32 protein-coding genes and 1 riboswitch are annotated in these 41,781 nt (G+C 43.3%); of the genes, 15 read left to right on the plus strand and 17 right to left on the minus strand.

The features are described 5' to 3' along the window. Positions 1 to 69, plus strand: a 69-nt coding sequence (locus tag ABD036_RS17820) for an EF-Tu C-terminal domain-related protein (protein WP_198552046.1), incomplete at its 5' end; no start/stop codon positions are given. 360 nt (positions 70 to 429) lie between these two features. Continuing rightward, positions 430 to 612 carry a hypothetical protein gene (locus tag ABD036_RS17825; protein ID WP_343862372.1) on the plus strand — a complete coding sequence of 61 codons (183 nt, stop codon included), beginning with the start codon at positions 430 to 432 and terminating at the stop codon, positions 610 to 612. 1,413 nt (positions 613 to 2,025) lie between these two features. On the opposite strand, the gene ABD036_RS17830 is transcribed toward ABD036_RS17825, so the two are convergent. Together ABD036_RS17830 and ABD036_RS17835 are read right to left on the minus strand one after the other, a co-directional pair. Then, on the minus strand, positions 2,026 to 2,661 hold the full coding sequence (locus ABD036_RS17830) for a YehS family protein (protein ID WP_343862373.1): 636 nt from the start codon (positions 2,659 to 2,661) through the stop codon (positions 2,026 to 2,028). A 76-nt stretch (positions 2,662 to 2,737) separates the two neighbouring features. Further along, positions 2,738 to 3,622, minus strand: coding sequence for a DUF1835 domain-containing protein (locus ABD036_RS17835; protein ID WP_343862374.1), 885 nt, complete (start codon positions 3,620 to 3,622; stop codon positions 2,738 to 2,740). A gap of 110 nt (positions 3,623 to 3,732) precedes the next feature. Between ABD036_RS17835 and ABD036_RS17840 the strand changes: the two genes are divergently transcribed. The 6 genes from ABD036_RS17840 to ABD036_RS17865 all read left to right on the plus strand — a co-directional run bounded on the left by ABD036_RS17840 (position 3,733) and on the right by ABD036_RS17865 (position 10,793). Next, a complete protein-coding gene (locus ABD036_RS17840) occupies positions 3,733 to 4,212 on the plus strand; it encodes an acyl-CoA thioesterase (RefSeq protein WP_343862375.1) in 480 nt (159 codons plus the stop codon). 68 nt (positions 4,213 to 4,280) lie between these two features. Beyond that, on the plus strand, positions 4,281 to 5,354 hold the full coding sequence (locus ABD036_RS17845) for a GGDEF domain-containing protein (RefSeq protein ID WP_343862377.1): 1,074 nt from the start codon (positions 4,281 to 4,283) through the stop codon (positions 5,352 to 5,354). Positions 5,355 to 5,597: 243 nt separating this feature from the next. Then, positions 5,598 to 7,538 carry an acetate--CoA ligase gene (acs, locus tag ABD036_RS17850; RefSeq protein WP_343862379.1) on the plus strand — a complete coding sequence of 647 codons (1,941 nt, stop codon included), beginning with the start codon at positions 5,598 to 5,600 and terminating at the stop codon, positions 7,536 to 7,538. 8 nt (positions 7,539 to 7,546) lie between these two features. After that, positions 7,547 to 8,251 (plus strand): heparan-alpha-glucosaminide N-acetyltransferase, encoded by a 705-nt coding sequence (locus ABD036_RS17855; protein ID WP_343862382.1) that lies wholly within the window; start codon positions 7,547 to 7,549, stop codon positions 8,249 to 8,251. Between the two features lie 560 nt (positions 8,252 to 8,811). Next, complete coding sequence (locus ABD036_RS17860) at positions 8,812 to 9,078, plus strand: DUF4212 domain-containing protein (RefSeq protein WP_343862384.1); 267 nt, start codon at positions 8,812 to 8,814, stop codon at positions 9,076 to 9,078. Between the two features lie 8 nt (positions 9,079 to 9,086). Next, a complete protein-coding gene (locus tag ABD036_RS17865; protein ID WP_343862386.1) occupies positions 9,087 to 10,793 on the plus strand; it encodes a sodium:solute symporter family protein in 1,707 nt (568 codons plus the stop codon). 272 nt (positions 10,794 to 11,065) lie between these two features. Here the strand turns inward: ABD036_RS17865 and ABD036_RS17870 are convergent, their stop codons facing one another. The 3 genes from ABD036_RS17870 to ABD036_RS17880 form a co-directional block, all read right to left on the minus strand. Then, positions 11,066 to 12,292: a threonine/serine exporter family protein gene (locus ABD036_RS17870; protein ID WP_343862388.1), complete on the minus strand. Its 1,227-nt coding sequence runs from the start codon at positions 12,290 to 12,292 to the stop codon at positions 11,066 to 11,068. 264 nt (positions 12,293 to 12,556) lie between these two features. Further along, positions 12,557 to 13,720 (minus strand): serine hydrolase domain-containing protein, encoded by a 1,164-nt coding sequence (locus ABD036_RS17875; protein WP_343862390.1) that lies wholly within the window; start codon positions 13,718 to 13,720, stop codon positions 12,557 to 12,559. 547 nt (positions 13,721 to 14,267) lie between these two features. Then, positions 14,268 to 15,236, minus strand: a complete 969-nt coding sequence (locus ABD036_RS17880; protein ID WP_343862425.1) for a YeiH family protein — start codon at positions 15,234 to 15,236, stop codon at positions 14,268 to 14,270. Between the two features lie 212 nt (positions 15,237 to 15,448). Between ABD036_RS17880 and ABD036_RS17885 the strand changes: the two genes are divergently transcribed. After that, positions 15,449 to 16,612: a tetratricopeptide repeat protein gene (locus tag ABD036_RS17885; RefSeq protein WP_343862391.1), complete on the plus strand. Its 1,164-nt coding sequence runs from the start codon at positions 15,449 to 15,451 to the stop codon at positions 16,610 to 16,612. After that, on the plus strand, positions 16,593 to 17,540 hold the full coding sequence (locus ABD036_RS17890; protein WP_343862392.1) for a M28 family peptidase: 948 nt from the start codon (positions 16,593 to 16,595) through the stop codon (positions 17,538 to 17,540). Before ABD036_RS17885 ends, ABD036_RS17890 begins: the two co-directional genes overlap by 20 nt. A 76-nt stretch (positions 17,541 to 17,616) precedes the next feature. Here ABD036_RS17890 and ABD036_RS17895 read toward each other — a convergent pair whose 3' ends face one another. The 3 genes from ABD036_RS17895 to udk all read right to left on the minus strand — a co-directional run bounded on the left by ABD036_RS17895 (position 17,617) and on the right by udk (position 20,499). Then, a complete protein-coding gene (locus ABD036_RS17895) occupies positions 17,617 to 18,456 on the minus strand; it encodes a 2OG-Fe(II) oxygenase family protein (protein WP_343862394.1) in 840 nt (279 codons plus the stop codon). A gap of 142 nt (positions 18,457 to 18,598) precedes the next feature. Next, positions 18,599 to 19,828, minus strand: a complete 1,230-nt coding sequence (locus tag ABD036_RS17900) for a NupC/NupG family nucleoside CNT transporter (RefSeq protein ID WP_343862396.1) — start codon at positions 19,826 to 19,828, stop codon at positions 18,599 to 18,601. A 35-nt stretch (positions 19,829 to 19,863) separates the two neighbouring features. Beyond that, a complete protein-coding gene (gene udk / locus ABD036_RS17905; RefSeq protein WP_343862397.1) occupies positions 19,864 to 20,499 on the minus strand; it encodes a uridine kinase in 636 nt (211 codons plus the stop codon). Positions 20,500 to 20,909: 410 nt separating this feature from the next. Here udk and ABD036_RS17910 point away from each other — a divergent pair, with 410 nt between their 5' ends. Then, positions 20,910 to 24,026, plus strand: a complete 3,117-nt coding sequence (locus ABD036_RS17910) for a TonB-dependent receptor (RefSeq protein WP_343862399.1) — start codon at positions 20,910 to 20,912, stop codon at positions 24,024 to 24,026. Positions 24,027 to 24,828: 802 nt separating this feature from the next. Here ABD036_RS17910 and argR read toward each other — a convergent pair. Then, positions 24,829 to 25,293 carry a transcriptional regulator ArgR gene (argR, locus tag ABD036_RS17915; protein WP_343862401.1) on the minus strand — a complete coding sequence of 155 codons (465 nt, stop codon included), beginning with the start codon at positions 25,291 to 25,293 and terminating at the stop codon, positions 24,829 to 24,831. Positions 25,294 to 25,483: 190 nt separating this feature from the next. On the opposite strand from argR, the gene mdh reads away from it, so the two are divergent. Further along, positions 25,484 to 26,419 (plus strand): malate dehydrogenase, encoded by a 936-nt coding sequence (mdh, locus tag ABD036_RS17920; protein ID WP_343862403.1) that lies wholly within the window; start codon positions 25,484 to 25,486, stop codon positions 26,417 to 26,419. Between the two features lie 128 nt (positions 26,420 to 26,547). Here mdh and ppc read toward each other — a convergent pair whose 3' ends face one another. Continuing rightward, positions 26,548 to 29,169 carry a phosphoenolpyruvate carboxylase gene (gene ppc, locus ABD036_RS17925; RefSeq protein ID WP_343862405.1) on the minus strand — a complete coding sequence of 874 codons (2,622 nt, stop codon included), beginning with the start codon at positions 29,167 to 29,169 and terminating at the stop codon, positions 26,548 to 26,550. 225 nt (positions 29,170 to 29,394) lie between these two features. On the opposite strand from ppc, the gene bamJ reads away from it, so the two are divergent. After that, positions 29,395 to 30,015, plus strand: a complete 621-nt coding sequence (gene bamJ, locus ABD036_RS17930; RefSeq protein WP_343862407.1) for a BamJ family beta-barrel-assembly machinery protein — start codon at positions 29,395 to 29,397, stop codon at positions 30,013 to 30,015. Positions 30,016 to 30,169: 154 nt separating this feature from the next. After that, positions 30,170 to 31,735 (plus strand): SulP family inorganic anion transporter, encoded by a 1,566-nt coding sequence (locus ABD036_RS17935; RefSeq protein WP_343862409.1) that lies wholly within the window; start codon positions 30,170 to 30,172, stop codon positions 31,733 to 31,735. A 902-nt stretch (positions 31,736 to 32,637) separates the two neighbouring features. Here ABD036_RS17935 and ABD036_RS17940 read toward each other — a convergent pair. The 7 genes from ABD036_RS17940 to ccoG all read right to left on the minus strand — a co-directional run bounded on the left by ABD036_RS17940 (position 32,638) and on the right by ccoG (position 40,831). Next, complete coding sequence (locus ABD036_RS17940) at positions 32,638 to 33,261, minus strand: thiol:disulfide interchange protein DsbA/DsbL (RefSeq protein ID WP_343862410.1); 624 nt, start codon at positions 33,259 to 33,261, stop codon at positions 32,638 to 32,640. A gap of 30 nt (positions 33,262 to 33,291) precedes the next feature. Beyond that, complete coding sequence (locus ABD036_RS17945) at positions 33,292 to 33,927, minus strand: thiol:disulfide interchange protein DsbA/DsbL (protein ID WP_343862412.1); 636 nt, start codon at positions 33,925 to 33,927, stop codon at positions 33,292 to 33,294. A 209-nt stretch (positions 33,928 to 34,136) separates the two neighbouring features. Then, positions 34,137 to 35,276, minus strand: coding sequence for a porin (locus tag ABD036_RS17950; RefSeq protein ID WP_343862414.1), 1,140 nt, complete (start codon positions 35,274 to 35,276; stop codon positions 34,137 to 34,139). Positions 35,277 to 35,293: 17 nt separating this feature from the next. Next, positions 35,294 to 35,716, minus strand: coding sequence for a type 2 periplasmic-binding domain-containing protein (locus tag ABD036_RS17955; RefSeq protein ID WP_343862416.1), 423 nt, complete (start codon positions 35,714 to 35,716; stop codon positions 35,294 to 35,296). 485 nt (positions 35,717 to 36,201) lie between these two features. Then, a complete protein-coding gene (locus ABD036_RS17960; RefSeq protein WP_343862418.1) occupies positions 36,202 to 38,073 on the minus strand; it encodes a TonB-dependent receptor plug domain-containing protein in 1,872 nt (623 codons plus the stop codon). A 68-nt stretch (positions 38,074 to 38,141) separates the two neighbouring features. After that, a riboswitch (cobalamin riboswitch) is annotated at positions 38,142 to 38,380 on the minus strand. Positions 38,381 to 38,420: 40 nt separating this feature from the next. Then, positions 38,421 to 39,404, minus strand: a complete 984-nt coding sequence (locus ABD036_RS17965) for a serine/threonine protein kinase (RefSeq protein ID WP_343862420.1) — start codon at positions 39,402 to 39,404, stop codon at positions 38,421 to 38,423. Beyond that, positions 39,401 to 40,831, minus strand: coding sequence for a cytochrome c oxidase accessory protein CcoG (gene ccoG, locus ABD036_RS17970; protein ID WP_343862421.1), 1,431 nt, complete (start codon positions 40,829 to 40,831; stop codon positions 39,401 to 39,403). Before ccoG ends, ABD036_RS17965 begins: the two co-directional genes overlap by 4 nt. Positions 40,832 to 41,163: 332 nt before the next feature. On the opposite strand from ccoG, the gene ABD036_RS17975 reads away from it, so the two are divergent. Further along, a complete protein-coding gene (locus tag ABD036_RS17975) occupies positions 41,164 to 41,523 on the plus strand; it encodes a hypothetical protein (protein ID WP_343862423.1) in 360 nt (119 codons plus the stop codon). The last annotated feature ends 258 nt before the right edge of the window (positions 41,524 to 41,781 follow it).

Raw genomic sequence — 41,781 nt, forward strand, 5'->3', positions numbered from 1 at the left:
CTACGTTTCGCAATCCGCGAAGGTGGCAGAACTGTTGGCGCTGGTGTTGTTGCAAAAATTATTGCATAAGCCAGACTCCAAATAGAATTTAAAAAGCTGCCTAGTGCAGCTTTTTTTATGCGCCAACTAAAGTCGTCATCCCGGCAGTGCTCAATAATAACTGTCATCCCGGTAGTGCTCTTGTGCCGGGATCTCATCGACTCCTGTTTGTAGTTTATTCCAATAGGACGTTTACGGAGATCCCCGACCAAGAGCCCCTCGGGGATGACAAAAGCGTCGCCTCGGAGACGACAAAGAGCGTCGCCCAGGTGGTGCTCAGAAACAACTGTCATCCCGGTAGTGCTCTTGTGCCGGGACCTCATCGACACCTGTTTGTAGTTGAACCAAGTACGACTTTTACGGAGATCCCCGACCAAGAGCGCCTCGGGGATGACAATAATATCCGTCGCCCCGGCGGTGCTCAGAAACAATAGTCATCCCGGTAGTGCTCTTGTGCCGGGACCTCATCGACACCTGTTTGTAGTTGAAGCAAGTACGACTTTTACGGAGATCCCCGACCAAGAGCACCTCGGGGACGACAAAGAACGTCGCCTTCTCGACTCCTGTTTGTAGTTGAACCAAGCAAGACTTTTACGGAGATCCCCGATCAAGAGCGCCTCGGGGACGACAAAAAGGGTCGCCTTCTTAACTCCTGTTTGTAGTTTATTCCAATAGGACTTTTACGGAGATCCCCGATCAAGAGCGCCTCGGGGATGACAAAGAACGTCGCCTTCTCGACTCCTGTTTGTAGTTGAACCCAACAATACTTTACGGAGATCCCCGATCAAGAGCTCCTCGGGGATGACAAAGAACGTCGCCTTCTTAACACCTGTTTGTAGTTGAACTAAGCAAGACTTTTACGGAGATCCCCGACCAAGAGCGCCTCGGGGACGACAAAGAGCGTCGCCTTCTTAACTCCTGTTTGTAGTTGAACTAAGCAAGACTTTTACGGAGATCCCCGACCAAGAGCCCCTCGGGGACGACAAAAAGGGTCGCCCCGGTAGTGCTCAGAAACAATAGTCATCCCGGTAGTGCTCTTGTGCCGGGACCTCATCGACTCCTGCTTGTAGTTGAACCAAGCAAGACTTTTACGGAGATCCCCGACCAAGAGCGCCTCGGGGACGACAAAAGCGTCGCCCAGGTAGTGCTCAAAAACAACAGTCATCCCGGTAGTGCTCTTGTGCCGGGACCTCATCGACTCCTGTTTGTAGTTGAACCAAGCAAGACTTTTACGGAGATCCCCGATCAAGAGCGCCTCGGGGATGACAAAGAGCGTCGCCTTCTTAACTCCTGTTTGTAGTTGAACCAAGCAAGACTTTTACGGAGATCCCCGACCAAGAGCCCCTCGGGGACGACAAAGAATGTCGCCCCGGTAGTGCTCAGAAACAACTGTCATCCCGGTAGTGCTCTTGTGCCGGGACCTCATCGACTCCTGTTTGTAGTTGAACCAAGCAAGACTTTTACGGAGATACCCGACCAAGAGCGCCTCGGGGACGACAAAGAACGTCGCCTTCTCGACTCCTGCTTGTAGTTTATTCCAACAAGACTTTTACGGAGATCCCCGACCAAGAGCACCTCGGGGACGACAAAAAGGGTCGCCTTCTTAACTCCTGTTTGTAGTTTATTCCAATAGGACTTTTACGGAGATCCCCGATCAAGAGCGCCTCGGGGACGACAAAGAACGTCGCCTCGGCAGTGCTCAAAAACAACAGTCATCCCGGTAGTGCTCTTGTGCCGGGACCTCATCGACTCCTGTTTGTAGTTTATTCCAATAGGACTTTTACGGAGATCCCCGACCAAGAGCGCCTCGGGGATGACAAAGAATGTCGCCTTCTCGACTCCTGCTTGTAGTTTATTCCAACAAGACTTTTACGGAGATCCCCGACCAAGAGCCCCTCGGGGACGACAAAAAGGATCGCCGTCGGGGATGACAAAAGGGGGGCCTCGGGGATGACAAAAGCGTCGTTCAGTCAATGCTTTAGTCGTTTACTTCTTCACCTCACCCCAGACCGATGGACGCTTTTCCTGCGAGACTGACGGTCTCTTTGCCGGTTTACCCTTGGGCTTTTCGTCTGCAAGAGGTTTGCTGTCAGCTTTTGCTCTTGGTTTAAACGAAGGTTTTTTGGTTTGCGTGCTATTCGATGTTGCTGCACTGTCAGGCCGATATTTTATCACCATACCTTTTAGTAAATTTCTAACAACTTGATCGCCGGCCTCAACATAATTGCGATGGTCAGGCTTTCTAAATAATGCAGATAACTCGCCCTTGCTCAAACGAAAATTAGCCAGCTTTAGTACTGCAATCATGTCATCGTCCCGATAACTCATGGCAATTCGGATTTTACGCAGTATATCGTTGTTCGATAGACGCTCGGACCCTTTAAGTACAGCGGGTTCTACACCTTCTTGTTTGCCTCGTTTCTTGATGATCAGGCCATCCAAGAACAGGCTTAAGATTTTATCGCGACAAGGCATGAATCCAGGCTCATCTTCTTTTTTCATCAACATTGCGAGATAGTCTTTTTCCATCTCGTAATTCGCAAGTGCAAATAGACTGATAGTTGCACTATCGTCAAGTTGCATTGCATAGCGCAAGCGGCGCAGTACATCGTTTTGATTCATGATTTTACCTGTCGTTTTTAAAACTTTTTTAGGTCGATATTCTAACTCATCATAGACAAACTCTTGAGGCTTTTCTTTAATCTGCGCTAGAAATGCAAAACCCACCTAACCAATGTGGTTTCGAGTACTGCCGTTGCCATGCTTGTTTGCCTTCGAGTATTAGGTGAGCCAATTCAGTTAATTTATACCTGCCATCCTGTACATTTAGCATGGCGGGTTTATCATCGATCAATTGTTGTACGTACCAGAAAAAGCTTAAATCACCGTGAAATTCGTTTTGTTCTTTTTCACAATATAGTTTGAAAAGCGTCTGTGCTTGATCCGCTCCTTCTTGAACTAACATCAAAATCAGGGTTTCGGTTAAGGTCAATCCCGTGCGCTTATCAGGTATCTCTCCTAGGCTTCGAGCAATCGCATTATGTAAAAAAGGCAATGTAGAGGTGTCCTGATTTAATAAATTAGCCCACTCACTCAAGTCTGCTCGGGTAAATGCCTGCCACGCCTGCGCGGCTAATTCATACTGGCTTGCAGTGACATCTTGTTGGGTATTCAATAACTGAGCTATTTCACTTGGACTGAGGCGCCCTAGGTGCGTTGCCGGATTTATCAAAGACAATTTCGATATCATGTCCGGGTAGTCTGCAAACCAAGCCAACACCTGTAATAACTGAAGTTGGTCGTACAGGTCATGTTCAAACCAAAGCAGCACCTTATCAAATTTTTCTGCCGAGGCTAATGTTTGGTCTCGTGTCTCGAAGTCGTTAGCTAGTTGTGATTTTTTTCCCCAACCCATAGAGGCTATAAAGTCTGCTCTGACAATGGATAGTTCCTCAAGTGAATGACCCGCAGGAACAGGCCCCATATGCAACACGTCTCGCCAAGGTAAGTAAGTACCAACAATCCCCGCGACCTTGAATAAGTCCACGGTGCAGTCCCCATTGGTAATATGTAATGTACTCACGATAAAACGCCCGTTTAATATAGCCCTGAATAAATCTTAATCTACTTTTAAGCGCGCTGGGCATTTTTTGTCTATTATAAGTAACTAGTTGAAATAAAAAGAGTTTGAATATGACAATAAACAGTGAAACTGAATTCCGTTTTCTAGCTGAACCGACAGATGTGAACTTCGGTGGTAAGGTGCATGGCGGTATGGTGATGAAGTGGATTGATCAAGCATCCTATGCCTGTGCTGCACAGTGGAGTAAGCGCTATTGTGTGACGGTTTCAGCCAACGCTATTCGTTTTATTCGTCCAATATTAGTCGGTCAGATGGTCACTATTAGTGCGCGTATAGTGCATACTGGAAAAACCAGTATGCATATTTATGTTGTGGTTAGAGCAACTGATCCAAAAGAAGATGCTGTGGTGGTAACGAATCGCTGCTTTATTACCTTTATGGCAATAGATGAGTCTGGCTATCCAGTTGAAGTTCCTCATTTTGAACCTGTGAGAGAAGAAGATCTCTTATTGGAAAAGGTGGCTATACATGCGAAGGATTTTGCTAAAAAACTCGACCAAGATTTCGAGCAAACGTTAGGCTGGAAGTAATGCCCTGTAGCTCTAAATTTTATTATTAACTAAGCACATAATGTCGACGACTAGAGAGTTTGAATAAAATGGATTTACAAGCGACTCGCTATACACTAACTAAAAAAGCCGCGCTGCTGATGTTTGTGGCTATTACTTTTGCAACCTTAGTGCGACCATTAATTTCAGAGTTACCTGTAATATTGACTTACTTGGGAATTATCAATTCACTCATTTCAGGTTTGCTTTACGCTTTGCTGTTACATGCCAAGCCCAGGTCGTTATATATCTATTTGGTCATCGTTGCCGGTTACAGTTTTATCATTCCGTTATTTGTGCTTAGTGGCGGAGTAAACAGTCAATTTGCTGTGTTGCTGCCCATCACACCTGTATTTGTTTGCTTATTGACTAGTGCCAGAGTTGGTCATTTTGTAGGGGGCGCGCTTATACTGATGATCATCGCATTGCAGATCATCGATTTTCGCTTGGCAGAGCCAATTATGCCATCAATACCTGATAATATAGCTCATGCGAAGGCATTTTGGCTGTGCATGGCATGCCTCATTAGTATGTTTTTCGGCAGTCAATATGATCGCCTCAGTACCAGCCTCGGCAACCGCTTGCAACAGCAAGCGAGCATCGATCCGCTTACCAATTTGCTCAATCGTCGATGCATCCTTGAACATTTGAAAGAGCTCATAGACGAGCCGATGAAAGATACGGCATGGATTTCAGTTATGATGATTGATGTGGACAATTTCAAAGCCCTAAATGACCAATACGGACATTTGTTTGGCGATGCCTGTCTGACAGCCGTCGCCAAATCTCTTAAACATTCAGTGAGAAACGAAAGTGACTTTATTGGACGCTATGGCGGAGAAGAGTTCTTAATTGTGCTTGATGGGGTAGATCAAACTAATACCCATAAAGTCGCTGAGAAAATCAGAAATGCCGTAGAGCAACTTGAACTCCATCAGGACAATGACAAAGTTGCCGTTACTATTACCATCGGATACTGCTGTTTGCCAGTTAAAGATGTTATTGACGTCGCGCATATCATTAGCCTAGCAGATGAAGCGCTGTACGTAGGGAAAACGTCTTCGCGCAACTGCGTTGTTGGGGCGGAAGAAGGGCAGTTAATGACTGCTAAGATTACGAGTTAGTACGTTTTTCCTATTTCATTTAAACTTTTTTATTATCTAAATACACTTTAACCATACAGAATCACTTACAACAAGTTGGTTAATAAGTCTGAACTCGTATAGTCTAATTATTTCAATCTGTAAGGGGATTGTTTCAAAGATAACTAGCTTTCGTATTTAGTTTCATTCAGAGTATTTAGCTAGGTAAGATGACATTGGATTGATTGCTGTGAATTGGCAAGGCAATAAATAACGGAGAGTAGAATGACCAAGGCACTTTATCCTGTTCCAGAGCTGGCGAAGCAGCATTCGAACTTAGATATTCAACAACACGTTAAGATGTATCAACAGTCTATCGACTCTCCCGATACGTTTTGGGCTGAGCAGTCTTGCATTCTTGACTGGTTTAAAGCACCGACAAAAATTCAAAATACTTCCTTTGCAAAAGATAAAGTGAGTATCAAGTGGTTCGAAGATGGCCAACTAAATGTTAGTTACAACTGTATTGACCGGCATCTAGCTACTCAAGCTGATCAGATAGCCATTCAGTGGGAAGGGGACTCTCCTGAGGTTGATGGGGTAGTTACTTATCAGGAGCTGCACGATCAAGTGTGCCGACTGGCAAATGGCATGAAAAAGTGCGGCATACAAAAAGGTGACCGAGTTGCTATCTACATGCCCATGGTGCCCGAAGCGGCAGTGGCTATGCTGGCCTGTGCCCGCATTGGTGCTGTCCATTCTATTATTTTTGGTGGTTTTTCTCCCAATGCCATAGCCGATCGTATTCACGATTCAGATGCAAAAATGGTGATCACGGCCGACGAAGGTAGGCGCGGTGGAAATCAGGTGCCGCTCAAAGCAAACGTGGATGAAGCTTTAAACAACGAGCGTTGTCCTAGCATTGAACATGTGATTGTTTTTAAGAATACGGGCAGTGATGTTGAGTTTGGTGCTAAAGATATATGGTGGCATGTACTTACTGCAGATTGTTCAAACCAGTGTGAACCCGAGGTGATGAACGCTGAAGATCCATTGTTTATTTTATATACATCAGGCTCTACCGGCACGCCAAAAGGCGTGGTGCATACTACCGGTGGCTACCTAGTTTATGCAGCCCTGACTCATAAATACGTGTTCGATTACAAACCCGGTGAAATGTACTGGTGTGCAGCAGATGTCGGCTGGATCACCGGACATACCTATATGATCTACGGACCTCTAGCTAATGGTGCTACTACCTTATTGTTTGAGGGCGTGCCTACGTATCCGGATGTGCGTCGAATTTGTCAGATTGTCGATAAGCATCAAGTAAACGTACTTTACACTGCACCCACCGCGATAAGAGCGCTTATGGCGCATGGCACTTTTGCGGCACAAGACTCAAGCTGCAAGTCGTTAAGGTTATTAGGCTCAGTGGGAGAGCCAATTAACCCTGAGGCTTGGTTATGGTACTACGAAAATATTGGTAAAAGTCGCTGCCCTATAGTCGATACTTGGTGGCAAACCGAAACAGGCGGGATCATGATATCGCCCTTACCAGGTATCACAGACTTGAAGCCAGGTTCTGCCACTATTCCTTTTTTTGGTGTTCAACCTGCATTAATGGATGGCGAGGGCAATGAGCTAACAGGCGAAGCCGAAGGTAATCTGATAATTAAAAACAGTTGGCCGGGGCAAGCTCGTACCGTCTATGGTGATCACGAACGATTTATCCAGACGTATTTCAGTACTTATGAGGGATATTATTTTACCGGTGACGGCTGCCGACGAGACCAAGACGGATATTATTGGATCACGGGAAGAGTAGATGATGTGCTAAATGTATCAGGGCATCGCCTTGGCACCGCTGAGATTGAAAGCGCCTTGGTTTCTCACCCAGCCATTGCAGAAGCTGCGGTGGTGGGCTTTCCTCATGATATTAAAGGTCAAGGCATCTATGTCTTTGTGACACCAGTAGAGGGTACACAGACCGATGAAGATCTCACTAAAGAAGTAAAAGCTTGGGTACGCAAAGAGCTCAGCCCCATAGCGGTACCCGACTTAATCCAATGGACTCCCGGCTTACCTAAGACACGCTCCGGAAAAATCATGCGCCGGATACTACGTAAAATTGCGGCCAATGAGCATCAACAATTGGGAGACACGTCAACCTTAGCCGATCCTAATGTGGTTCAAAGTTTAATTGAACAACGTTTAAATCGTTAGATGCGGTGATGAAAAAAGGGGCTAACTTCAAGCGTATTTATACGATTGATGCAATGCGTTGTCTGGCCATCGTACTCATGGTCATCTTTCACTTTATCTATGATTTAAAGTATTTTGGTTACGTGAGTTGGGATATCCCCGATGGGCCAGGCTGGCGCCAATTCAGGCAGGTAATTTTGACCCTGTTCTTCGTTTGTGTGGGGTTTTCTTTGGCTGCTGTGCATGGACGCCAGTTTAGGTCTAAACACTTTACCAAGCGCTTTATGCAGTTGCTGTTAGCATCGGTGGCGGTGACGGTTTCGTCGTTATTTATGGCACCTAACAACTGGATATTTTTTGGCGTTTTACACTTTATTGCTGCGGCCAGTTTGTTATGTGTGCCTTTTGCGCGTTTTCCAAAGTTAGCTCTGATTGTCGGTTTAATCGTGATAGCGATTTACAACTTCGGATGGGTTAGTAGTATCTGGCCATTTCAACCGGTTCGTCATCTGTTGCCTAGTTACACTAACGATTATGTGGGGCTGTTTCCATGGACCGGGGTTGTATTGTTGGGGATCTGGTTGGCGCGGCAGCAGTTTCTGCAAGCAGATCCCCTTAAATCATGGGGCACACCTAAATGGGTTGCATTCGCAAGCCGGCATAGTCTAATCATTTATCTTGTCCATCAACCCATTCTATTTGCCTTATTCGGCGCGGCATCACTGCTACATTAAAAGTTAACCACTTGATTTTTAGCGTGGACAGGCATGTTAAATCGACATACCCCGACTTGATTTTTAGCGTGGACAGGCATGCTAAATCGACGTTCTTCGACTTTATTTTTAGCGTGGACAGGCATGTTAATTCGACGTTCTTCGACTTTATTTTTAGCGTGGACAGGCACGTTAAATCGACATTCTTCGACTGATTTTTAGCATGGACAGGCATGTTAAATCGACATTCTTCGACTTGATTTTTAGCGTGGACAGGCATGCTAATTCGTCGTTCTTCGACTGATTTTTAGCATGGACAGGCATGTTAAATCGACATTCTTCGACTTGATTTTTAGCGTGGACAAGCACGTTAATGAGTTGTTTTTTCCAATCTTAATGAGGTCTTGATGAGCCTTATACTAATGTGCGTATTACAGTGGGTGTCCTTGTTAGTTTGTTGCATAATATTCAGTGCATTAGCAAGTGGTCTCATTTCAACTGGACAAAAAGCAGGTTAAATTAGTTGTACTAATCCTTAATTTCAAACTAGTTTATCCATACAAAACTAATAAGGAAACAATATGGCCTTTCAAAATGACTCAGATAAAAGAGCCTACTGGCGAGAAAACTTGCGACTTATGCTCAAGCTTTTGTTGATTTGGTTCGTCGTTTCATTTGGGTTTGGCATCTTACTAGTTGATACGCTCAACGAAATTCGTTTTTTTGGATTCAAATTGGGTTTTTGGTTTGCACAGCAAGGTGCCATTTATGTTTTTGTCCTCTTGATTTTTGTGTACGTACGGCAGATGAATCTGCTCGATAAACGTTATAACGTTGATGAAGAGTAGGGAAGATAATGGACGTACAATTACTCACTTTTATTATCGTTGGCGCTTCGTTTATTTTATACATTGCGATTGCAATATGGGCCAGAGCTGCGTCTACCAATGAGTTCTATATAGCCGGTGGACATGTGCATCCAATCGCCAACGGTATGGCAACCGCAGCTGACTGGATGTCAGCGGCTTCTTTTATCTCCATGGCCGGCCTTATTTCATTTATGGGTTATGACGGTGCAGTCTACTTGCTCGGGTGGACTGGTGGATATGTGTTATTAGCCCTTTGCTTGGCGCCCTATTTACGTAAATTCGGCAAGTTTACGGTGCCAGATTTTATCGGTGATCGCTATTACTCACAAACCGCTCGAACGGTTGCCGTATTTTGTGCGATCTTTGTATGTTTCACCTACGTTGCCGGACAAATGCGCGGCGTAGGTGTGGTATTTAGTCGCTTTCTAGAAGTTGATATAACCACCGGAGTAGTCATTGGCATGGGGATCGTTTTCTTCTATACCGTTTTAGGCGGAATGAAAGGGATAACCTATACCCAAGTGGCGCAATACTGCGTGCTCATCTTTGCTTATTTGGTGCCCGCGGTGTTTATCTCGATGATGGTGACGGGACACATTTTACCGCAGACCGGTTTTGGTGCGACCTTGGCTGATGGTTCGGGAGTGTATTTGCTAGATAAGTTAGACGGATTGTCGTTGGAGCTTGGTTTCAATGAATACACTTCGGGCACTAAAAGTATGATCGACGTATTTTGTATTACAGCCGCATTAATGGTTGGTACCGCCGGGCTTCCCCATGTCATTGTACGTTTTTTTACTGTTCCAAAGGTTCGTGACGCCCGCTACAGCGCTGGGTGGGCCTTAGTTTTTATTGCGATTTTGTATACTACGGCCCCGTCGTTAGCATCCTTTGCTAGAGTCAATATGATTGAAACCATCAATGGTACCGAGTTAAAAGGTACCGAGTATAAAGATGCGCCAAGCTGGGTAATAAACTGGCAAAAAACAGGCTTGATCGAATGGCAGGATAAAAATGACGACGGCAAAATGTTCTATGCAGGAGATGACCGCAACGAAATGAAAGTAGACGCAGATATTATGGTGTTAGCGAACCCTGAAATTGCTAATTTACCGGCATGGGTGATTGCATTGGTGGCCGCTGGAGGTGTCGCTGCAGCGCTGTCGACCTCTGCTGGATTGCTGTTGGTTATTTCTACTTCTGTGTCTCATGATTTACTCAAGCGCAATCTCATGCCGAATATAACTGATCGGAAAGAATTATTTTACGCGCGATTAGCAGCAGGTGTAGCGATTTGTATTGCCGGTTATTTTGGAATTAATCCGCCCGGCTTTGTCGCTCAAGTCGTCGCGTTTGCCTTTGGATTAGCTGCGTCGTCTTTTTTCCCCGCTATCATAATGGGGATTTTCATCAAACGTATGAATGATAAAGGGGCTATTGCCGGCATGTTAGCGGGTATTACATTTACAGCCTCATACATTATTTACTTTAAATTTATTAATCCCGCCGCAAATGTTGCTGATAATTGGTGGTTCGGAATATCACCAGAAGGAATAGGCGCATTGGGAATGCTAATTAATTTTATAGTTGCATTTACCGTACTCAAACTTACCGCAGAAGCCCCTGCGAATATTCAACAGTTAGTTGAGGATATTCGATATCCTCAGGGCGCGGGCGCGGGAAAAGCTCATTAACGCAAGTTAGAAAAATTAACATGGACAGGCATGTTTATTTCTTCAATTATTGAGCTTAGCCGATGGCGGCATTGCGATGGACAGGCACGTTAGTCGTTAAACATCATTTGGAAAATAGTGATGGATGTCCACGTTAGTTGCGGTGGGTGTCTATGCTAGTTTCTAATTAATGTAATCAGCTTTATTTCGCATAACTCTTATCCAATTGAAGCTGATAAATATTAACCACGTGAGGGGGCCTCGTCATTGCAAACTAGGTTAGCGCACTGTTTTTACAGTGCTTTTCGAGTTGGCATGACGACATTCGCAAATATTAACCCCGCCACTAATGACATCAGGATCATGAAGGTTTCTTGGCCTATATGATCGGCTTTAATAAAATCTTGACCAGAGATAAAAGAGTTTAAGCCGATATAGGTTTTTGAACCTGGTACCAATACGATTAACCCGTGCATGGCAACTATCGTGGAGGGCGCATTGACGATCCGAGAAAATAAGTTGGCGAATACACCTAGCGAAAATGCACCAACAAATGCCCCTAAACCATTTTCTAAATATGCCGAACTGAAGGTCGACGCTGCGTACGCAATAAATGTCGAAGCTATTGCCCAAGGCACATGTTTCATTCGTGTTCTGAAAATAGCGACTAGCCCTATGCTGAGCATGAATACACCAAGCCAATTTACCCAAAACGGTAAGGTTTCAGCGACGACTAATTCTTGCTGCCCAAATAGTTGATAACCCAAACTGATACCCAAAAATGCACCAAAATACAATTTAAATAATTGCATGGTCGCGTCCATTATCCGAGCTGTTCCAGATACTAAGTTGCGCGATGAAAGCTCTGCCAGTCCCATAGTCAACGAAAGACCGGGCACTAAGATGATCAGTGACGACAGAATGATCAACCAAATGTTAAAGCCGATATCGAGATAGAAGTTAATCGCACATGCAGCCAAACCCACTGAAAATGAGGCAACAGGCTCGAGCATCAAATTAACTCGTTTTGAACGCATCGCCCACAATGTCCACACATATACGATGAAGCCCAAAATTCCCGAACATATAATTTCTGGCCATCCAGCGCCCATTAGCATGGCAAATGCACTAGTAGACATACTAAATGCGACTGCAGTTAGACCTTTACTGTAAGGACTGGGCATGGCGTCAATTTCGTTGAGTCGCTTGTCTGCATCGACAAGAGAAATTTCACCAGAAAGTAATTGATTAGCCAGTTCATCTGTCAGGGATAACGAATTCATATCCAACTCACCCGGCTGCATACGAGCCGCATGGTTGTATTCATCTTCGTGGCGGTCACTCCAAAGCACGATTGATAACGATGTAGGTGTCGAAATAAAGGAAGCGTGCACACCCAAATAAGTCGCAATTTCAGTAAGATAAGCTTCTAGTCGAAACGACGGGGACCCGTACTTATGCAGCATCTTTCCCAACTTGAGAATAAATCTGCGGATCTGAATAAATTCTTTTTTGTCCATTAGGCTACTACTTGGTTTAAATAAGGCTAATTGTGCGAAAGCGATTAAATATTAGCCTAAATCTGACTTGGCGCGGAGTTTAAGAAGAAAATAGTTAATATGCAATGAAGTTTTTTATCAACTACAGATTAGAAAAACTAATATTGAGTAATGACTGTTATGGTGGTGTGAATTTGTTGTTAATCCGCTTTTCTTAATTGGAATTTCGCTAGTTTTAATCGAAGATGCTGTCGAGGTTCGCATCGCAAATAAATCAAATAATCCTTAGTTTTTTGAATGGAAATGATACAGTGATTCAAGCGCTAGCAAGAAGACATCAGCGCTGTATTCATTATCTACATTTTTGACCACTGTCACGGCTCGACTATGCTCTATACATAAAATCATCATTGTCAATCCACCATTACTGCCCCCCGAATGCATAGCAACATTGTTAAAACTTGCCATCATTGTCTGGGCATAAGTATTGTTTATATAATATTTACGCTCTCGATAATTATCAAAATCAATCATCCATGAAATACCAAATGGCAAAATAGTACCGTCATCTAACGTGGCTTTGGTAAACAATAAATTTAGACTTTCTTGAGATAAGTACCCGGGAAACGAATGTGCCACAGCAAAACGGGCGACATCAGCAGCAGAAGCGATGAAACCGCCGCCTGCATATTTGTATGAATGGTCTGATTGTGGCGCATTAAATAAGATGCCGTTTTTTACCGTATATGGTCGTTGGCGAAGTGCAATAATATCAGCCTGGTTGTCAAAGGCAGTCTCTTGCATATCGATCGGTTCAAACACTTCCTGGGTAATAATTTGTTTAAAGTCACGCTTCTGATCAGCGCCTTCCATAGCGGCTGCGATCAGTGAATATGCGAAAGTCGAATATTCATGATCACTCCCAGGCGAAAAAAGTAACGGATCGTCTTTGAACAAGGATAGACTTGAGGTGACATCTTTAAATGGCTGGTTTAATAGAAACTCTTTGGTAGATGCATAATGTCTAACTCCTGCAGTGTGCGAAGCTAATTGTCTCAGAGTTAAGGGTTCATGCTTTTTAGGCCAAGTTGATACGTATTTCGTTATTGGAGTGTCTAACGATAGTTTTTGTTGTTCAAATAAACGCATCATTCCCGCTGCAGTAATCAATTTAGCCACACTGCCAATGCGCATTTTATGTGAAGGGGTCATTTGGACGCTATTTTCAACATCAGCTAAACCAAAGGCCTTTGACCAAAGCACTCCGCTTCTGTCTGCTATTGCTGCACTAATACCGGGCACAACTTCAGATTTTACCGCCGTTTCGTATTTCCTTTCTATTGATAACATGCCGGTATCGGATTTTGCCCATGCACTGGGTGGGCTAAGAAGCAAGTAGCCAATTTGCAAACCGCTGATGAAAAGAACATGTTGTGAGATTTTAAGCATTCGTTATTCCCTAAGAAGTGCAATCCACACTATATGGAATTCAATTAAATTAGTCTAAATTTGATTTTTCAGAACTCATTCAATCCAACCGTAATACATTAACAAACCGTCTTGTACCAAAAGCTATTCTTTAGGACTTGTTGAAGTGGCTGTCCACGTTAAATTGGTGCTTGGAATTCAGACGATTTCGGGTGGGTGTCCAGGTTAGATTTAATTAAAAAAACGGCTTGTAATAAAAACATCCTTTACTATTTGGAGTGGCTGTCCACGTTAAATTGGTGTTTGAAATTCAGGCGATTTAGGGTGGGTGTCTTTGCTAAATTCGTATGGAATACACACTATTTTGCGGTGGCTGTCCACGTTAAATTGGTAAGCATCGTTGAAGTCGTGTTTGTACAACTATCGCACCATGCAGACACAAAGGCATTAATAGAAATGTAATTCGAATCTATTAATAAGTTAGGAGACCGCGGTAGTTCCGTTAAAAGGCATGCTAGAAATAAGGATGCCTCAAACTATTTGTGCAAATCAATCAGCAGTGAAAAGATCATAGATAGCAAACGGCCAACAAAATCAATCCAGCAATCCACAACGATTCACTCACCATCAATATGATTGGTCTTATACCAACTTCAAGAAGGCTTTTTAAGTTCGATTTCATGCCAATCGCCGTAATAGAGATAACCAATGCATACCGAGAAATTTCTGCACCGGCGTTGGTGATAGCAGCGGGGATTTCAATCACACTGTTTATCGTCATTAAGATCACGAAGATGATTAAAAATTTAGGCATTATCAGCGGTTTACTGTCAGCCACTTGATCCACATTGAGCCGCAATATCAACAATGTGCACAATACCACTGGCATCAAAAAAGCCACCCGCACTAATTTAGTCAGGGTTGCCAAGTCACCTGTTTGTTCAGACACTGAGTAACCCGCACCGACTACCTGTGCCACGTCATGAATGGTGCCGCCGAGAAAAATGCTGGTATTAGTTTCATCCAAATTCAGCGCACTGGCAATAATTGGGTAAAGCACCATGGCGACAGTCGATAGTGAGGTTACGCCTATAATAGTGAGAGACGTGTCTCGATCTTTGTGATTACTTTCTGGCATTACTGCCGCAATCGCCATGGCGGCTGAAGCACCACAAATCCCTACCGCCCCGCCAGTGAGAACCCCAAATCGCTTTTGCAGTCCCAGCGTTTTAGCCAACACTATGCCAACGCCTATGGTGCTAATAATCGCCACCACCAAAAGTAAGGCTGTGGTCCAGCCAAGCGCAGCAAGATCCCCAAAAGCAATTCGCAATCCCAGAAGTGCCACACCTATTCTGAGAAAATGGCAAGCAGTAAACTCGATACCGGCTTTGCAGTGGGTGTCTTCATAAAGGAAGGATAAAGCGATGCCTAACAGCAGCGCAAATAGCATGGCCGGTGCGTCGTAATGTTGGCTTAAAAATAACGCGGCTAAACCAACTAATGTCGAGACACCTATTCCCGGAAGGACACGCATAAATTGATTCAGAATAGCCTCACTTGTAAGTAACTTATTTTTATTGAGATCTTTAGAATGCTCACTATCAACCAGCATATTTGATTCGCCAATATTTCACAAATTAGTCGCTAATTTCGTTTCAAATGGAGATGAATTACGCTTTTTATGGGGTGAAAAATCTGGCTATATAACACCGATGGGACTAAAGTTATTTTAGCTTGGAGGTATTTATGAAGCCATTAACACTAGTTTTCATCACCTTAATTGCATTGACTGGTTGTCAAACAACCTCTCAACCTTTGGTGCAAAACGACCTTCTGTTAAATGACCAGGCCTTCCCTGATTACACCATCTATAAAATAGAGAGTGAAGATGATATTTTTTCCATTGATGAAGAAATGGAAAAGTTTGTCCGAAGCTCTGTTTCATCGATAAATGATCCCGTCGACAGAATGGAAACGCTCGTAAGAAAAATTTTTGACCGTTCTGAATTTAACTTATTGTACATGGGCAACGCCAATACCACGGCCACTCAAACCTTTCACAATCGCGCTGCAAACTGTCTATCCATGTCAATTATGACCTATGCATTAGCTAAAAATGCTGGTTTTGGTGTGCGCTTCCAGGATGTGAAAATTCCAGAATACTGGACTCGCAGAGAAGGCTACAGCCTACTAAATGGCCACATTAATTTGCAAATATTACCTCGCGATCCAGGTGTGATCCATTTGCTCAGTGATGGTTATGAAGTCGACTTCGACCCGCAAACCAGTCGTAACAATTTCCCCAAGAAGTTTGTCCAAAAAAATACTGTCATGGCGATGTATTATAATAATAAAGGTGCCGATGCGCTTTTATCTAATTCCTATACCAAATCCTACGCTTACTTTAGAGCGGCTGCTAAACAGGCGCCTAATTTTGAATCTACCTGGGTTAACTTAGGTATTCTTTATCGCATTGGTGGACATTATGAGTCAGCCGAAAAGGCATATATGCATGCTATTCAAATGGATGAAGACAACCTTACAGCATGGGAAAATTTAGCGTATTTATACGAATATACTGGGCGCCATCAAGAATCTGCTGCTATCGCTGGTAGGGTGGAGCGCAAGCGCGACGACAATCCTTTTTATCACTTTATTTTGGGCGAGCAGGAGTTTGATAGTGGTAACTTTGACTTGGCGCTGAGACACTATCGCGACGCGCTTAGAATTGATAAAAGCAAACACGAAATCTACTTTGGCTTGGCTAAAACCTATTATGAGATGGGAGATGTAAGCCGTAGTCAATTGTATTTTAAAAAAGCCAGAGATAGGTCTCGTAATGATCAGGACCAAGAAAAGTATCAAGGCAAGTTAGATCTAATCAGTCGACATGACGACAAGAGTATTTAAGTTATGTTGTTGGTTACTCCTGTGCGCTCCCACATCCTATGCAAAGGAGTGTGATCAATACCATCATTCTAACCGCATCAAATCGGTTCAACTTTGGGCCGATTTCAATTTCCTCGCATCTGATTATCTAGAAGGCCGCAAAACTCAAACTCATGGAGCGCAATTAGCACGAGAGTATATTCAAAAGCGATTTAGTCAGATTGGATTGCTGAGATTTGATATAAATTCAGGTTTCTTATCACCTTTTGTGTATCAAAAACACTTTACTAAGGTCGAAGGTGTCAATGTGGTCGGTTATCTACCGGGGAGTAAGTCCCCTGAGAGTTATATTGTTGTAACTGCCCATTATGATCATTTAGGCAAACAGGGACGAAAAATCTTTAACGGCGCGGATGATAATGCCTCTGGTGTCGCTGCGATACTCAGTATCGCTGCTGCCTTATCGATAAACCGCCCTCAACATTCCGTAATATTCGTCGCCACTGATTCCGAAGAAAAAGGACTTTATGGTGCCAAGGCCTTTGTGCAAAACCCGCCTATCGATCTGAGTAAAATTAAAGCTAATTTAAATTTGGATATGCTGTCTCAACATCGAGGCAAAAATCGCCTATATGTATCTGGTTCGCGCCATTTCCCAAACTATCAAACGTTAATTCGACAGGCTAAGGAGCAAGCTGGTTTATGTTTGGTGTCGGGTCACCGCTCAGTGCAACGAGGATCAGTTGCTGGACAGCGACAAAGTTGGCGTAAAGCAAGTGATCATGCTGCTTTTACCAACGCCAGTATACCGGCGATTTTTATTGGCGTCAGTGAGCACGCTTACTATCATACTGAGCAAGATACTGTCGATAAAACACGGCCGGAGTTCTTTTTTGCGGCAGTGGATACCAGCCTCAAGATTTTACGCTTGGTCGACGAATTAGAATAACGTTATTCAGAGAGGAAAGTTGGCATTGGCGTGAACTTAAATAACACGGCCCGCTAAACACGGGCCGAATTTGGAGTTAAGCGACACCTAACTCACGCAGGCGTTCTTTCAAATAGCTATCAGCAGTGTGTCTTTCAGACAACACGACATCCGGACGTGGATGCAAAAATAGCGGTAACGAAATACGTGACTTGGTCATATCCGCACCAGCAGGGTTGATCACTCGGTGGCTAGTGGACGGGAAATAACCGCCTGAGGCTTCTTGCAACATGTCGCCAATGTTAATGATCAAATTTCCGAAGTCGCTAGGTACATCAAGCCATTCATTACCAGTGCCTTTTACTTGTAACCCAGGCTCATTGGCAGCGGGTAATATGGTCAATAAATTGATATCTTCATGGGCCGCGGCGCGAATCGCATCCGGCTCTTCATCACCTGTTAAAGGCGGATAATGTAAAACCCGTAACAAGGTTTGGTTGCTGTCTTTGATCATATTAGATAACGGCTGGCTATATAGCTTGGCAACTTCTTCAGGCGAGTGTTTCTCAACCCAGTTAAGGAGCTCTGTGGCTAAATCAGTGGCCGCTTGATAATAATCAGCTAACTCTTGCTTTAATTCAGGTGGACATTTTCCCCAAGGGTAATAATGAAAATACTCTTTAATATCTTTTTTCTTAAACCCTTTGGCCGTTTCGGACACTGTGGTGGGGAAAAAACCATCTTGGGTTTCTCTATCAAACACATAGTTGTCTTTTTCAGCTGAATCGAAAAACTCCTGCCAATTAGCATATATCGAGGTCACCGATTTTTGCGAAATAGGATGATTTTTAAGTACCCCAAATCCGGTAGAACGCAAGCTCTCAACAAACAATTTATCTGCATTGGGTGCAGCATAATCAACGGCTTCTAATTTCATAATATGTCCTGTCTACTACGGTTGTTGCCAACCTGTTTATACTTTAATTCTTTTCACTCAGGTTGCTAATAACGATACATTCAACTATCGGTATTCTAGGCTCAACCTGAGGCTTAATTTTTAGATTCTCAACTTGACTTACTTAAGACACAACCTGTGCAACGCTCAAACCTATAAATAGCCCCGCTAATGCGCCACTCATAAGGTTGGCTAAGGTTGCAGCTACAACTGCTCTTAAGCCTAACTGGGCGATTTCCTTGCGTCTGGTTGGTGCCAGTGCACCTATACCACCCATCAAAATGGCGATAGACGAAAAGTTAGCGAAGCCACACAAAGCAAAGGTGACAATTGCTTGTGACTTAATTGACATTTGATCTTGATATTTAACAAAATCCAAATAAGCAACGAACTCGTTAACCACCATTTTCTGACCGATAAAGCTACCCGCTAAATTGGCTTCACTCCATGGTACCCCTAGCACCCAAGCTAATGGCTGGAACATATAGCCTAAGATCATTTGGAAGCTCAGACTTCCGTGACCGAACCAACCGCCAATCCCGCCGATCAACCCATTTAGTATGGCAATTAAGGCAATAAATGCGAGTAACATTGCACCCACGTTGACTGCTAGCTTTAAGCCTGAGGCGGCGCCAGTAGCTGCAGCGTCAAATATGTTGGCATAATCATTATCGTCGTCTTTTAACTCTTCTAGCTCGTTTTTAACGGTTTCGGTTTCAGGCATGATCAGTTTTGCCATTAACAACCCACCTGGTGCCGCCATAAAACTTGCAGCCAGCAAGAATTTTATATCCACACCTAGCTGCGCGTAACCGACCATCACAGCACCTGCAATGGAGGCTAGTCCGCCGACCATCACCGCAAACAGTTCAGAGCGCGTCATAGCGGGAATAAAAGGTTTCACCACCAAAGGTGCTTCGGTCTGACCAACAAAAATATTCGCCGCAGCTGACATTGACTCGGGGCGACTGGTCCGTAGTGCTAGTTGCAATAAGCCGCCAATCAAGCGAATAACCCAACGCATAATACCTACATGATAAAGCACCGCGATCAATGACGAGAAAAAGATAATGGCTGGCAAAACGTTAAACGCAAAAATGAATCCCAGTGATTTATCACCCACCGGGCCAAAAATGAAATTTATACCTTCTTGACCGTATTCTAATAAACGCTGAACGCCAACAGACATACTCAACAGCGCTTCTTTTCCGGCAGGTACGTACAATATAAATGCACCGAGGGACGCTTGAATGGCGAATGCGCCACCCACCGTTCGCCAATTAATCGACTTTTTATGCGCCGACAGGCCATATGCAATGGCAATGAGAACGGCAATGCCAAGTAAACTGATCATGATGGTTCCTTTTTCTTATTATTATAGGTAGCCGCTTAGCCGTTATTTTTACCTAAGGCTTGCTGTATATGGGATTTAATTACATCCAAAGCAATATAATTTTCGCCTCCTTGGGTGACGATAACATCCGCTGTAAATCGACTCGGTGCAATAAACTGGTGGTACATTGGTTTTACGGTGCTTTCGTATTGGTTAGCCACAGACTCTAACGTACGTCCGCGTTCTGCGATATCACGTTTGATTCGTCTTAAAAGGCAAATATCCAGTGGCGTGTCTACGAAAATCTTAACGTCATATAAAGGCTCAAGTTCAGGGCTTGCAAGCAACATGATCCCTTCAACAATGATAACCGGTGCAGACTCCAATATTTCACGTTGTTGTAACCGCGTATGAGTCTTATAACAATAGGTAGGGTATTCAATCGATTTCCCTTCCTTTAATTGGTTTAAATGATCCACCAGTAGCTCATGTTCAAAGGCGCGAGGATGGTCGTAGTTATTTTTTTCACGTTCGTGCATAGGTAAGTGATCTTGCGCACGATAGTAGTGATCCTCACGCAAAATTTGCACCGGACGACCTTCCTGTTCAAATTCTTTGAGCAGGTTTTCAGTAAACAACGATTTGCCAGAACCTGAAGCACCAGCAATTGCAATAATAAGTGGAGTAGCCATTTCGACCTTGAAGCAATAAAAAACTGGTCAAAAGATACCAGTGATGGCCAAAAAAGTCAGTCTCAAAAAAAAATTAATATGAATTTTACGTAAAAAGCAGTATAAAAAGCATACTAGACTAGTTGGTCAAGTATCTATGTGACTGTTTAGTCAGGATTTTATTTGTTTACCGTTAAATTTGTGTTGACCAAATGGTCAGAAATGTTAACAAAAGGTTGCAATTCTGTGCTTTAGGTTATTGCTACGATTAAATATTAATGCTGACATAGTGATCATAAAAGTGTAATAATTAGGCTGGTACAATCTGTTTTTAAATTTTTTAAGAGCCGTGTTATGTGAAGCAGCGCTACAAGACTGCGAACATTTTTCGGTTCAACAGAAAAGAACACACTCTACTTAGGAAACACACAATGTTTAAAAAAACCAAACTGAATCGCATTGCGATTGCAGTAGCAATGTCTGTCGGCATGTCTACCGCGGCAATGGCTCAGGAAACTTCTTCCGGAATTGCCGGTACAATATTAACACCTACCGGAGCTCCTGCTGCAGGAACAACAATCACAATCGTCCACGTCCCATCTGGAACATCCAAAACGGTTGAAGTGAACAATGCTGGTACTTTCAGCGCTAAAGGTTTACGTGTTGGTGGACCATACAACATAATTGTTGATTCAAATGTTTACCAAGACACGACAGTAAACGATGTATATCTTAACTTGGGTGAGCAATTTTCCCTTGATGTTGCATTAACTGAAGATCAACAACTAGAAAGTATTCTAGTTACAGCATCATCTGTAAGTACGTCAGTATTTGGTGAAACAGGTCCTTCTTCAAACTTTAACTTGTCTGATTTGGAAAATGCACCTTCGATCAACCGTGACATAAATGATGTTATTCGTGCTGACCCAAGAATTTACATCGATGAAAGTTTTAACGATGCAGTACAGTGTGGCGGCGCAAGCCCTCGTTTTAACAGCTTAACCCTTGATGGTGTGCGTTTAAACGATTCATTTGGTTTGAACAGCAACGGTTACCCAACTGAGCGTATGCCTTTCTCATATGATGCGATTGAGCAGGTAACGGTTGAATTAGCACCTTTTGATGTTCAGTACGGTGGTTTCACTGCGTGTAACATCAATGCGGTGACAAAGTCAGGTACTAATGAAGTACATGGAAGCTTATTCTTCGATTACACCAGCGACTCTTTCCGTGGTGACGAAGTTGAAGGTGAGCAACAAGATAACGGTAACTACACAGAAAAGCGTTATGGCTTTAACGTTGGTTTGCCTCTTATCAAAGACACGTTATTTTTATTCGCTTCATATGAAAAACTTGAAGGCGCACAACTTTTTGGCTACGACGCGTTAGGCAGTCGTGTTTCTCAAGCTGATATTGACCGTGTAACAGAAATCGCAAGTCGTGTTTACGGCTACGATGTTGGCGGTATGCCAGGCAGTGCTCCAATTGAAGATGAAAAGCTATTGTTAAAGCTGGATTGGAACATTAATGATGACCACCGTGCTTCATTAGTATACAACTGGAACGACGGTGCAAGCTTGAGCCAGTCTGACGGTGGGTCTAGTCGCCTATCTCTTTCTAATCACTTCTACGAGCGTGGCGCTGAGATAAGTTCTTATGTTGCTTCTTTGTATTCTGATTGGTCTGACGATTTCTCTACTGAAATACGCATTGGTAAAACTGACCTAGACAACCGTCAAAACTCAATCGATGCGGCCTCAGGGTTTGCTGAAGTACAGATTTCTACTCCTGATAGAGGAACTATTTATATTGGTCCTGATGACTCTCGTCAATCTAATGACCTGAACTGGGATAACGTTACTTTTAAAATCGCAGGTACTTACTATGCTGATGAGCATACGATTACTGCGGGTGTTGAGTATGAAAAATTAAATGTTTTCAACCTCTTCATGCAGCACACTGTGGGTGAATATCGTTTCCGTTCAATTGATCAATTCGAGTCAGGCGACGTAGACCGTATTTACTACAACAACTCTGCGGGCACCAACAACCCAGCTGATGCTGGTGCATCATTCTCTCAAACGACAAAAACATTTTATATCCAAGATGATTTTGATTTGTTTGATGATGTTCAAATGATGGTTGGCCTTCGCTACGACGTATACGGTTCAGGTGATCAACCAACCTTTAACCGTAACTTCGCGTCACGTTATGGCTTCTCAAACACGGCAAATGTTGATGGTTTATCATTAATGCAGCCTCGTGTTGGCTTTAACTGGGCAGTAGCTGAAAACTTAGAAGTACGCGGTGGATTTGGTCGTTACTCAGGCGGTAACCCAAATGTTTGGATTTCAAATGCATATTCAAATGACGGCGTTACTAACATTGGTGTGCGTGAGCGTGAAATCGGTGATTTCGATTCATTGTTTGACATCGCTCTAAGTGGTGAAGGTCGTCCAATTTATGACGTCCCTCAAGCTATGTTCGACGCTGTAGCTAATACTCAAATTGGTGATGGAGACGGTGGTGTAAATGCAACCGATCCTAACTTCAAGATCCCTCATGAGTGGAAATACGCATTAGGTGCTACTTACATCTTCGCTGATGATTATGTGTTACAAGCTGACTTAATGATCACTGAGAAGAAAAACTCTGCAATCATCCGTGACTTAGCATTGGTTGACTCTGGCGCTGACGCACCAGATGGACGTCCATTGTACGAAGCAACTAATGGTCGTCGTGCAGGTAACGACCTTATGTTGACTAATGTCTCTGGCGAAGATGCAGAATCTAAAGTTTTGTCTTTATCAGTAAGCAAAACTTACGATAACGGTATCGACGCAAGCTTTGCTTATGCGTTCACTCGTGCAACTGATGTTAACCCTATGACGAGTGCGGTGGCGTTTTCTAACTTCACTAACGTAGCGGTATCAGATGTTAACAATCCAACGTTAGCCACTTCTGATTATGAAATACGTCATCGTTTCACTATGAACCTTAGTTATGCTAAAGAGTTTATGGATGGCTACGATACTCGTTTCAGCTTATTTGGAACAGCTAACGAAGGCAGCCCAATCTCTTATACATTCACAGATGCAAGAATGTTTACGGATGCTAACAACTACAGAAGCTTGATTTATGTTCCTAACGAAAATGACTCAAATGTTGTTTACGGTCCTGATTTCGACCAAGCAGCATTCAACGACTTCATCGCGGCTGAAGGTCTAAACCGTGGTGGCATCATGGCTCGTAACTCTGTTGCAGCAGACTGGTGGGTTAAATTTGATGTTCGCGTTGAGCAAGAGCTTCCTGGCTTCATGGAAGGTCACTCGGCTAGTGCATTTATCGTAGTTGAAAACTTGGGCAATCTATTGAACGACGACTGGGGCGTATTTAAGCAAGGTTCTTTCCCTGCCGATGACGTTATCAGTGCATCAATCAATGATCAGAACCAATACGTTTACGAATCATTTAACAACTCACCGCAGAGCTTCAACCGCAATGCGTCTTCGTGGGAAATCCGCGCAGGTGTTAAATACAAGTTCTAATAACATTAGTTATTATGCGTAAATGCAAAAACCGGTCACTCACCTGACCGGTTTTTTTATGTCTTAGAATCTTACTTTTATCAAATCCCCTCACTTTATTTGCTAGCGAAGTGAGCGGTCCCGTAGATTGTGAAATAACGTGGACAGGCATGATAAATAACGTGGACAGGCATGATTATGATGACATAACGTGGACAGGCATCAATATTCACCGCTATTAGCTCTTGTATTCACATTAGAACGATCAACCACTTGAAAGCCTTATCGTGGACAGGCACCAATATTCACGGCTATCGAAATAACGTGGACAGGCATGATTATGATGACATAACGTGGACAGGCATCAATATTCACCGCTATTAGCTCTTGCATTCACATTAGAACGATCAACCACTTGCAAAGAACAAAAGTAGTCATTTCAGTTTGGTAGTTTAGGTGGGTGTCCACGTTAAGTTTTTATGAGCATATAAAATTCAGACTTTAAAGCTTTGTCGCTAACCTCTCTATCCCTTAGCGTAACGGCGTTTATTTCTTGTTTAACGATGGGTGTCCACATTAATGCAATTTCGGTTTGGTAGTTTAGGTGGGTGTCCACACTAATGCATAACGATGGGTGTCCACTTTATGAGATTTCACAACGGTGGGGCCTTCGTTGATTGTTAGGTAATCGGAATCCAAGCCTTTTCCCAAGCACTGATTTATCTTGGAGTTTGAGCCTGGATTTTTACTGGGAGTAACTTCAGATGTGCGGTGATATTAGTTTGTTGTGTTTTTTGTTTATTATATAGCAGCCATTTATTGTTTATACGTTCTCAAATAAGGCTTCTACTTTTCGCAAGGTGTCTTCGATATTACTGACATCCGCAGGAGCTATAAAAATAGTGTCATCACCTGCAATCGTGCCTAATACGCCGTCTTTCTGGCTAAGTGAGTCGAGCAGGCGGGCTATCAGTTGGGCAGCGCCAGGACTGGTGCGAATAATGACCATGACATTATTGTGCATAATGTCTAAAACTAATTGTTTTAGCGGGCTTTTCGCCGTGGGCATGCCCATTTCTGGAGGCAGACAATAAACCATGTCACCACGAGCGTTTCTAGTGCGTACAGCACCAAATTTGCTAAGCATACGCGAGACCTTAGACTGGCTTATACTGCCGAATCCTTGTTCTTTTAAGGCATCAACAATCTCGCCTTGAGAGCCAAAACTTTCCGTTTTAAGGATCTCTTTAAACGCTTTAATCAGTTCTTCTTGTTTATTATTCGACATGCCACCCTCACTATTAACTGCTATAGTTTGACACAATCTTTTCAGGGTAGGTAGTTATCTGGTCGATCAAACAGTTGAATACTCGATTTGATGCCCATATATTGCTCTACTAACGTGTTCAATTTGTAATTTAGTTCGGCTTACATTAGTGTTTGCCGTCGATTTTTATTATTCCCCACAGGAGACAACTATGAAAGTAGCGGTATTAGGTGCTGCAGGCGGTATTGGTCAGGCCCTTTCCCTTTTATTAAAAACTCAACTTCCCGCTGGTTCTGAATTGGCTTTGTATGATGTCGCGCCCGTTGTTCCTGGTGTAGCCGTTGACTTGAGCCACATTCCAACCGACGTTAAAGTGGAAGGTTTTGGCAAAGATGATCTTGGTGCTGCGCTACAAGGCTCTGACATCGTACTTATTCCTGCTGGTGTGCCTCGTAAGCCCGGTATGGATCGCTCCGATTTATTTAATATCAACGCTGGTATCGTGAAAAACTTGGTTGAGGCGATTGCTGATAATTGTCCTGAAGCCTGTACGTGTATTATTACTAACCCAGTTAATACAACTGTCGCCATTGCAGCAGAAACTTTAAAAGCCAAAGGCGTTTATAACAAGAACAAATTGTTCGGTGTGACTACGCTTGACGTAATCCGTTCTGAAACTTTTGTTGCTGAATTAAAAGGACTGAGCACTACTAGCGTCCATGTTCCTGTGATTGGCGGTCATTCTGGTACAACTATTTTGCCATTGTTGTCGCAAGTTGAAGGTGTTAATTTCAGCGATGAAGAAGTAGCAAGCCTAACGCACCGCATTCAAAATGCCGGTACCGAAGTGGTTGAGGCAAAAGCTGGTGGTGGATCTGCAACACTATCAATGGGTCAAGCAGCAGCGCGATTCTGTTTGTCTTTAGTGGCAGCAATGAAAGGTGACAACGTTGTAGAATATACCTATGTTGAAACTAACTCTGATGATGCCGCGTTCTTTGCTCATCCTGTCAGACTTGGTCCTAACGGTGTTGAAGAGATCCTTCCTTACGGTGAATTGAGTGACTTTGAGCAAAATGCTAAACAATCTATGCTTGAAGGATTGCGCAATGACATCGACATGGGCGTGAAATTCGTCAATGGTTAATATGTTAGCCTAATATTAAAACTAAAAAACCAGCTTTTATAAGCTGGTTTTTTAATGTTTGATTTAACCGCTATTTTAGCTAAATCTATTTGGGGAAGTGTGCTTGTGCGTTAAAGCGCTTAAATACGTTACCCAGTATTGCGCATACCCACAGCAATCCCCGCAATGGTTACCATCATTGCTCGTTCAAGCACAGGATCGGTTTGCTCTCCCAGCTTTCTCACTCGCTCTAGTAACTCAATTTGCAAAAAGTGCAGGGGCTGAAGATAACCGGCGCGAATGGTCATTGATTCTTTCCCTTTCGGATCAGATTCCATTACCGACTCCTGGCCAAGCACCTCAAGCAGCAACGCGACACTCATATCGAGCTCCTCGCGCAAGCTCTGTCCAAAATGGCGCAAGTCCTCGGGCACTAGCCTTTGATCATACTCTTGACTGATACGAGAATCGGCTTTATTGAAAACCATATCTAGCATCGACAGTCTTGAGTGGAAAAATGGCCAATGCTCTAGCATTTCATCTATTGTTTCTTGCAGACCTTGTTCTTGTGCTGTTTTCACCGCTTTCATTACGCCTAACCAAGATGGCAATACCAAGCGAGTCTGCGCCCAAGCAAATATCCAAGGTATCGCGCGCAAGCTTTCAATCCCGCCAGTTGGCTTGCGTTTCGCTGGGCGACTGCCTAAGGGCAATTTACCCAATTCTTGTTCAGGGGTGGCGACTCGAAAATAAGGTACAAAATTTGGATCATGGCGTACTGTCTGGCGATAGTTATCGCGTCCTTCATCTGCCATCATTTTGATTGCTTCTCGCCACTTTTGCTTGGGCTGTGGCGGCGGGAATAGAATCGCTTCAATTATTGCGCTTGCGTAGATACCTAAACTGCCTTTTGCCAGTTCCGGCATGCCAAATTTATAGCGGATGGTTTCACCTTGCTCAGTGACTCGAAATCCGCCTGTTAATGAACCGGGCGGTTGTGAATGTATTGCCGCATGAGCGGGAAGGCCGCCTCGACCTATAGTGCCGCCGCGACCATGAAACAACGTTAGTTTGGTATTGTACTCATCGGCTAATTTCACTAAGGCTTCTTGTGATTCATATTGAGCCCAGCCTGCGGCTAAAGCTCCGGCGTCTTTGGCTGAATCAGAATATCCAATCATAATATGCTGTTTACCCTGGATGTAGCCGCGGTACCAATCTATATCAAACAACTGTTTCATCACTACAGGGGCGTTGTTCAAGTCGTCCAGAGTTTCAAATAGCGGTGCTACGGGCATCGGCCAATTGACCTGAGATTCTTTTAGCAATAACTGCACAGCAAGCACATCAGAGGGTAGGCTGGCCATGGAAATAACGTAGATGCCAAACCCTTGTTCACTGTTTTGGGCAATGACTTTACAGGTATCCAGAACTTCTTTGACTTCAGCTGAAGGTTGCCAATTCGTCGGTATCAAAGGGCGTTTTGAGGCTAATTCTCGCAACAAGAATGCTTGCTTGTCTTGCTCGCTCCACTCGTTGTAATCTCCCAATCCGAAATAGCGAGTCAATTCACCAAATACGTCAGCATGGCGTTCTGAGTCTTGACGGATATCCAATTTGAGCAGGTGCACGCCAAAGCAATGCACGCGACGAATGGTGTCTAGTAGTTGTCCATCTGCTATTACCTTCATGCCACACGCATGTAGGGAGCGGTGGCAATTTAACAAGGGCTCAAGCAACTGGGCCTGACTACTGATCCAATCTTGTTGATCTATTTGTTTTCCAGCCAAAAACTCGCCGATACCTTCTTCGGTTGCTTTTAATTTGGTAAAAAGGGGCCGCAATAACGCTCGGTAAGGTTCCCGAGAATCATTGCCAACAAGCGCCCTAAGCTCATCATCACAATCAGACATTGATAATTCAGCTTGTAACCTGTCAATGTCTTGTGCGAACAATTTAGCAGCTCGTTTTCGAGCTAATAACAGTACTTGCTGAGTGACTTTGGACGTGACATTTGGATTTCCGTCTCTATCGCCACCCATCCAAGAACTAAACTGTACTGGTGCCGCATCAATAGGTAGCGAAATTTTAAAGCGATCTTGAACTTTCTTCTCAAGTGAGCGGATGAACGCAGGAACTGCATCCCACAATGAGTTCTCGATTACGGAAAAGCCCCATCGAGCTTCATCTACCGGAGTCGGTCTGATAGAACGGATCTCTTCAGTATGCCAAGCCTGACTTATTAAATCAGCGACTCGTGTTTCTAAGTCATCTCGTTGCTCTTGGGTAATTTGACTGTGGTGGAGATCTCGAAGGCAACTAGCCAACTCGCTGTGTTTATGAATAAGTGTTCTGCGCGTCACTTCAGTTGGGTGCGCAGTTAAAACTAAATCAATTTTAAGTTGTTCAAATGCATCTGCAAAGGTGGACTGAGAAATTTCGGCTGACTTTAGATGGTCAAACAAGGTTGTGACTGGGTCATCGTCGGTAGTAATTGCATTGAATTCTTGTTCAGCGATATTGGCTAAATTCAAAAATTGTGAGAAGGCGCGCCCAATTGTGAGTAGCTCATCATTTTGCAGTTCAGAAAATAGGTCTTTGAGCTGTTGACTGGCATCGCTATTGCCCTGATATGACTCTCGACCTGCTAACCGAACCGTTTCAATCCGCTGTAACCATTGTTCGCCAAGTTGAGCACGAATAGTGTCGCCTAGAGTGGTCCCTAAAAATCTGACGGTTTCCCTTAATTGAATGTCTAATTGTTGTGACACATATCCTCCGAATTCATTCTGAGCGTTAATTAGTAGTCTAAGACAATACTGACAGTGCTTGGGTTTGTCTAAACTGATTAGTTATGCATTATTCCTGAATAATTGATCTACGGCTATTCATAATTAGCTGAGCCTATCATTGCTTGTTGAGGGTTTGGGGTGTGAACTGGTCATGTGATTGTGATATTATTCGGCGCTTAACTTTTAGCAAATTCAGGATTTAATGTGACAGACAAATTTAACAGTGTTGAGCTACAAGCAAGCTATGGTATTGGTTTTCAGATGGGCGAGCAACTTGCTGGTAACCCATTCGAAGGTTTAGACATTGATGCAGTAAAAGAAGGTCTTGCCGATGCTTTCGCTAAGCAAATGCCTCAAGTTGACAACCAAACTCTAGGTGCGGCGTTTAACGAAATTCATCAACGCATGCAAGCTGCCAGCGCAGAACAGCACAAAGGTGCGATAGAAGAGGGTGCTAATTTCTTAGCCGACAATGCTAAGCGCAGCGAAGTCACTGTAACTCCTTCTGGTTTGCAGTATGAAGTTTTAACTGCGGGTGAAGGTGAAAAGCCAAGCGCAGCTTCTACAGTTCGCACGCATTATCACGGTACCTTGATTAATGGCAGCGTATTTGACAGTTCATATGAGCGCGGTCAGCCAGCAGAATTCCCAGTTAACGGTGTGATAAAAGGTTGGACTGAAGCATTGCAAATGATGCCGGTTGGCTCTAAATGGCGTCTATACGTGCCGCACGATCTTGCTTATGGTGAGCAAGGTGCAGGCGGAGCAATTGGTCCGTTCAGTACACTCGTTTTTGATGTCGAGTTACTCGACATAGTGGCTTAATCGCTACGATATGCGTTAAGAGGCCGGTTAACCGGCCTTTTTTGTGAGCGGACGAATATATTCAGATTTAACAATCTGTTAAAAGACCTATTTGATCATAGCTGCTAAAATAACCGAATAGAGACGCAACCTAATAACATTTTTGAGGTAATAGATGATTGACCTGATAACCCGTCGCGATGGTAATGTCAAAAATGACGTACTTTCGGGTATAACTGTAGCACTAGCGTTAGTGCCTGAGGCAGTAGCGTTTGCCTTTGTTGCGGGCGTAGAACCTATGGTGGGTTTGTATGCTGCTTTTATGATGGGATTGATTACATCAGCAATAGGTGGTCGACCTGGGATGATCTCTGGTGCAACCGGCGCTATGGCAGTAGTGATGGTGGCATTGGTTGCGACTAGCGGGGTGGAATATTTATTCGCGGCTGTGATCCTTGCCGGTATTTTGCAAATTCTTGCCGGCGTATTCAAATTAGGCAAATTCATTCGGTTGGTGCCCTATCCAGTTATGCTAGGTTTTGTGAATGGCTTAGCAATCGTGATTTTTCTTGCGCAGTTAGGACAATTCAAAATTACCAATAGTTTTGGCGAGTTGGTCTGGATGCAAGGTAGCATGTTGTATTGGATGCTTGGGCTAACGACATTGACTATGGCGATCATCTACCTTTTACCTAAGGTAACCACTGCGGTTCCCGCTTCCTTAGTTGCCATTATTACTGTAACCGCCCTTGTTCACGGTCTAGATCTGGAAGCTCGAACCGTGATTGATTTTGTTAAAGATATGCTGCCTGAAGGCGAAAAAGCCGCTGCAACCTTAGCCGGTGAATTGCCAAGTTTCAGTATCCCCATGGTGCCATTTACTTTAGAAACGTTTTATATCATTTTACCTACTTCAGTGATTTTGTGTTTGGTAGGACTGATTGAATCCTTGTTGACAATGTCACTGATCGACGAAATGACTGACACCCGTGGTAACGGCAACAAAGAGTGTGTTGGTCAAGGCGTTGCAAATACAGTTAATGGATTCTTTGGTGGAATGGGTGGCTGTGCCATGATTGGTCAAAGTATGATCAACATTAACTCAGGTGGGCGAGGTCGACTTTCCGGAATCACCGCGGCGCTTGTATTACTTGCCTTTATCTTATTTGCTGCTCCGTTAATTGAAATGATCCCTCTGGCTGCATTGGTAGGTGTGATGTTCATCGTCGTTATCGGTACCTTTGAATGGGCTTCATTTAGAATTGTACGGGGAGTTAATAAAGAAGACGCCTTTGTATTGTTTTTGGTGACCGGCATCACAGTGGCAGCCGATTTGGCCGTTGCCGTAGTTGTAGGCGTGATTGTTTCGGCATTAGTGTTTGCGTGGAAACACGCAACGCACATTCATGCCAAAACGCATACCGATGAAGATGGTTGGAAAGTCTATGATCTAGAAGGACCATTGTTCTTCGGCTCGGTCCTACATTTCAGAGAGCTATTTGATCCTCAGAACGACCCTGAAGATGTCGTAATCGATTTCAGAGAATCACGAATCTGGGATTCATCAGGCTTAGATGCAATCGATGGCTTGGCAGATAAATACAAAGAACAAGGTAAAAAACTGCATATACGCCACATCAGCCCTGAGTGCAGTGAACTGCTTACAAAAGCACAAGATTACGTTGAAATGAACGTCAACGAAGACCCCCGCTACAGAATTGCCAGCGATAAATTAGGGTGAGAGCGGGGTTCTCTGGAGCTCAGCTCCAGCCGCTCGAACGACCAGCATGGGTGAAGCCAGAATCTTTAGGCGCACAGCGCCGTCTGGCTGAACGGGGACACACGGATGTGTGCACTGGTGCGGTTTACCATGGACGGTTCAATGTGAGTTTTGTCTCAAGTTAAAAGCAGCGCTTGAGATATCGGGAACCCAGCACCATGGATGGTTCAATGTGGGTTTTGTATTTTCTAAATTACGCCATCATCTCTAAAGCGGGGTTCTCTGGAGCTCAGCTCCAGCCGCTCGAACGACCAGCAATTACATGGACAGGCACGTTAAAATTACATGGACAGGCACGTTAAAACTCTCGAAGAACAATTACATGGACAGGCACGTTAAAACTCTCGAAGTGACCACGCATAATTACATGGACAGGCACGTTAAAACTCTCGAAGTGACCACGCACGATTACGTGGACAGGCACGTTAAAACTCTCGAAGTGACCACGCACAATTACGTGGACAGGCACGTTAAAACTCTCGAAGTGACCACGCACAATTACGGGACAGGCACGTAAAAACCTCGAAGTGACCACGCATAATTACGTGGACAGGCACGTTAAAACTCTCGAAGTGACCATGCACAATTACGTGGACAGGCACGTTAAAACTCTCGAAGTGACCAAGCATATTTACGTGGACAGGCACGTTAAAACTCTCGAAGTGACCACGCACAATTACGTGGACAGGCACGTTAAAACTCTCGAAGTGACCACGCATCATTACGTGGACAGGCACATTAAAACTCTCGAAGTGACCAAGCATATTTACGTGGACAGGCATGTTAAGCTTTTACTAATGTCGCAGTAAAAAACACAAAAAAGCCGGAGTTTAATCCGGCTACTGTTATATTTCTAAGTTAATCTATTTCTGGGTAGTGAGCCACAGAAGCAATGAAATAAACTGATCTGGAGTCATATTGCGGGTAAAAATAGCTTGATACTTATTATTGACAATAAAGGTTGGTACACTGGAAACTCCCGTAGTTAACTTATTATTTTTGCTAACTTTTCCTCGAATCCCGAAACTCTTCGTCATTCTCAAAAGCTTTTCACTATCACCGCCTGCCTCAGCAAAGATCGTTAAAATGTCTTGCATGCCGGTTACGTTTTTTCGGTCTTTGTGAATCGCTTCAAAAAGTGCTTGGTTAAACATGTCTTCTTGGCCTAGCGCGCTTGCCGCTAACATCGCTGAAGTAGCATCATTTTGCGCTTCCTTCGTCGTTGAGCCCATAAAATTAACATGCGCTTTGATGAAAGTAACGTCAGATGGTAGCTTCGTTTTCAGCTCTTTCGCAATTGATTCAAACGTATAACAGTGTGGGCACCAAAACGAGAAAACTTCGCGAATTTGCTTGTCGTCACTAGCTTTGCTGCTGATTACTGTGTAGTGCTCACCTTCTTTCCAACTTTCTTGAGCTGCAACAAGGGATGGAATGGCGAAGCCAATTACGATAAATATTAATTTATAAAATGCAGTTTGTTTCATTAAAAACAACGTCCTATTAAGTTGATATAGTTAAGATTGAGTCGATAACCAGACAATAAGTTCAATAATATCGTCTACTGTCATGTCGCTTGTCACGGTCATTTGATACTTACCATTGACGATGAAATTGGGAACACCACTTAAATGCTCTCGGTAGGTTTCAATAGCTTTGCGGTTCTTGTCGAGCATAGTTTTTACTTTGAAACTAGAGACTATTTTATCAAACTCCGCCAACTCTATCCCACGAGCAAGGAAGATCCCTTTTAATTGGTTTATCCCTGTAATGGGCAATCGTTGTTCATGAATATAACTGAAGATAGCTTGATTGAGCTCTTCTTCTCTTCCCAGTGATCTGGCGACCAACATCGCTCTCGTTGCGTCTTCTTGCACATCAGGGCCTGCGAAGCGCATAAAGTTTACATGCACTTTGTTGAACGCCACGTCTTTATCTAATTGCTGTTTTACCTTTGCTACTATAGGTTCATAGCTGTAGCAATGAGGGCACCAGAAAGAGAAAAACTCTGTGACTACAGGTGACTCAGTAGCCGTGTCACTGATCACTTTATAATGCTTGTCTTCAACCCATTTAGAGGAGACCTCAGGCTCAACGCAGGCTTGTAATGCGGTTAGCAGGCACAGTGTTATTAAAAAATAAAGTTTCTTCATAGTGCTTCAATTCCAAAATATTGAATAGGGGTTACCATAGCTATATGGCGCAAAAAGATAGTATATCAGATAGATGAATCTAATCTGAACACGAAATGTGTTTACTAAGGTGTTCTAAATTTTACTGGGATATTAGCCTTAAAAAGAAACAGAATTAAAAAAGCCGCCTTAACATGGGCGGCTTGGTATTTTAAAAAAACTAAACAAACTTAGAATACATAGTTTACCGCTAATCTCATTAACGTCGCGTCGTCTGCTTCTACAAGGTCATCATTGTATTTACTTATGTCAGCTTTCAGGGCAACGTTGGTGTCCATATCATAACGTAATCCAAGAGTTATCATGCTGTACTTGCTAGCAAATGCTTGTTGCACCCCCGTAACCGCCGCACCGACGGGTGCTTGGAAAGGCTCAGGTAAAGCCGCGACTTGATCTAAGAATCGAATTTCGGCATCGCCATCCAGTACTTCATACGTGATCGATGGAGTAAACTTACCTTGGCGAATACCTGCTGTCACATAATAAGCGGTATCTTTAGGCGAGAAAGATTCTTCTATGTTCACTTCGGTAATTTCTGCACTGACAAACCAGTCAAACTTGTCGACTTCTAGACCAAGTCCGTAGAAGGTACTTGTGTCTTCATCGATTCGTAAAGAGTCGGCAATGTTTGCGGGTAGTTGCGCAAATGTTTGCTCTAGAATAGCAGGTTGGAAATCAGAGGTGCCACGACCTGCAACCGCACGAATTTTAAACCATTCGTAGGTTGCCTCAGCGGTTAATAAAATCGCATTTTTTGCATTGAAATCAACAGTTTCGAAACCGCCCTGACCATTATCAATATCAATAGTACTGTTAATGGTCCCTGCTGCTAATTGAAACCCATATTCCCAATCTCCAGCATAGTCATTGTAGTCTAAGCGGAACCCTTCAAGGTTATTAAAAGGTACATCATAAACCGCACGGGGTGCATTTACCCAATGGTAAGAGTATCCGACATCTTTAGAGGCAGAATAGCGAAATAATGGCAGTCTAATGCGACCGGCTGATACGCTAATATTGTCAGTGGCTTGATAACTAATATACGCCCATTCAAACTCTGCTTTGTAGTCATCATTTCCCTTCGCAACAATCTGTCCTGTCGCGGTCATTTTGTCATTAATATCACCGCTAACCTGAATGGCGAACAAACTTTCATCGCTAAATGAAACACTGTCGTCATAACCGTATAACGAATCTTCACTGCTAGTGATGCCGCCAATAAGATTAGCAAAACCATTGATGCGCACGTCAGCGTTGGCAGAAAATGTGGTAGCACAAGCCAATGCCATTAAAGTAATAGATTTTTTCATTGTGTGTTTCTCCTCAATTAGTTAAGTGGGATGGTTTTGACGTCGCCAGTAACAGCTGCACTATCGACATAACCAATTGCTGAAGGGTCTGCAGCTACAGCTGCAATTACTTCAGCGTCTCCACCCACCTCGTTGGGAGGGATCCCTTTGCCAGTGAATACCAATTTGGACCAATACGCGGCGACTTGGCTAGAGCTGCGGCCTAACACGTTTGAGTCGAAATCATTGCGAGTTGCATTGTTTGTTTGATTGATAGGGTTTACACCCGAGCCGTTGCTAAATTTCTTTTCTTTACCTAAAAAGATACGTTGCACTGATTTGCTGTCTATCGCACTGGTGTTACTTGGATGTACCACCACGACTACGTCAGCAATGGCATTACCTGCTAGTATCGCGAGACTTGCAGCAAGTAGCGTTTTGCGTATAAAAAAATGTACCATGTGTCCTCTCAAAAAAATCGTCTAAAAAATGACCTGTCAATCTGGGTGGCGCGAAAGATACAGATAAACAGAGCCTTTTCCAATGTTAGTGAGGTATCTTGGTTGAAGCTTAGGTATTTATTTAAATACCTAAGTGGCTAGAAATCAACCAGCTTGATTTTTAAGTTGTTCGAGGATGAAATGATCAATGATAGAACAAAACAAAGATCCTCAAACTAAATAGCTTAATTCAAACGTTTTGCTTCCGTGAAAAGCGGCACTGTCGCCATGTCCAATTTTGTTATTGAAAACAACAGCTAACCAATACAGTTCCGCGAGGATATGGCTGTACTTCTATGGAATTGCCGAAGTTGGTATAACCGTAGTCGGCAATTCCAAATAGTTCTAGTTTTAGGGTAAAAAAAGGTTACATTAGTAATGATTTAAAGAAGTATCATTAATATACTCAGCTTCGATTTCACCATAAGAACATCGGTTCAAACTCGTTATAGACTCACCGATAATGAAACATGCAGTGAGCGCTGAGCAGTATTAAATCCTTCAACTTCTTGATAATTGTGATCAAATAAATTTGTAAGGCCTGTGTTCAACATTATGCCTTGGGATAGTCGTATTTGTGCCGAAATATCAGTTACAGAGTAATCGTCTAACTCCATACTGTTAATGTCTACTGCATCATTCACTATTCGGTGGTGTAATTCAATTGTCACGAGATCATTTATCAATGATTTCCTTAAACTCAAATTGAATTTATTTTTAGGGCGTCTGAGTCTGCGTTCATTATTATTGTCGCGTGTGTCATTATAGGTATAGTTGGCTCGTACAGAGATACCGTTATCAAAAGCATGATGTAGACTCAACTCCACACCTTCGGAACTACTACTTCCAACTGACTGAAAATATCCTTGAAATCCAGATAGATCAAATACGATTTCATTTTCAATCTCCTGTTCAAACCAAACCATTTCAAATTGGCTCCCAAACTGAGTGAGCAGCTCGAAACCGATGTCCAAACCGTTGCTATTCTCTTCACTTAGTTGCAACCCCGCAGCATCTCCGAACGCAAAAGGGCCATCATTGTAGTTTTGTTCGAATAGACTTGGGGCGCGAAAACCGGTACCAAAAGTCGACTTTAATTTTATGTCCACTGTATTAAATTGCAATTGTTTAACTAGGCCAACTCGCACACTGTCATGGGTTCCAAAAGTGTCATTGTCATCATGTCTCAGGCCCAAGTTAATATAAATGCCGTTATTCAAGTCGCCCAACCACTCAGCAAAAATACCTTGTTGTTTTCGCTTAATGCTTTCACTATCAAGCCGCTCTTCGCGTGCATCTAATCCGAATACGAAATCATGGTTATACCATTGCACGGAGCCCATATACTCCAACTTTCTTATGGAACCACTGTTGTTGAAACTAAACTGTGCATTATTGAAATAACGTCGTTCAACTGCGGTTTTATCAACCGCAAAATGGTGGCGTACTGCATCAGAATCATAATTAAGTGATGCTCGATAAGTGTTTTGCTGAGCGTTGCTGGAGCAATGATTACTTGGCGCAAATGTTATGTTATCGAAACATCCATCGTAGTGATTGTCTGCATTAACTTGCCTTACCACAAAGCCAGCTTCTAATGTGTCGGTGAGATTGACATGGCCTTTAAAATGCACCGTTTTATTATGATAACCGTCTTTTTCTTCAGTCAGATCAGAGGACTGAGCATTAAAACCGTCGCTCGATAGTGTTGATGCAGACAGAAACAAACTACCTAGATCATTGCCCGATGACAGATTGCTGGTAAACCCCAAGGTGTTGTAACGTGACGCACTCACAGCAATATTACCGTGTAATCCTTGTTGCTGAGATTCGGTATACAATGCAATAACGCCTCCAGCATCTGCACCATAAGCTAAACCTTGAGTACCTCTGAGAATTTCGACGCGTGAAAGCTGATTTACTAATACGTCATCGAAAATCGGTGCCACCTGAGGAGAGGATGTATCGCTAAGTTCAACGCCATCAATATATAACTTGGTACGAAACCCTTCTTCACCGCGAATTCGCAGTACTGTATTTTTACCTAATCCGCCTGAATTTGACACACCAACACTGGTTGTTGTACGCAGTATGTCTGCAATACTAAGTGTAGATTGCATCTGAAGATCAAATTCATCTAATACAGTGACACTGGTCGCTAAGCGATTCGTTGGAAGAGAGATGCGGCTTGAAACGACAGAAACTTTCTCAATTTCTTGGGAAGCGGGTGTTGTTTCAGGTTGTTGATTGGATTGTGTAGCAGCACAAGCAAAAGTTAAGCTAAAGCTTGCCGCTAGCAAAATAGACAGGTTATTCATGTAAAAGCCTTGTTCAGTACTCCACCCGAGTACGTTCTAGAGAGTTGGCTTGGATTGCGTTCAATCCAAAACCCAGTTTAACCAAGGCCGGTATCCGGGCTCATAAGTGTCTGCTAAATAATGAAACTATTTAATAAACTCGGCTAGTACCTTCCCATTCTTAAGAACAGTGGTATTCCACTAGCTTTCAACTTACTTACCGTTGCGGGGGCAGCGTCAGCTTGGGTCAAAGATCACTCTTTCACTTTACTGTCTTCCCGTTTAACTGTGCGTTTTACTGCGCAGCACCTTAGCATGAGCGCATTATAGCTAAGTGTCCTCGTTAAGGTAACGGTTATTAAGAAAAATTAAAAAAGGGTTAAGCTTGGTTCATGTAAGGCGGATAATTGCTCTTTTAACGCAAGTATTTGCTGCTCCCAATACTTTGCGTCAGCAAACCAAGGAAATGCCTGAGGAAAAGCCGGATCTTGCCAGCGACGGGAAAGCCAGGCCATGTAATGCACCATACGCATTGCTCGTAAAGGCTCAATCAGTGCCAGCTCAGCCTTATCAAATTCACAAAACTCTTCATAGGCCTCAACCAAAGTATCCATTTGCAATCGTTGATGTTGATGATCACCCGACAACATCATCCACAGATCTTGGATGGCAGGACCCGCACGACAGTCGTCTAAGTCGACAAACGTTGGACCATCTCGCCATAATATGTTGCCAGGATGACAATCACCATGAAGGCGAATATGTGAAGCAGGCTGATAGCGTTTAGCTGCTAAGTCTACAACTTGTTGTAAAATGGTAAAAAAAGCGGTGTGAAGTGAAGTGGGGATGAGTTGAGTTTGCTTTAGCGTTTCAACTGAGTCGAATAAATGTTCTTGTATACTAAAAGTAGGACGAAATTTAAATGACTTACCTTTTGCAACTTGATGAATTCGCCCAATAAAACGCCCCATCCATTCTAATTGATCTAAATTATCGACTTCAAACTGTCGACCGCCTACTGATGGGAATATCGCAAAGTAAAATCCTTGATGGCTGTGAAGCGTGTCGCCATTTAACTTCAATGGCGCAACGACAGGGATTTCGTGGTTTTGTAATTCCCATGCAAAATCATGCTCTTCTTGGATTTGTTGCTTGCTCCAGCGTTGCGGCCGATAAAACTTCGCGACATAGCGCTTGTTGTTGTCGCACAGGAATTGATATACCCGGTTTTCATAACTATTCAGTGCAAGTAATCCTGATTCAACCAACAGCCCTTTGGCTTCAATTGCATCTAAAATCAAGTCAGGCCCTAACTGGGCAAAATCGAAACTGGTTTCAATTATCTTTTTCATTGATAAATAAACTTAGTTGATTCGGTCCTCTGTATGTCTTCAGGACTATTAATCGCGGATACTTTGAAACTAAATTCAGTCACTTGTTCTTTCAATGCATAAGGGTCAATCGCGATGCTAATTGCTAGATTAAATACTTCTCCGCCAGCAACTCGCGCTTTATCATCACCAATATATTTATGCCCATCTAGGCCTATTACTTCCACTTTATATTCTCGGTTAGTCTGCGATTTGTTTAGCAATTTTAGGGTATACACGTTTTCAATCAAGCCATCATTCGTTTCTCGGTAAAGCGAGTTTCGGTCACGAATAATATCAATTTCTAAAGGCACACGAGTCATGATTTCAAAAACCAATAAACCACTCATGATCGCTAGTACCAACGCATAGCCAATGAGTTTTGGTCGGATTATTTTAGTCTTCCCTCCGGCCAATTCATGTTCTGATGTGAAACTAATTAATCCTTTTGGATAGTTCATTTTATCCATAACTCCGTTGCACGCATCAACACATGCACCACAATTTATGCATTCATATTGCAAGCCATTTCGGATATCGATACCGGTAGGACATACCTGCACACATAAGTTGCAGTCAATACAATCGCCTAAACCCTTCTTAGCGTTTTCTTCAGGTTGCTCCTTACGTGAACGAGGACCTCTTTTCTCTCCTCGACGTGCATCATAGGCCACGGTAAAAGTATCTTTGTCGAACATCGCAGATTGGAACCTGGCATAAGGGCAGATGTGAGTACACATGATTTCCCTCATCCAACCAGCATTGCCATACGTACAAAACGTAAAAAAGATGACCGATAGCCCCGCCCAAAAGCCCACATTAAAGGTGAAAAAGTCGACAAAAAGGCGCTCTATTGGCGTAAAATAGCCGACAAAAGTAAGTGCGGTAAGCAACGCAATCAATATCCATACAACATGTTTCAATGACTTGCGCCAGAATTTATCAAAATCCATTTTTCGTTGATCAAGTTTAATGCGCTTGTTTCTTGACCCTTCAATACGCTCTTCACACCAGATATAAATAAACGTCCAGGTAGTTTGTGGACACATGAAACCACACCAGACTCGCCCAGCGAACGTGGTCACAAAAAACAGCGCAAATGCACTGATGATTAAAATCCAAGCGAGTAATGTTAAGTCTTGGGGCCACAATGTGAGTCCAAAGATATTGAATCTTTGTGCTTCTATATCCAGTAAAATTGCTTGATTACCGTTAAATTCAAGCCACGGTAAAATGGCGAACGTACCTAAAAATATCAGTCCGAAAAAACGTCGAAATGTTTCTAAAGATCCTTTTACTGCCCGAACATATATATGGCTTCGAGGTGTGTAATTATTCTCATGTTTAGCGGCATCGGGTTTATGTACTTTGACAGGTGAAATGTCTTTTACAGGAATGCGCTCATTCATTCATTTATCCTTGACGGGCAAAAAATAGTCACGACTAATAATGAATTGTGACATTTAGGGTCGCGTTTTGGATTATCGCATAAATCACGGATTAGATGTTAATCTGGATTGAGGTCACCTTAGAATTAATTTCATAAAAAAGATTCGCTAGCGAATTTAATATGGTTCTTCGGAGGGGCCGGGTATCAGGTTATACACCCGTGTATTAGTGCGCATAATCATTGGCGCTTCACTCCTCGCGCGCGTTACTTTATTCTTCGGGCATAGTCCTAATGAGGTTTGAGAGTAGACCCAGCAATTTAAGTGAGAAGATGTTCAGGTACATAATAATCTTGGCAGAAATTGTAACTTTAGTGACGGTGCTTCGTTCATCGTTCGTACAGTATTTTTTGTCAGATATGCAACATAATCTCTCGCAATTCTTGACAGACGTGACGGTGAAATTAGAGCAAACGCAGCTCGATGACCTAAGAAACAGTCTGTCTCCAATGACGGGGCAAATGCGCGACTTTCAGCGTGAATATATCAATGAAATTACCGATAGTTCTGAAAAGTTAGAGTTTTTTCATGAGCGATATTGTGTAGATCGTGAGGTCAATCCCTACGTCAATGGTGCAAATTTGAACTTGGTATGCCACACCATTAGTTCATCATCAATCATCGACACCAGAAAAAACAGCAAAACAACCTGAACAATTCGTGAAACACTTAACATTTATGGTGTTGTTTGATTGGTTATGCAGGACAGCCACCCTTCCTTTAGATTTTTATAGTTATTAGTCAGGACAGCTATTAGTCAGGACAGTCACTCATATTATTCAACACCTGTTATGCAGGACAGTCACTCAAACTGGACGCAGAACTGGACCTCATTGTTAGACAAATTCAGCTAGGCTTTAGGTCTGTCAATTCTCAAAGGACGTGTGCATGGCTCTTCCTAGAAAGCGCCA

It is taken from the genome of Aliiglaciecola litoralis (genome assembly GCF_039523355.1).
GTDB lineage: Bacteria > Pseudomonadota > Gammaproteobacteria > Enterobacterales > Alteromonadaceae > Aliiglaciecola > Aliiglaciecola litoralis.

Bases quoted from the DNA above. Each gene is read 5' to 3' on its own strand.
- ABD036_RS17950 (WP_343862414.1), bottom strand. From the start codon at position 35,276: ATGAAAAAATCTATTACTTTAATGGCATTGGCTTGTGCTACCACATTT.
- udk (WP_343862397.1), bottom strand. From the start codon at position 20,499: ATGGCTACTCCACTTATTATTGCAATTGCTGGTGCTTCAGGTTCTGGC.
- ABD036_RS17855 (WP_343862382.1), top strand. From the start codon at position 7,547: ATGAAAAAAGGGGCTAACTTCAAGCGTATTTATACGATTGATGCAATG.
- ABD036_RS17935 (WP_343862409.1), top strand. From the start codon at position 30,170: ATGATTGACCTGATAACCCGTCGCGATGGTAATGTCAAAAATGACGTA.
- ccoG (WP_343862421.1), bottom strand. From the start codon at position 40,831: ATGAATGAGCGCATTCCTGTAAAAGACATTTCACCTGTCAAAGTACAT.
- ABD036_RS17890 (WP_343862392.1), top strand. From the start codon at position 16,593: ATGACGACAAGAGTATTTAAGTTATGTTGTTGGTTACTCCTGTGCGCT.
- mdh (WP_343862403.1), top strand. From the start codon at position 25,484: ATGAAAGTAGCGGTATTAGGTGCTGCAGGCGGTATTGGTCAGGCCCTT.
- ABD036_RS17875 (WP_343862390.1), bottom strand. From the start codon at position 13,720: ATGCTTAAAATCTCACAACATGTTCTTTTCATCAGCGGTTTGCAAATT.
- ABD036_RS17895 (WP_343862394.1), bottom strand. From the start codon at position 18,456: ATGAAATTAGAAGCCGTTGATTATGCTGCACCCAATGCAGATAAATTG.
- ABD036_RS17825 (WP_343862372.1), top strand. From the start codon at position 430: ATGACAATAATATCCGTCGCCCCGGCGGTGCTCAGAAACAATAGTCAT.
- ABD036_RS17900 (WP_343862396.1), bottom strand. From the start codon at position 19,828: ATGATCAGTTTACTTGGCATTGCCGTTCTCATTGCCATTGCATATGGC.
- ABD036_RS17870 (WP_343862388.1), bottom strand. From the start codon at position 12,292: ATGGACAAAAAAGAATTTATTCAGATCCGCAGATTTATTCTCAAGTTG.
- argR (WP_343862401.1), bottom strand. From the start codon at position 25,293: ATGTCGAATAATAAACAAGAAGAACTGATTAAAGCGTTTAAAGAGATC.
- ABD036_RS17940 (WP_343862410.1), bottom strand. From the start codon at position 33,261: ATGAAACAAACTGCATTTTATAAATTAATATTTATCGTAATTGGCTTC.
- ABD036_RS17945 (WP_343862412.1), bottom strand. From the start codon at position 33,927: ATGAAGAAACTTTATTTTTTAATAACACTGTGCCTGCTAACCGCATTA.
- ABD036_RS17960 (WP_343862418.1), bottom strand. From the start codon at position 38,073: ATGAATAACCTGTCTATTTTGCTAGCGGCAAGCTTTAGCTTAACTTTT.
- ABD036_RS17830 (WP_343862373.1), bottom strand. From the start codon at position 2,661: ATGAATCAAAACGATGTACTGCGCCGCTTGCGCTATGCAATGCAACTT.
- ABD036_RS17880 (WP_343862425.1), bottom strand. From the start codon at position 15,236: ATGCGTGTCCTTCCGGGAATAGGTGTCTCGACATTAGTTGGTTTAGCC.
- ABD036_RS17965 (WP_343862420.1), bottom strand. From the start codon at position 39,404: ATGAAAAAGATAATTGAAACCAGTTTCGATTTTGCCCAGTTAGGGCCT.
- ABD036_RS17910 (WP_343862399.1), top strand. From the start codon at position 20,910: ATGTTTAAAAAAACCAAACTGAATCGCATTGCGATTGCAGTAGCAATG.
- ABD036_RS17840 (WP_343862375.1), top strand. From the start codon at position 3,733: ATGACAATAAACAGTGAAACTGAATTCCGTTTTCTAGCTGAACCGACA.
- ABD036_RS17955 (WP_343862416.1), bottom strand. From the start codon at position 35,716: ATGGTACATTTTTTTATACGCAAAACGCTACTTGCTGCAAGTCTCGCG.
- ABD036_RS17885 (WP_343862391.1), top strand. From the start codon at position 15,449: ATGAAGCCATTAACACTAGTTTTCATCACCTTAATTGCATTGACTGGT.
- ABD036_RS17845 (WP_343862377.1), top strand. From the start codon at position 4,281: ATGGATTTACAAGCGACTCGCTATACACTAACTAAAAAAGCCGCGCTG.
- ABD036_RS17860 (WP_343862384.1), top strand. From the start codon at position 8,812: ATGGCCTTTCAAAATGACTCAGATAAAAGAGCCTACTGGCGAGAAAAC.
- ABD036_RS17865 (WP_343862386.1), top strand. From the start codon at position 9,087: ATGGACGTACAATTACTCACTTTTATTATCGTTGGCGCTTCGTTTATT.
- acs (WP_343862379.1), top strand. From the start codon at position 5,598: ATGACCAAGGCACTTTATCCTGTTCCAGAGCTGGCGAAGCAGCATTCG.